The sequence below is a fragment of the Methylobacterium sp. 285MFTsu5.1 genome, assembly GCF_000383455.1.
GTDB lineage: Bacteria > Pseudomonadota > Alphaproteobacteria > Rhizobiales > Beijerinckiaceae > Methylobacterium.
Genome location: NZ_KB911271.1, coordinates 449,190 through 504,787, shown reverse-complemented (window position 1 = coordinate 504,787; position 55,598 = coordinate 449,190). Strand labels below are relative to the sequence as shown.

The 55,598-nt window shown below is 70.7% G+C and carries 54 protein-coding genes (2 of these 54 cut by a window edge); 14 read left to right on the top strand and 40 right to left on the bottom strand.

From position 1 onward, the window contains the following. Both H288_RS0106640 and H288_RS0106635 read left to right on the top strand, forming a co-directional pair. A protein-coding gene (locus H288_RS0106640; RefSeq protein WP_020091810.1) for an NADP-dependent malic enzyme crosses the window boundary here: on the top strand, positions 1-2,256 show its 3' portion. It extends 72 nt beyond the left edge of the window; the window shows 2,256 of its 2,328 coding nt (coding positions 73-2,328); the start codon falls outside the window, past its left edge; it ends in the stop codon at positions 2,254-2,256. 82 nt (positions 2,257-2,338) lie between these two features. Then, positions 2,339-3,784, top strand: a complete 1,446-nt coding sequence (locus tag H288_RS0106635; protein WP_020091809.1) for an acetamidase/formamidase family protein — start codon at positions 2,339-2,341, stop codon at positions 3,782-3,784. Between the two features lie 12 nt (positions 3,785-3,796). Here the strand turns inward: H288_RS0106635 and H288_RS0106630 are convergent, their stop codons facing one another. From H288_RS0106630 to H288_RS0106610, 5 genes are all read right to left on the bottom strand, one after another. Continuing rightward, on the bottom strand, positions 3,797-6,313 hold the full coding sequence (locus H288_RS0106630; protein ID WP_026604738.1) for a methyl-accepting chemotaxis protein: 2,517 nt from the start codon (positions 6,311-6,313) through the stop codon (positions 3,797-3,799). Between the two features lie 401 nt (positions 6,314-6,714). Further along, positions 6,715-8,268 carry an exopolyphosphatase gene (ppx, locus tag H288_RS0106625; protein ID WP_020091807.1) on the bottom strand — a complete coding sequence of 518 codons (1,554 nt, stop codon included), beginning with the start codon at positions 8,266-8,268 and terminating at the stop codon, positions 6,715-6,717. An 81-nt stretch (positions 8,269-8,349) separates the two neighbouring features. Further along, positions 8,350-10,737: an RNA degradosome polyphosphate kinase gene (locus H288_RS0106620; protein WP_020091806.1), complete on the bottom strand. Its 2,388-nt coding sequence runs from the start codon at positions 10,735-10,737 to the stop codon at positions 8,350-8,352. 98 nt (positions 10,738-10,835) lie between these two features. Next, positions 10,836-11,546, bottom strand: a complete 711-nt coding sequence (locus H288_RS0106615) for a DnaA/Hda family protein (protein ID WP_020091805.1) — start codon at positions 11,544-11,546, stop codon at positions 10,836-10,838. A 13-nt stretch (positions 11,547-11,559) separates the two neighbouring features. Next, on the bottom strand, positions 11,560-12,684 hold the full coding sequence (locus H288_RS0106610; RefSeq protein WP_026604737.1) for an AI-2E family transporter: 1,125 nt from the start codon (positions 12,682-12,684) through the stop codon (positions 11,560-11,562). A 143-nt stretch (positions 12,685-12,827) separates the two neighbouring features. Here H288_RS0106610 and purM point away from each other — a divergent pair, with 143 nt between their 5' ends. Together purM and purN are read left to right on the top strand one after the other, a co-directional pair. Continuing rightward, a complete protein-coding gene (purM, locus tag H288_RS0106605) occupies positions 12,828-13,907 on the top strand; it encodes a phosphoribosylformylglycinamidine cyclo-ligase (RefSeq protein ID WP_020091803.1) in 1,080 nt (359 codons plus the stop codon). Continuing rightward, complete coding sequence (purN, locus tag H288_RS0106600; protein WP_020091802.1) at positions 13,907-14,557, top strand: phosphoribosylglycinamide formyltransferase; 651 nt, start codon at positions 13,907-13,909, stop codon at positions 14,555-14,557. Before purM ends, purN begins: the two co-directional genes overlap by 1 nt. Positions 14,558-14,698: 141 nt before the next feature. On the opposite strand, the gene H288_RS0106595 is transcribed toward purN, so the two are convergent. Both H288_RS0106595 and ndk read right to left on the bottom strand, forming a co-directional pair. Further along, positions 14,699-15,064: a hypothetical protein gene (locus tag H288_RS0106595; RefSeq protein ID WP_020091801.1), complete on the bottom strand. Its 366-nt coding sequence runs from the start codon at positions 15,062-15,064 to the stop codon at positions 14,699-14,701. 173 nt (positions 15,065-15,237) lie between these two features. Further along, positions 15,238-15,660, bottom strand: coding sequence for a nucleoside-diphosphate kinase (gene ndk, locus H288_RS0106590; RefSeq protein ID WP_012317495.1), 423 nt, complete (start codon positions 15,658-15,660; stop codon positions 15,238-15,240). Positions 15,661-15,928: 268 nt separating this feature from the next. Here ndk and H288_RS0106585 point away from each other — a divergent pair, with 268 nt between their 5' ends. Beyond that, positions 15,929-16,393 carry a DUF2147 domain-containing protein gene (locus H288_RS0106585; protein WP_020091800.1) on the top strand — a complete coding sequence of 155 codons (465 nt, stop codon included), beginning with the start codon at positions 15,929-15,931 and terminating at the stop codon, positions 16,391-16,393. A gap of 6 nt (positions 16,394-16,399) precedes the next feature. Here H288_RS0106585 and H288_RS0106580 read toward each other — a convergent pair whose 3' ends face one another. After that, positions 16,400-17,035 carry a glutathione S-transferase N-terminal domain-containing protein gene (locus H288_RS0106580; protein WP_026604736.1) on the bottom strand — a complete coding sequence of 212 codons (636 nt, stop codon included), beginning with the start codon at positions 17,033-17,035 and terminating at the stop codon, positions 16,400-16,402. A 240-nt stretch (positions 17,036-17,275) separates the two neighbouring features. Between H288_RS0106580 and H288_RS0106575 the strand changes: the two genes are divergently transcribed. The 5 genes from H288_RS0106575 to H288_RS0106555 all read left to right on the top strand — a co-directional run bounded on the left by H288_RS0106575 (position 17,276) and on the right by H288_RS0106555 (position 21,577). Beyond that, positions 17,276-17,584, top strand: a complete 309-nt coding sequence (locus tag H288_RS0106575) for a hypothetical protein (RefSeq protein ID WP_020091797.1) — start codon at positions 17,276-17,278, stop codon at positions 17,582-17,584. A gap of 126 nt (positions 17,585-17,710) precedes the next feature. Further along, positions 17,711-19,750 carry an FUSC family protein gene (locus H288_RS0106570; RefSeq protein ID WP_020091796.1) on the top strand — a complete coding sequence of 680 codons (2,040 nt, stop codon included), beginning with the start codon at positions 17,711-17,713 and terminating at the stop codon, positions 19,748-19,750. 23 nt (positions 19,751-19,773) lie between these two features. Beyond that, positions 19,774-19,968, top strand: a complete 195-nt coding sequence (locus H288_RS0106565) for a DUF1656 domain-containing protein (RefSeq protein ID WP_020091795.1) — start codon at positions 19,774-19,776, stop codon at positions 19,966-19,968. Then, positions 19,968-21,023, top strand: a complete 1,056-nt coding sequence (locus tag H288_RS0106560; RefSeq protein WP_020091794.1) for an HlyD family secretion protein — start codon at positions 19,968-19,970, stop codon at positions 21,021-21,023. Before H288_RS0106565 ends, H288_RS0106560 begins: the two co-directional genes overlap by 1 nt. A gap of 71 nt (positions 21,024-21,094) precedes the next feature. After that, entirely contained in the window at positions 21,095-21,577 is a 483-nt protein-coding gene (locus H288_RS0106555; protein WP_020091793.1) for a DUF3280 domain-containing protein, read from the top strand. Between the two features lie 592 nt (positions 21,578-22,169). Here the strand turns inward: H288_RS0106555 and gatB are convergent. The 5 genes from gatB to H288_RS0106530 all read right to left on the bottom strand — a co-directional run bounded on the left by gatB (position 22,170) and on the right by H288_RS0106530 (position 26,277). Beyond that, on the bottom strand, positions 22,170-23,642 hold the full coding sequence (gatB, locus tag H288_RS0106550) for an Asp-tRNA(Asn)/Glu-tRNA(Gln) amidotransferase subunit GatB (protein ID WP_020091792.1): 1,473 nt from the start codon (positions 23,640-23,642) through the stop codon (positions 22,170-22,172). 184 nt (positions 23,643-23,826) lie between these two features. Then, the gene (locus tag H288_RS0106545; protein ID WP_020091791.1) at positions 23,827-24,126 is read right to left on the bottom strand and encodes a hypothetical protein; all 300 of its coding nucleotides are present in this window, start codon (positions 24,124-24,126) and stop codon (positions 23,827-23,829) included. Then, the gene (gene gatA / locus H288_RS0106540; RefSeq protein ID WP_020091790.1) at positions 24,123-25,601 is read right to left on the bottom strand and encodes an Asp-tRNA(Asn)/Glu-tRNA(Gln) amidotransferase subunit GatA; all 1,479 of its coding nucleotides are present in this window, start codon (positions 25,599-25,601) and stop codon (positions 24,123-24,125) included. The genes H288_RS0106545 and gatA overlap by 4 nt, the downstream gene beginning before the upstream one ends. 78 nt (positions 25,602-25,679) lie before the next feature. Next, a complete protein-coding gene (gatC, locus tag H288_RS0106535) occupies positions 25,680-25,967 on the bottom strand; it encodes an Asp-tRNA(Asn)/Glu-tRNA(Gln) amidotransferase subunit GatC (protein WP_020091789.1) in 288 nt (95 codons plus the stop codon). 169 nt (positions 25,968-26,136) lie between these two features. After that, positions 26,137-26,277, bottom strand: coding sequence for a hypothetical protein (locus H288_RS0106530; RefSeq protein WP_012317484.1), 141 nt, complete (start codon positions 26,275-26,277; stop codon positions 26,137-26,139). Positions 26,278-26,449: 172 nt separating this feature from the next. On the opposite strand from H288_RS0106530, the gene H288_RS0106525 reads away from it, so the two are divergent. Together H288_RS0106525 and ruvX are read left to right on the top strand one after the other, a co-directional pair. Further along, a complete protein-coding gene (locus H288_RS0106525; RefSeq protein WP_020091787.1) occupies positions 26,450-27,019 on the top strand; it encodes an SMI1/KNR4 family protein in 570 nt (189 codons plus the stop codon). After that, entirely contained in the window at positions 27,016-27,528 is a 513-nt protein-coding gene (gene ruvX / locus H288_RS0106520; protein WP_020091786.1) for a Holliday junction resolvase RuvX, read from the top strand. Before H288_RS0106525 ends, ruvX begins: the two co-directional genes overlap by 4 nt. Here the strand turns inward: ruvX and dprA are convergent. The 21 genes from dprA to H288_RS0106415 all read right to left on the bottom strand — a co-directional run bounded on the left by dprA (position 27,518) and on the right by H288_RS0106415 (position 48,547). Next, complete coding sequence (dprA, locus tag H288_RS0106515) at positions 27,518-28,717, bottom strand: DNA-processing protein DprA (RefSeq protein ID WP_020091785.1); 1,200 nt, start codon at positions 28,715-28,717, stop codon at positions 27,518-27,520. The genes ruvX and dprA overlap by 11 nt on opposite strands. Positions 28,718-28,763: 46 nt before the next feature. Beyond that, positions 28,764-29,366: a glycerol-3-phosphate 1-O-acyltransferase PlsY gene (gene plsY, locus H288_RS0106510; protein WP_026604735.1), complete on the bottom strand. Its 603-nt coding sequence runs from the start codon at positions 29,364-29,366 to the stop codon at positions 28,764-28,766. Further along, positions 29,366-30,670: a dihydroorotase gene (locus H288_RS0106505; RefSeq protein WP_020091783.1), complete on the bottom strand. Its 1,305-nt coding sequence runs from the start codon at positions 30,668-30,670 to the stop codon at positions 29,366-29,368. The genes plsY and H288_RS0106505 overlap by 1 nt, the downstream gene beginning before the upstream one ends. Then, entirely contained in the window at positions 30,667-31,470 is an 804-nt protein-coding gene (gene hisF, locus H288_RS0106500) for an imidazole glycerol phosphate synthase subunit HisF (protein ID WP_020091782.1), read from the bottom strand. Before hisF ends, H288_RS0106505 begins: the two co-directional genes overlap by 4 nt. Positions 31,471-31,502: 32 nt before the next feature. After that, positions 31,503-32,246, bottom strand: coding sequence for a 1-(5-phosphoribosyl)-5-[(5-phosphoribosylamino)methylideneamino]imidazole-4-carboxamide isomerase (gene hisA / locus H288_RS0106495; protein ID WP_020091781.1), 744 nt, complete (start codon positions 32,244-32,246; stop codon positions 31,503-31,505). Between the two features lie 37 nt (positions 32,247-32,283). Then, entirely contained in the window at positions 32,284-32,943 is a 660-nt protein-coding gene (gene hisH, locus H288_RS0106490; RefSeq protein WP_020091780.1) for an imidazole glycerol phosphate synthase subunit HisH, read from the bottom strand. A 19-nt stretch (positions 32,944-32,962) separates the two neighbouring features. Further along, positions 32,963-33,448, bottom strand: coding sequence for a DUF2628 domain-containing protein (locus tag H288_RS0106485; RefSeq protein WP_020091779.1), 486 nt, complete (start codon positions 33,446-33,448; stop codon positions 32,963-32,965). Between the two features lie 67 nt (positions 33,449-33,515). Continuing rightward, positions 33,516-34,103 (bottom strand): imidazoleglycerol-phosphate dehydratase HisB, encoded by a 588-nt coding sequence (gene hisB, locus H288_RS0106480; RefSeq protein WP_020091778.1) that lies wholly within the window; start codon positions 34,101-34,103, stop codon positions 33,516-33,518. An 84-nt stretch (positions 34,104-34,187) separates the two neighbouring features. Further along, positions 34,188-35,063: an S-methyl-5'-thioadenosine phosphorylase gene (locus H288_RS0106475; protein WP_026604733.1), complete on the bottom strand. Its 876-nt coding sequence runs from the start codon at positions 35,061-35,063 to the stop codon at positions 34,188-34,190. Between the two features lie 300 nt (positions 35,064-35,363). Further along, entirely contained in the window at positions 35,364-36,275 is a 912-nt protein-coding gene (locus tag H288_RS0106470; protein ID WP_020091776.1) for a cytochrome c1, read from the bottom strand. Positions 36,276-36,293: 18 nt separating this feature from the next. After that, the gene (locus tag H288_RS0106465) at positions 36,294-37,580 is read right to left on the bottom strand and encodes a cytochrome b N-terminal domain-containing protein (protein WP_020091775.1); all 1,287 of its coding nucleotides are present in this window, start codon (positions 37,578-37,580) and stop codon (positions 36,294-36,296) included. Between the two features lie 13 nt (positions 37,581-37,593). Next, positions 37,594-38,178 (bottom strand): ubiquinol-cytochrome c reductase iron-sulfur subunit, encoded by a 585-nt coding sequence (petA, locus tag H288_RS0106460; RefSeq protein ID WP_081636448.1) that lies wholly within the window; start codon positions 38,176-38,178, stop codon positions 37,594-37,596. 182 nt (positions 38,179-38,360) lie between these two features. After that, on the bottom strand, positions 38,361-40,226 hold the full coding sequence (locus H288_RS0106455; protein ID WP_020091773.1) for an ABC transporter ATP-binding protein: 1,866 nt from the start codon (positions 40,224-40,226) through the stop codon (positions 38,361-38,363). An 88-nt stretch (positions 40,227-40,314) separates the two neighbouring features. Further along, positions 40,315-40,902 carry an AprI/Inh family metalloprotease inhibitor gene (locus tag H288_RS0106450; protein WP_020091772.1) on the bottom strand — a complete coding sequence of 196 codons (588 nt, stop codon included), beginning with the start codon at positions 40,900-40,902 and terminating at the stop codon, positions 40,315-40,317. Between the two features lie 171 nt (positions 40,903-41,073). Further along, complete coding sequence (locus H288_RS0106445; protein WP_020091771.1) at positions 41,074-41,898, bottom strand: succinate dehydrogenase iron-sulfur subunit; 825 nt, start codon at positions 41,896-41,898, stop codon at positions 41,074-41,076. A gap of 85 nt (positions 41,899-41,983) precedes the next feature. Further along, the gene (gene sdhA / locus H288_RS0106440; protein WP_020091770.1) at positions 41,984-43,801 is read right to left on the bottom strand and encodes a succinate dehydrogenase flavoprotein subunit; all 1,818 of its coding nucleotides are present in this window, start codon (positions 43,799-43,801) and stop codon (positions 41,984-41,986) included. 31 nt (positions 43,802-43,832) lie between these two features. After that, positions 43,833-44,252: a succinate dehydrogenase, hydrophobic membrane anchor protein gene (gene sdhD / locus H288_RS0106435; protein ID WP_020091769.1), complete on the bottom strand. Its 420-nt coding sequence runs from the start codon at positions 44,250-44,252 to the stop codon at positions 43,833-43,835. A gap of 10 nt (positions 44,253-44,262) precedes the next feature. Beyond that, entirely contained in the window at positions 44,263-44,664 is a 402-nt protein-coding gene (gene sdhC, locus H288_RS0106430) for a succinate dehydrogenase, cytochrome b556 subunit (protein WP_026604731.1), read from the bottom strand. A 129-nt stretch (positions 44,665-44,793) separates the two neighbouring features. After that, entirely contained in the window at positions 44,794-46,095 is a 1,302-nt protein-coding gene (locus H288_RS0106425; protein WP_020091767.1) for an SLC13 family permease, read from the bottom strand. Positions 46,096-46,319: 224 nt separating this feature from the next. Further along, on the bottom strand, positions 46,320-46,898 hold the full coding sequence (locus tag H288_RS0106420; protein WP_020091766.1) for a hypothetical protein: 579 nt from the start codon (positions 46,896-46,898) through the stop codon (positions 46,320-46,322). Positions 46,899-47,053: 155 nt separating this feature from the next. After that, a complete protein-coding gene (locus H288_RS0106415; protein ID WP_020091765.1) occupies positions 47,054-48,547 on the bottom strand; it encodes an AMP nucleosidase in 1,494 nt (497 codons plus the stop codon). Between the two features lie 125 nt (positions 48,548-48,672). Here H288_RS0106415 and tsaA point away from each other — a divergent pair, with 125 nt between their 5' ends. Beyond that, positions 48,673-49,182 (top strand): tRNA (N6-threonylcarbamoyladenosine(37)-N6)-methyltransferase TrmO, encoded by a 510-nt coding sequence (gene tsaA, locus H288_RS0106410; protein ID WP_042674310.1) that lies wholly within the window; start codon positions 48,673-48,675, stop codon positions 49,180-49,182. After that, complete coding sequence (locus H288_RS0106405; RefSeq protein ID WP_020091763.1) at positions 49,179-49,871, top strand: GDSL-type esterase/lipase family protein; 693 nt, start codon at positions 49,179-49,181, stop codon at positions 49,869-49,871. Before tsaA ends, H288_RS0106405 begins: the two co-directional genes overlap by 4 nt. Before the next feature lie 129 nt (positions 49,872-50,000). On the opposite strand, the gene guaA is transcribed toward H288_RS0106405, so the two are convergent. The 6 genes from guaA to H288_RS0106370 all read right to left on the bottom strand — a co-directional run. Beyond that, complete coding sequence (guaA, locus tag H288_RS0106400; protein ID WP_020091762.1) at positions 50,001-51,557, bottom strand: glutamine-hydrolyzing GMP synthase; 1,557 nt, start codon at positions 51,555-51,557, stop codon at positions 50,001-50,003. 187 nt (positions 51,558-51,744) lie between these two features. Beyond that, positions 51,745-52,164, bottom strand: a complete 420-nt coding sequence (locus H288_RS0106395) for a hypothetical protein (protein WP_020091761.1) — start codon at positions 52,162-52,164, stop codon at positions 51,745-51,747. Then, on the bottom strand, positions 52,161-52,553 hold the full coding sequence (locus H288_RS0106390; protein WP_026604729.1) for a hypothetical protein: 393 nt from the start codon (positions 52,551-52,553) through the stop codon (positions 52,161-52,163). The genes H288_RS0106395 and H288_RS0106390 overlap by 4 nt, the downstream gene beginning before the upstream one ends. Before the next feature lie 239 nt (positions 52,554-52,792). After that, positions 52,793-54,160 (bottom strand): MFS transporter, encoded by a 1,368-nt coding sequence (locus H288_RS0106380; protein ID WP_020091759.1) that lies wholly within the window; start codon positions 54,158-54,160, stop codon positions 52,793-52,795. Between the two features lie 108 nt (positions 54,161-54,268). Beyond that, positions 54,269-55,024, bottom strand: coding sequence for an NADPH-dependent F420 reductase (locus H288_RS0106375; protein WP_020091758.1), 756 nt, complete (start codon positions 55,022-55,024; stop codon positions 54,269-54,271). Continuing rightward, positions 55,014-55,598: the 3' portion of an aldo/keto reductase gene (locus H288_RS0106370; protein WP_020091757.1), read on the bottom strand. The gene runs 321 nt beyond the window's last position; the window shows 585 of its 906 coding nt (coding positions 322-906); the start codon falls outside the window, past its right edge; the stop codon is at positions 55,014-55,016. Before H288_RS0106370 ends, H288_RS0106375 begins: the two co-directional genes overlap by 11 nt.

The following is a 55,598-nucleotide window of genomic DNA, read 5'->3' as shown; positions in this document are numbered from 1 at the left end:
CTGGAGATCCAGGCGACCAAGCCGCTCGGCAACCAGCGCGACCTCGCCCTGGCCTACTCGCCCGGCGTCGCCGCGGCCTGCATGGCGATCCACGACGACCCGCAGCAGGCCGCCGAACTCACGGTGCGCCAGAACCTCGTGGCGGTGCTGTCCAACGGTACGGCCGTGCTCGGCCTCGGCGATATCGGCCCGCTCGCCTCGAAGCCCGTGATGGAGGGCAAGGCCGTCCTGTTCAAGAAGTTCGCCGGCATCGACGTCTTCGACATCGAGGTCGACCAGAAGGACGTGTCGAAGCTCGTCGACGTCGTCTGCGCCCTCGAGCCGACCTTCGGCGGCATCAACCTCGAGGACATCAAGGCGCCCGAGTGCTTCGAGGTCGAGGAGCAGTGCCGGGCCCGGATGAACATCCCGGTCTTCCACGACGACCAGCACGGCACCGCGATCATCGTGGCCGCCGCCGTCCTCAACGGCCTGGAACTCGCCGGCAAGAACCTGTCCGACGTCCGGATCGTCACGTCCGGCGCCGGCGCGGCGGCTCTGGCCTGCCTCAACCTGCTCGTGTCGCTCGGAGCGACCCGCGAGAACATCACGGTCACCGACATCAAGGGCGTCGTCTACAAGGGCCGCGCCGAGCTGATGGACCGGTGGAAGGACGTCTACGCCCAGGAGACCGACAAGCGGACGCTCGCCGAGGTGATCCCGGGGGCGGACGTGTTCATCGGCCTCTCGGCCGGTGGCGTGCTCAAGCCCGAGTACCTGAAGGAGATGGCCGAGAAGCCGCTGATCATGGCGCTCGCCAACCCCTACCCGGAGATCATGCCGGATCTGGCCGAGAAGGAGCGGCCGGACGCCATGATCTGCACCGGCCGGTCGGACTTCCCGAACCAGGTCAACAACGTCCTGTGCTTCCCCTACATCTTCCGCGGGGCGCTCGATGTCGGCGCCCACAAGATCAACGAGGAGATGAAGAAGGCCGCCGTCAAGGCGATCGCGGGCCTGGCCCACGAGACCACCTCGGACGTGGTCGCACGCGCCTACGGCGGCGAGGCCCGGCCGTTCGGACCGAAATCCTTGATCCCGAGCCCGTTCGACCCGCGCCTGATCCTGCGCATCGCCCCGGCGGTGGCCAAGGCCGCGATGGATTCCGGCGTCGCCGGCCGGCCGCTCCCGGACCTCGACGCCTATGTCGAGAGCCTCGACCGGTTCGTGCACCGGTCCGGCCTGATCATGAAGCCGCTGTTCTCGAAGGCGAAGGCCGAGCCCAAGCGCGTGATCTACGCCGAGGGCGAGGACGAGCGCGTGCTCCGCGCCGTCCAGGCGATCGTCGAGGACAAGGTCGCCCTGCCGATCCTGGTCGGCCGGCCGCGGGTGGTCGAGACCCGCCTGAAGCGCTTCGGCCTGTCGATGGTGCACGGCCGCGACTTCGAGCTGATCGATCCCGAGGACGATCCCCGCTACCGCGCCTACGTCCAGACCTATCTGGAAGTCGCCGGTCGCCGCGGCATCACGCCGGACGCGGCCCGGACGCTGGTCCGCACCAACAACACGGTGATCGGCGCCATCGCGGTCCGCCGCGGCGAGGCCGACGCGCTGATCTGCGGCCTGGAGGGCCGCTTCGAGACGCGCCTGCGCATCATCCGCGACGTGATCGGGCTCGCGCCGGGCGTGGAGCAGTGCGCCGCGATGAGCCTCGTGGTGACGCATAACGGCGCCTACTTCCTGGCCGACACCCATGTCCGCCAGAACCCCACGGCCGAGGAGATCGCCGACGTGGCGCAGGCCTGCGCCAGCCACGTCAGCCGGTTCGGGATGACGCCGAAGATCGCGCTCCTCAGCCACTCCGATTTCGGCCAGTCGGATTCGCCCTCCGCGATGAAGATGCGCGACGCCCTCGCGCTCCTGCACACGCGGAATCCCGAGCTGCAGGTCGACGGCGAGATGCAGGCCGATTCCGCCCTCAACGAGATGGTGCGCGAGCGCGTCCTGCCGGGCTCGCGCCTCAAGGGCGCGGCCAACGTCCTGATCTTCCCGAATCTCGACGCCGCCAACATCGCCTTCCAGTTCGCGAAGGTGCTGGCGGACGCGCTGCCGGTCGGCCCGCTCCTGATCGGCCCGGCCAAGCCCGCCCACATCCTGACGCCGTCGGTGACGGCGCGCGGCATCGTCAACGTCACGGCCGCCGCCGTGGTCGAGGCCCAGGCGGACGAGGCCGTCGCGCGCGCCGAGGAGGGCGGCGTCGGCATGCTCTCGGAGTGAGGGGCGCCCGTCGGCGGCCGCCAGCGTGGCCGTCGATTTGCTTGCCCGCCCCGGGACCACGAAACCACCGGGAGACGACGCGATGTGCGCGGGCGACGATCCAACCTGCCACGCCTTCGAGGAGCACCGCCGCCGGTTCCGGCGGGATCTCGAGCCTGAGCGGCGCGCCTTCCTTAAGAGCGGCTTCGCGGCGACCGGCGCCGCGGCCGCGGCCCTCGCGGCCGGCGGTCCGTCGCTCGTGAGCCCGGCCCTGGCCCAGGCGAGCGGCGCCAAGATCGCCGCCACGGCGCATTACCACCTGCCGGCGAATGCCGAGACGGTCCACTGGGGCTTCTTCAGCCGCAGCCTCAAGCCCAAGGTCGAGATCGGCTCGGGCGACTTCGTCACGATCGAGACGCTCACCCACCAGGCGAGCGACGATGCCGAGCGCATGATCCAGGGCGATCCGGGCGCCGAGAGCGTCTATCTCTGGACCAAGGACAAGATGGGCGTCTCGCCCCGCGGAGCCGGCGCCATGGACGCCAAGGTCGGCCCCGGCGGTGGCCTCGGCGTGCACATCTGCACCGGCCCGGTGGCGATCCGCGGCGCCGAGCCCGGCGACGTCCTGGAGGTGCGCATCCTCGACGTCGCCCCCCGCCCCTGCGCCAATCCCAGGTACAAGGGACTGGCCTTCGGCAGCAACGCGGCGGCGTGGTGGGGCTACCACTACAACGACCTGATCACCGGCGATAAACCCCGGGAGGTCGTGACCATCTACGAGGTCGACGCCACCGGCGAGCGCGACTGGGCCCGGGCGGTCTACAGCTTCCGCTGGCCGGGCGTGACCGACCCGTTCGGCGTCTCCCACCCGACCATCGATTATCCCGGCCTGCCGGTGGACCACACGAAAACCCAGAAGACCTTCGAGGTCCTGAAGGGCATCCGCGTGCCGATCCGGCCGCATTTCGGCACCATGGGCGTGGCGCCCGCCGAGGCCGACCGGGTGAACACGATCCCGCCGAGCTACACCGGCGGCAACATCGACAACTGGCGGATCGGCAAGGGCGCGACCCTCTACTACCCGGTGGCGGTGCCGGGCGCCCTGTTCTCCGTGGGCGATCCCCACGCCAGCCAGGGCGATTCCGAACTGTGCGGCACCGCGATCGAGTGCTCGCTCACCGGCACCTTCCAGTTCATCCTGCACAAGAAGGCGGACCTGCCCGGCACGCCGCTGGAGGCGCTCGACTTCCCGATGATCGAGACCCGGGACGACTGGGTTCTGTCCGGCTTCAGCTACCCGAACTACCTGCGGGATCTCGGTCCGGACGCGCAGAGCGCGATTTTCCAGAAATCCTCGATCGACCTCGCCATGCGCGACGCCTTCCGGAAGATGCGCCAGTTCCTGATGCACGCGAAGGGCCTCACCGAGGACGAGGCGATCTCGCTGATGTCGGTCGCGGTCGATTTCGGGATCACGCAGGTCGTGGACGGCAACTGGGGCGTCCACGCCGTGGTCAAGAAGGCGATCTTCTCCGATCGCGTCGCCTGACGCCTGACCCGGTCACGCGGCCTTCGCGGCTCCGGTCATCGTCATGAGGCCGGCGATGACCCGGTAGGTCTCGGTCCAGGCTTCCCGGACCTCCGGCGTGAAGTCCGGGCCGAGCCCCTGCTCCAGGGTCCAGAGCAGTGCCGCCCCGACCGCCTCGAAATGCGCCTGCAGCGCGCCGTAGCCGACGTGCCGGTCCCCGAGATCGCGCACGGCGGCGACGAGCGCCTCCGGCTTGTCGAGGTTGGCCACCGCCAGTGCCAGCATGGCGACGAGTTTGCGCTTCTGCGCGGTCATGTCGTCCGGGAAGAGCGACCGGACCTGCGGCGCGATGTCGAACAGGCGTCCGTAGAACAGCTCTGCCGCGGTGTCGCCGAGCGCCTGCACCGTCGCGAAGCTGCGCTGCACGATCGCGACCTGGGCGGCGGAGACCGCGTAGGACACGCGAACGCTCGCCAGGAACCGTTCGACCTCGGCGGTCAGACGGTCCGACTGGTCCGACAGGGCGGAGGCCGCCGCGAGAACCTGGCTCGCGGCCAGGCCGGTGCCCTCGGCCGCCTGCGCGACGCCGGTCATGGTTGTGGTGACCTCGCCTGTGCCGGTGGCCGCCTGCCCGACGTTGCGGACGATCTCCTGGGTCGCCGCACCCTGTTCCTCGACAGCCGCCGCGATCGTGGTCGCCGCCCCGTTGATCTCGCGGATCCGCGCGGTGATCGCCGCGATGGCCTCCACCGCCTGCCCGGTGGACGCCTGCACCTGCGCGATCTGACCGGAGATCTCGTCGGTGGCCTTGGCGGTCTGCGCGGCGAGGGCCTTCACCTCGGAAGCCACCACCGCGAAGCCGCGGCCGGCTGCGCCCGCGCGGGCCGCCTCGATGGTGGCGTTGAGCGCCAGCAGGTTGGTCTGCTCGGCGATCGACGAGATCAGCCCCACGACGGCACCGATCTGGTCCACGGCGCTGCTCAGGTCCTGGACGCGCGCGGCGGTCCGGTCGGCCTCGGCCGCGGCCCTCTGCGCGAGATCCGCCGATCCGTCGGCCTGCCGCCCGATCTCCTGGACGGAGGTGCCGAGCTCCTCCGCGGCCGCCGCCACGGTGTTGACGTTGCTCGAGGCCCGCTCGGCGGCGGCCGCGACCGCCGTCGACTGCCCGGCCGTCTGGGTGGCCGTCGCGGTCATCGTCTGCGCCGTGACCTGCAGGGCGTTGGCCGAGGACGCGACCGAGCCGATCATGCCTCCGACGGCCTCCTCGAACCGTTGCGCCATCTGGCGCAGGCTGTCCCGGCGCTGGTCGTCGGCGTCCAGCCGCGCCCGCTCGGCCCCGGCCTCGAGGTCGCGCGTGCGGATCAGATTGTCCCGGAAGGCCTGCACGGCCACCATGATCGGCGCGAACTCGTTCCGGTACGCTTGCACCGGGACGGCGACGGCGGTGTCGCCCCCCGTCAGCGCGCGCATCGCGGTGGCGATGATCCGGAGGGGGCGCAGCACGCCCCCGAACAGAGCCATGAGGCCCAGCCCGACGAGCAGCAGGACGGCCAGCAGCGCCGCGGCACTGTGCAGGAGAACGCGGTCCGCCTCCGCGGCGAGGCTCTCGGCCCGCGCCACCATCTCGGCGAGGGCGGCATTGGCGAGATCGACGATCGTCATCTGCTCGACGCTGTTTCGCTTACGGAGATCTTGGAACGTGATGGGGGACGCGCGATGCTGGCTCAGGGCGTCGAAGATCGCGCGCGCCGCCTCCGCCGCCTCGCCCTCGAAATTGCTGCGCTTGGCCTTCTCGAACGCGGACCGCACGGCGTCCGAGCTCTGGGCGGCGGCCTCGCTGGTGCTCGACCACGCCGACTGGACCCGCGCCCGCTCCTCGGCCGCCGCCACGGTCTCGGGCAGCGACCACGACGTTCCCGCCGCCAGCGAGGTCTGCACGCGCAGGGCGACGTTCCCGATCGCGACACGGGTCGCCCAGGCGGACCGCTTGAGGACGAGGTAGTGCTGCAGGACGGCGTCGGAGCGCGGAATAGCCGAATCCACGGCGTCCGTGGTCGCCGTCAGCGCGTCGAGAAGTTCCTGAAAGGCCGTCAGCACGGCGGGCAGCAGCGCCGGGTCCCGCTTCGGCTTCGGTACGCGCAGGGCTTCATCGATCCGGGGGCGGAGCAGGTTCACGGCGTCCTGCGCCGCGTTGAGCCTCGCCATCGTCGCCGTCACGGAGGGCAGATCCCGGTCCCGCAGCAGGTCCTGAACGCTCGCGAAGCCCGCGACCATCGCGTCCCGGTTCGTCGCGTAGGCCTTCAGGCTCTCCGGGTCGGCGGACGCATCCCCGCCCAGGGCGAGCGCTGCCCCCCGCTCGAGGCGTGTCGGCAGGATCGTCCCGAGCAGCTGGCGACTCGCGCGGGTCAGCGTGACCGCGTCCCGGGCCTGTCGCGCCTGAAGACGCGCGTCGAACAGAGCATTCCCCGCGTAGGCCAGTAACATCATCGCCATGGCGAGTATCGTCGTGCACATGACGACTCGAATCGAGACGTAGCCAAGCCATCTCATCGCGTGAACATTCCGATGTGCGAGTGGGATCTGCGTGTTGCTCGCATCATAGGGCGAACGGCGCGCGCGTTCACGCTGCCGCTCGGCAGTGTTCGACAGTCTATCGCGCCGACATATTTTGCGGGCGGCGCGCTTTATTCCGGATTCAGAGGAGAATCGACATCAACCAATAAAAAAGTTGGCTTGGTGAATTAAGCCGACGTTACCGCGGCGATCTCGGTCGGCAGGCGCACGCTCACCGTTCCGGCGGCGTGCGGTGAGCGCCGGTGCGACGGTCATGAGGCCGCCCTCGGCCCCGGGACGCGTGAGCTCTCCCGCGCGACGGGCCCGGGCCATAGTGCGAGACCGGACCGCGGCGGCGAGCGAGGCCCTGCCCGGGTTAGGCGCCCGCGCCGCGCGGATCAGGGCGCGTCGTCCGCGAGCTCGACCCGCCCGTCCAGGCCGATGATGCGCCCGAGGCCGCGGACGCGGTTCAGCAGGCGGTCCCCGTTCAGGGCCTCCCAGTCCCGCGGCAGGCGCAGCACCACCCGGCCCTCCTCGACGGTGAGCGGCGCCCGTCCGAGGGCGCCGTCCATGCCGGCCGAGATCGGGAAGGCGATCCGGAGCAGGGCGCCCAGGAGGCGGGCGCGCTCGAACAGGCGCGGACCGGCCACGCTCCGGAGCATCGGGTTCGCCTTCTCGGGGGCCAAGCCTGTGTGCCTCAGGGACACCGCCAGGGCGAGATAGGCCCGGCCCGGATGATCCACGCCGACGAACGCGGCATTCTGGATCACCGCGATGCTCTGCTCACCGCGGTAATCCGGATGCGCCCGCCAGCCGACGTCGGACAGCAGGCAGCCGGCGTGCCGCAGCCGGCGCTCGTCGGTGGTCTCGTGGCCGTCCAGGGTCGCGACGAACCGGTCCGTCCAGGTGATCAACTCCTCGCCGTGGCGGGGCGAGCGCGCGCGCAGAACGTTGAATTCCGACGCCGAGGCCAGCAGCGGATCGATCAGACGGGTGTCGCGGTCGAGCTGCTCGAACAGCAGGCCCTCGCGCACGCCCGATGCCGAGATCGCCACCTCGCGGGGGCGCCCGACCCGGATGATCTCCTCGAGGACGACGGCGCCGTAGGCGAGGAGCGGGCGCCGCGCCTCGGAGATCGCGTCGACGTCCTGCAGCAGCGCCACGTCGGTCTGCTCGACGACCTGCAGGAAGCTGAGTTCGTCTGTGGGCTCCACCGTGTAGCCGTGCATCACGTGGACGGGGTAGCCGCGGGCCGCCTGATGGAGCCGCGCGATCGCCCGCCACGTGCCGCCGACCGCGTAGAAGGTCCGCCCGCGCAGGGTCTCGAGCTGCGGGGCGGCCTTGCGCATGTACTCGCGGACGATCTTGGCGGCCTTCTTGACCGAGCCGCCGGACAGGTCCTGCAGGGCGAGGCCGCCGAGGGGCATGGTCACCCCCTGTCCGACGACCGCCCCGCGGACGTCTACGAGTTCGAGCGAGCCGCCGCCCATGTCGCCCACGACGCCGTTCGGCGCGTGGAATCCCGAGACCACGCCGAGGGCCGACAGCTCGGCCTCGCGCCGTCCGGAGAGGAGCTGGATCTCCTGGCCACAGGCCGCCTCGGCGGCGCGGAGAAAGTCGGGACCGTTCTCGGCGTCCCGCGCCGCCGCCGTGGCGAGGACGTAGACCTGCCTGACGCGCATCGTCTGGCACAGCACCCGGAACCGCGCCAGGGCGGCGAGTGCGCGCGTCACCGCCTCCTCGTTCAGGCGGCCGGTCGTCAGGACGTTGCGGCCCAGGCCGCAGAGCACCTTCTCATTGTAGAGCGGCGTCGGCGCCCGGGTCAGTCCGTCGTACGCGACGAGGCGGACCGAGTTGGAGCCGATGTCGATAATCGCCACAGGATGGCGCGCGGTGCTGTCGATCGCCTCCGCGTCGTGCGCGAGGGTGAGGTTGGCAAGAGGGCTGCCCAAACGTCCGAGTCCTTCATCAGCCCGCCGCGCCGCCGGCGCGCCGTGCGGGAGGTTTAGCCCAGCGACGCCGCGCAGCGAAACTCAGCTGCGTTGGGCGCGGCGGCTCAGCGCCCGCGGGCTCGACTTCTTCGAGGCCTTGCCGCGCCCCGAGAGGCTGGGATTGGTCATGAAATACTTGTGTGCGTTGAAGGGCTCCTCGCCCTCGGCGGGCTGGATCCGCTCGCAGCCGCCCGAGGCCAGGAGCCGCCAGCTCTGACGATTGTCGAGAAGGTTGGCCAGCATGATCTGGTCGAGCACCTGCTGATGCACCGTCGGATTCGTGATCGGCAGCAGCGCCTCGACTCGGCGATCGAGATTCCGGCTCATCAGGTCGGCGGAGGAGATGTAGACCGTTGCCTTGGGGTGCGGCAGCCCGACGCCGTTGCCGAAGGCGTAGATTCGCCCGTGCTCCAGGAAGCGCCCGACGATCGACTTCACCCGGATCGTCTCCGACAGCCCGGGGATGCCCGGGCGCAGGCAGCAGATGCCGCGGACCACGCAGTCGATCTGAACCCCGGCCGCCGAGGCGTCGTAGAGCGCGTCGATGATCTGGCTGTCGACCAGGGAGTTGCACTTGATCCAGATGGCGGCCGGGCGCCCGGCCTTCGCGTGCGCGACCTCGGCCTCGATGTGCTCGAGGAGCTTGTTCTTGGCGGTCAGCGGCGAGACCGCCATGCGCTCCAGCTCGGCCGGCTCGGCGTAGCCGGTGATGAAATTGAAGATCCGCGACACGTCGCGCGCGATCGCGGGATCGGCCGTGAAGAACGACAGGTCCGTGTAGATGCGCGCGGTGATCGGGTGGTAGTTGCCGGTGCCGACGTGGCAGTAGGTGACGAGCTTGTCGCCCTCGCGCCGGACCACCAGCGACAGCTTGGCGTGCGTCTTCAGCTCGACGAAGCCGAACACCACCTGCGCGCCGGCCTTCTCGAGGTTGCGCGCCCAGCGGATGTTGGCCTCCTCGTCGAAGCGCGCCTTCAGCTCCACGAGGGCGGTGACGGACTTGCCGAGTTCCGCGGCCTCGGCGAGGGCCGCCACGATCGGCGAGTTGGACGAGGTCCGGTAGAGAGTCTGCTTGATCGCGACCACGTTCGGGTCACGGGCGGCCTGCGCGAGGAACTGCACCACCGAATCGAAGGATTCGTAGGGGTGGTGGACGATGAAGTCCTTCTGCCGGATCGCCGCGAACACGTCGCCGCCGCTCTCCCGGATGCGCTCCGGGAAGCGGGGATTGTAGGGCTTGAACTTCAGGTCGGGCCTGTCGATGCCGACGACCTGGGACAGCTCATTCAGGGCCAGCATGCCCTCCACGAGGAAGATCGCGTCCGCGGCGATCTCCAGTTCGTCGGCGACGAAGCTGCGCAGATCCTCCGACATGCCCGCCTCGACCTCGAGACGAATCACGACGCCGCGCCGCCGCTGCTTCAGCGCCGTCTCGAAATGCAGGACGAGGTCCTCCGCCTCCTCCTCGATCTCCAGGTCGGAATCGCGGACCACGCGGAACGCGCCGCTGCCCTTGACGAGGTAGCCCGGGAAGAGCCGCCCGGTGAACATCCCGATCACCTGCTCGATGGTGATAAGACGGGCGGAAGTCTCGCTGTCGCTCACCGGCAGGCGCACGAAGCGGTCGATGACGCCAGGCAGCCGGATCAGCGCGCGCAGCAGCCGGCCGTCCTTCGGCCGCACCAGCATCAGCGCGATGGTGGTGCCGAGATTCGGGATGAACGGGAACGGGTGGGCCGGATCGATCGCCAGCGGCGTCAGGACCGGGAAGACGTGGTTGAGGAAGTACTCCTCCAGCCACGCCGCCTGCTCGGCCGTGAGGGCCGCGGGCTCGACGATGTCGATGTCGCTCGTGTGCAGCTCTGTGCGCAATTCCCGCCAGCGGGCCTGCTGGTCGGCGGCGAGGCGCGACACCTCGGTGCCGATCCGGACGAGTTGCTCGGACGGCGACAGGCCGTCCTGCGACGGGACCGTGATCCCCGCCCGGACCTGATCGATGAGGCCGGCGACGCGGACCATGAAGAATTCGTCGAGGTTGTTGGCCGAGATCGACAGGAAGCGGAGGCGCTCCAGGAGCGGGTGGTTGGGGTTCGACGCCTCTTCCAGCACCCGCCGGTTGAACTGCAGCCAGGACAGCTCGCGATTCACGTACCGCTCCGGTGAGTGGCGCAGGGTTCGCCCGGCTTCCACCACCGGCTCGCGAGCCGCGCCGACCGGCGGCTCCGCGGGAGTCGCGGCCGCCGAGGCCGGCCACTCGTCGTTGGCGTCCGGAATGGCTTCCGCCGGAGCCGCCGCCTCCGCGACCGGATCGGCCTGCAGGCGCTTGGGCGCGACCGCCCGCCGCGTCGCCGGATTGGCCGTCGCGCGCCGACGGGGCTCGGGCGCCTCATCGGCGGCGTCGCGGTCCACGGGCTTCTGCGTCGATTCCATCCCGGATCCCTGTCTCTGCTCCTCGCGGCGGCGGAGCGTGTATCACCCTAGACCGGCGGCCTTCACGACAGTTTCGTGACGGCCACTGTATTCCTCCTTCAGGCGTTCGGGTCCGGCTCGTCCTCCAGCCCCATGCGGCGCAGGACGGCCAGCGCGAGCGGCCGGCTGATGCGGCGGCCGCGCCCGAGGGCGTCGCGGTCGAGCTCGGCGACGACGTCGCGGGCTCGGCCCAGCGACCGGTCGATCCGCAGGGCCAGCGCCTCGATGACGCCGAGATCGACCACCAGCTGCCGGTCCACGAACAGCTTGACCAGGACGGCACGCAGGAGCGCGTCGTCCGGCGCCTCGATGGCGATGCGCGGCGCGAGGCGAAGCCGCGAGCGCAGATCAGGCGTCGTGAGGCCGAGGGCGTCGATACCCGTGGCGCTGGTCAGCAGAACCGGGCAGCCTCGCTCGCGGGCGCGGTTGAGCAGGTGGAACAGCGCCGCCTCGTCGCGCCGCTCCGCCCGGTCGATGTCCTCCACGACCAGCGCCCCGTTGGAGACGAGGTGCTGGACCGCGTCGGCACCCAGCTCGGCGGCCGGGAGGGTCCAGGCGTGGGCCCGCTCGGCCCAGATCGCCGCGAGGTGGCTCTTGCCGCTGCCGGAGGGGCCGGTGAGGACCAAGACGCTGTCGGGCCAGTCCGGCCACGCCTCGATCAGCGCGTAGGCGGCCTCGTTGGCCGGTCCGACGAGGAAATCCTCGCGCCCGTAGCGGGGGTCGAGCGGCAGGTCGAAGGCCAGCTGCCGGGGTGGGGCGTTCTCGCGCATAGGCCGCTCAGGATCATCCCGCGCCCGCGGAGGTCAAGGCCGAAGCGTCCTTGCCCTCGTGCTCGATCAGGATCGGCTGCCCGGCGTGGTAGAGGCGGCTCTCCAGGTAGCGGGCCAGGGCGAAGCGGACCAGCACGCCGATCGAGGCCGCGATCGGGACGGCGAGCAGCAGCCCGACGAAGCCGAACAGCGTCCCGAAGGCGAGCAGGGCGAACATTAGCCAGACCGGGTGCAGCCCCGTGGAATCGCCGACGAGCTTCGGCGAGATGACGTTGCCCTCCAGGAACTGGCCGACGAGGAAGACGGCGACGGTCAGGCCGAGATGCAGCCAGTCTCCGGAGGGCCAGAACTGGACGAGCGCGACGCCCACGGAGAGCATGAAGCCGGTGAGCGTGCCGACGTAGGGGATGAAGGTCAGGAACCCGGCGATCAGGCCGATCAGCACGCCGAAGTTGAGGCCGACCAGCCACAGGCCGACGGCGTAGAAGCTGCCCAGGATGAGGCAGACCAGGGTCTGGCCGCGGACGTAGCCGGTGACCGCCCCGTCGATCTGACGCGCCAGCTCGCGCACCGTCGCCCGATGCCGGGGCGGCACCCAGCCGTCGATGGCGGCGACCATCCGGTCCCAGTCGACGAGGATGTAGAAGGCGACGACCGGCGTCACGACCAGCAGGGAGGCGATCGAGATCAGCGCTTGGCTGCCCGACCAGAGCGATTTCAGGAAGGCCAGGAGCCACGTGCCGGCCTGGGTGGCGAGCGTCCCCACGGAGGATTGCAGCTCGTTAAGGACGTTCGCGCCGCCGACGCGCTCGAGCAGGGTCCCGGACCGCTCGGCGATGATCGCCTGGAGCCGCGACACCATTCCGGGCAGCGCGTTGACGAGCGCCACGACCTGGTTGGCCGTGAGCGGGATCAGGATCAGCAGCGTCACGACGAGGACGACGACGAACAGCGCCAGGATCAGCAGGCTGGCCGCCAGACGCCCGAGGCCGAGCCGCTCCAGCCGGTCTGCCAGGGGGTCGAGGAGGTAGGCCAGCGTGATGCCGGCCACGAACGGCAGCATCACCTCCCGCAGGAGGTAGACGATCAATCCCAGGGCCACGACAGCGGCCAGCCCGATCACAGCCCGTGCGCGCACGATGACGCTCCCCCCAGCAGCACACCACGCCAGCGGGCAGAGTGGGTATGCGGAGCGCGCCGATCAAGGCGCCGCCGGCACGACTCGCGCGGCGCGCGGGAAGCCGCTAGAGCGGGGCCAGTATTCAGCGAGGTGGCGCGGGCATGACGGCCAAGGACGGCAACGAGCCGAAGACGGGGCTGACCTACGCGGCGGCGGGCGTCGATATCGATGCCGGCAACGCCATGGTCGAGACGATCAAGCCGCTGGTGCGCTCGACCCGGCGCCCGGGCGCCGACGCCGAGATCGGCGGGTTCGGCGGCCTGTTCGACCTGAAGGCCGCGGGCTTCCGCGACCCGATCCTGGTCGCCGCCAACGACGGCGTCGGCACCAAGGTCAAGATCGCCATCGAGACCGGACGCCACGACACGATCGGCATCGACCTCGTGGCGATGTGCGTGAACGACATCATCGTCCAGGGCGCCGAGCCGCTGTTCTTCCTCGACTACTACGCGACCGGCAAGCTGGTCCCCGGCGTCGGCGCCGACATCGTGCGCGGCATCGCCGAGGGCTGCCGGCAGGCCGGCTGCGCGCTGATCGGCGGCGAGACCGCCGAGATGCCGGGCCTCTACGACGGGTCCGACTACGACCTCGCGGGCTTCTCGGTCGGCGCCGCCGAGCGCGGCGCGCTTCTGCCGCGGCTTGGCATCCGGCCCGGAGACGTCGTGCTCGGCCTGCCCTCCTCCGGCGTCCATTCCAACGGCTTCTCGCTGGTCCGCCGGATCGTCGCGAAGACGGGTCTCGGCTGGGACGCGCCGGCCCCGTTCGCCCCGGGCCGCAGCCTCGGCGAGGCGCTGCTGGAGCCGACCCGGATCTACGTGAAGCCGCTGCTCGCGGCGCTGGGCGCCACCGACGGGATCCGGGCGCTCGCCCACATCACGGGCGGCGGCTTCCCCGACAACCTCCCCCGGGTCCTGCCGGACGAAGTCGGCATCGCCGTCGACCTCGATGCCGTGACCCCGCCGCCGGTCTTCGGCTGGCTCGCCCGCGAGGGCGGCGTCGCCGAGGCCGAGATGCTGCGGACCTTCAACTGCGGGATCGGCATGGTGGTGATCGCCGCCGCCGACGCGGTCGACGACGTCGACGAGGCCCTGACCCGGGCCGGCGAGACCCCGGTCCGCCTCGGACGGATCACGGCGCGCGGCCCCGAGCCGGTGACCTTCAGCGGCCGCCTCGCCCTGTGATGGCGTCCGCCCGCAAGACCCGCGTCGCGATCCTCATCTCGGGGCGCGGCTCGAACATGCTGGCGCTGCTGGAAGCCGCGAAGGATCCCGCCTTCCCGGCCGAGATCGTGCTGGTCCTGTCGAACCGCCCGGAGGCCGCCGGCCTCGCCCAAGCGGCCGAGGCCGGCATCCCGACGCAGGCCATCGATCACCGGGCCTTCGCCGACCGGGCCGGTTTCGACGCCGCCCTCGACGCGGCGCTGCGGGCGGCCGAGGTCGACCTCGTCTGCCTCGCGGGCTTCATGCGGATCCTGACGACCGACTTCGTTGCGTCCTGGGCCGGCCGGATGCTCAACATCCACCCGTCGCTCCTGCCCCTGTTCAAGGGCACCCACACGCACCGGCAGGCGCTGGACGCGGGCGTGCGCCTTCACGGCTGCACGGTCCACTTCGTGGTGCCGGAACTCGACGCCGGACCGATCGTCGCCCAGGTTGCGGTCCCGGTCCGCCAGGACGACGATCCCGACAGCCTCGCCGACCGCGTGATCGTGCAGGAGCGGCGGCTCTACCCCGCGGTGCTCGCCCTGGTGGCGGGCGGCCGCGCCCGTCTGGACGGCGATCGCGTCGTGATCGACGAGAGGGCGCCGGACGGCGCTCTGTTCAGCCTCTAGGCGGCGGTAGCACGGGCGTTTCCGTCCGCGCGAGCGGGGCGCCGCGATCCGGCCGCGCCACGCTCGCCATGTTCCGCCCCCGGGGCTGCTCCGCCGACGAAGACGGTGCGCGGACCCGGAGGCCTTCGAAGCTCTGGGCGCTCAGACCGGGCGCTGGAGCTTGCAGCTGTCCAGGGCCGAGAGCGCCTTAGCGCGGGCGGTGTCGTTGAAGTAGCCGGTGGTCCGGTAGGCCTCGATCTCGGAGGCGTCGAGGCTGCGCAGCGTCTGCCGCGCGTAGCAGCCGCAGGGACGCTCCAGGGAGGCCTCGCTGGCGCTGGTCATGCGGGCCTGGACCACCGTGCAGGCGTGGCGCACGCGGCCCTCGAGGTTGGTCTTGCTGGCGGTCTTGAGAGCGGGGTCCGGCTCGTACTGCTGGAACGGGGCCGAGGATCCGCCCGCGAGGGCGGCGGTCGCGCCGAGGGCGAACAGGCCGGTCGCGATCAGCAGGGGCAGGCGGCGCATCGTCATGGTCGGGGTCGTCCGGGGGCTGAGATTGGCTAAGCTCGGCCGTTGGACGCTCCCGGGCTCCGTCCCGTCAAGGACGACCCGGTCACACAGGGCGGCATTCCCGGCGCCGCCGGGTACGGGGCGCGCGAATGGCGGGTCGGTGTGCCCAACCCGCCACCGCGCGCCGCCTCGCCTCAGGCGGCGATGTCGGAATCCTTGAAGAACTGCGCGATCTCGAGCTTGGCGTTCTCGGCGCTGTCGGAGCCGTGGACGGTGTTCTCGCCGACGGACTCGGCGAACTTCTTGCGGATCGTGCCCTCGGCGGCCTGGGCCGGGTTCGTGGCACCCATCACCTCACGGTACTTGGCGACGGCGTTCTCGCCCTCGAGGACCTGAACCACCACCGGGCCGGAGGTCATGAAGGTCACGAGCTCGCCGAAGAACGGGCGCTCCTTGTGCACCTCGTAGAACTTCTCGGCCTGCTCCTTGGTCATGCGGATGCGGCGCTGGCCGACGATGCGCAGGCCGGCCTCCTCGATGACGGCGTTGACCGCGCCGGTCAGGTTCCGCCGCGTCGCGTCGGGCTTCAGGATCGAGAAGGTGCGCTCGGTGGCCATGGTGCGTCCGGTCTGTCTGTGGAAAAGATCTGCGGCGCGCCGGCGATCCGGACACGCCGCGGCAGCGAGAATTTCGCTTCGGCGCCGGGCTTATAGCGGGCGCCCCCCGGTGCCTCAAGCGGCCCGGCGCGCCCTGGCGGGGCAAGCGCGGCCGTGGCTCTGCCGCAACACCGCCGAAGAATCGCCCGATTGCGGCGGCTCAGTCGCGCACCAACCGACTTCGTACACCCCTCGGGCGCCCGCGGCGCCCCAATCCCGGAGACGAACCATGCGACTCGCTCTCAGCGCCAGCCTGCTTCTCGCCGGCCTCACCGCCGCCTCCGCCGACACGGGCAAGGACCCGTCCGGCACCTGGCTCACCGGCGACGGCCGCGCCAAGATCCGGATCGACCGCTGCGGCCCCGGCCAGAAGCTGGTCTGCGGCAAGGTCGTCTGGCTCAAGACGCCGACCTTCGACAACGGCGCCCCGCGCACCGACCTCAAGAATCCCGACCCGAAGAAGCGCGCCCGTCCGGTAATCGGTCTCCAGCTGATCGAAGGTCTGAAGCCGGACGACGCGAAGTTCACCGGCGAGCTCTACAATATCGAGGAAGGCAAGATCTACACGGTCAGCCTCGAGCGGGAGAGCGAGGCCGAGCTCAACGTGTCGGGCTGCATGCTCAAGATCCTGTGCGGGTCGCAGACCTGGACGCGCGTGCCGGACGTGAACCAGCAGGCCGCCAACAAGAACTGAGCTTCGTCAGATCGCCGCGAGGCCGCGCTGCACTGCCGGCCTCGCCAGGATGCTCTCGAGCCACCGGGCGACGTTCGGGAGGGTGTCGATGTCGACACCCTGCTTGAAGTTGAGCTTCGCCCAAGTGAACGTCGCGATGTCGGCGACGGAGTAGTCCTCGGCCAGGAAGGCGCGCCCCTCGAGGCGCCGCTCCAGCACGCCGTAGAGGCGCTTGGCCTCGGCGGTGAATCGGTCGATCGCGTAAGGCAGCTTCTCGGGCGCATAGATCTTGAAGTGGTGCGTCTGCCCGAGCATCGGCCCGAAGCCCGCCACCTGCCAGAACAGCCATTCGTCGACCGCCACGCGGGCGCGCTCGTCGGTCGGGTAGAACTGCCCGGTCTTCCGGCCGAGATACTGCAGGATCGCGCCTGATTCGAAGACCGAGATCGGCAGTCCGCCCGGACCGTCCGGATCGACGATGGCCGGGATCTTGTTGTTGGGCGAGATCGCCAGGAAGTCGGGCGCGAACTGCTCGTTCTTCGCGATGTCCACGGGAACGATGCGATAGGGGAGCCCGCACTCCTCCAGCATGATCGGGATCTTCCAGCCGTTCGGCGTACTCCATGTGTGGACGTCGATCGGCCGCCCGGACACCGCTGCCATGCTCTGCCTGCTCCTGGACCCGATCGTCGGCGGCGCGGTGGTCCTCCGCCGTTTCCGAATTGCCCCGGCAGTGAAGACGATTTCCCGGCCGCGCTCAAGGGCACCGCGCCCGTAGACGCGGTCGCACGGCGAAGCTGCGCCGGGGCTGGCGGCGGCGGCGCGGCCGGGCTTGCCGGCGCCGCAGGAGAGCGGCGAGATTGCGGCTCGGGCGCCGGAACGGCGCCCGAGGGGGAACATCCGATGATCGATCGTCTCGTCAGGATCGCGGTCCTGTCCGCGCCGCTGCTCGCCGCCTGCCCGGCTCTCGCCAAGGAGCCACCTGCCAAGGAATCACCCGCTAAGGAAGCACCCACGAAGGCGCCGCCCGCCGCCGAGGCGCCGGCCGCCAGGGCGCCGAGCGCGGGCCAGTCCGCCGCCCGCGATCGCCAGAAGACCTGCGGCACCGAGTGGCGCGCCCTGACCGACGCGCAGAAGGCGGCGCAGGGACCGAAATGGCCGCAGTACTGGAGCAAGTGCAACAAGCGCCTGAAAGGTGGCGACAAGGCCTGATCGGCTAGAACCGCGGGGCGTTCCGTTCGTTCGAACATCCGCGGCGGGTTGGCAGGAGGCACGAGGCGATGACGGACCCTTCTCCGTCCGGTCGGGCGGTGGACAGCGCGCCGCGCGGGGTCCGGCATGGCTGAGGCCCCCGCCGGCTCCGTCGCAGATCGCCGCCCCGAACCGCTCGGCGACCGCGTCCTGGCGTTCCTCGATGCCTGGGTGCCGAAGCCGGCCGCCTGGGCCTTCGCGCTGCGGATCTGGATCGCCATGATGCTGGCGCTGGCCGCCGCATTCTGGCTCCAGCTCGACAGCGCCTCGTCCGCCGCCACCTGCGTGGCGATCCTCGCCCAGCCCAAGCGGGGGCAGGCGATCTCGAAGGCGGTCTACCGCCTGCTCGGCACGCTCGTCGGCGCGGCGGTGGCGCTCGTCTTCATGGCGCTCTTCGGCCAGGACCGGGTGCTGCTGCTCCTCAGCTTCACCGTCTGGCTCGGCCTCTGCGTCTTCGTCGCCCAGTTTCTGCAGGACACGCGGGCCTACGGCGCGATGCTGTCCGGCTACACTGTGGCGATCATCGCGCTCGGCCAGATCGACGATCCGCAGGGGACCTTCGACGCCGCCGTGTCCCGCGTCGCCGCGATCGTGCTCGGCATCGTCGTGATCACCTTCATCAACGACGCCCTCGCCTCGCCGAGCACGTGGCGGGCGCTGCTGCCGCAGCTGCGCGCGGCCTGGGACCAGACGCGCGGCTACGCCCGCGAGACTCTGGCGTCGGGGGATCTCGGCGCCCCGCGCACCGCCGCGCTGATCCGCGCCATCGCGCCGATGCGGGCCGATGCCAGCGCCATCGCGGGCGAGCTGGACGACGGCCGGTACCGCGCGGCCGGCGCGCGCAGCTGCATCGCCGCGCTCTACGTGATGGCGGCGTCGATCCGCGGCCTCGGGGCCGCGGCCGCGTCCCTGCGCGATCCGAGCCCGGCCGTCGCGGAGGCGATGGCGATCTGCCGGCGGGTGGCCGACGCGCCCGATCCCGACGCCCTCGACCGAGACGACGAGCGCCTGCGCGACTTGGTCGACGCGGCTATCCGCGACGGGACCCGTCCCCTCGATGAGGTCGTTGTGCTCCAGCGCGCCCTCGACTTCGTCTGCGCCGCGACCTTCGCGCAGGACGGCATCCGCGCCGTCGCCGACGGCCACAGGCCTCTGCGCGACGCCGAACTGCCGACGCACCGCGATTTCCCGGTCGCCCTCCGCGGCGCCCTGCGGGTGGCCCTGAGTTTCGCGGTCACCGCCGCCACCTTCGCGGCGCTCGGCCTGCCCCAGGCCTCGTTCGCACTGGTCCAGGTGGCCGCCACCGCGGCCCTGTCGTCGATGACGCCGGACCCGAAGAAGTTCGCGAACGGCGTCGTCGTCGGCATGACGCTGGCCGCCGCCCTGGCGGGCATCGCCCGGTTCGCGCTCCTCAACGGTGTCCAGGGCTTCCCGATGCTGGCGCTCGTGATGGCGCCGGTGATCTTCCTGGGCTGCTTCCTCTCGCTGAACCCGAAGACCTTCGGGGTCGGCTTCATCCTGATCGTGTTCTTCCCCGTCCTGCTGGGGCCCTCGAACCCGCAGACCTACGACGCCCTGAGCTTTCTGCTGAACGCGTTCCTCGTCGTCGTGGCGGCCGTGATCCTGTCGATCATCGTCCGCCTCATCCTGCCGATCTCGCCGGCCCAGCAGCGGGTCTTCGCCCTCGGTTCGGCGCGGCGGGCGCTCGCCGACGCCCTCGTCGGCCAGGGCGGCGACGCCACCACCCGCACGAGCCTGAATGCCGACCGGCTGTTCCAGTTCGCCGCCTACAGCTCGGGGAGCGCGGCGGTGCGGCAAGCGAACCTGCACCACGCCTTCGCCCTCGCCCGCCTGGAGGCCGCCGCCGCCCGGGCCCACGCGGAACTGCGCCGCCTCTGGTCGGTCAAAGCCCTGCGCGGCGCGATCCCGCGGGCGCGGGACGCCCTCGCGGCAGGCGACGATCGCGGGCTCGAGATGGCGGCGCGCGACCTGATCCGCGCCGCCTCCAGCCAGGACCGGGCGGTGCGGCTCACGACGGCCCGTGCCGCCAGCGACCTCGTCACCGCGTCGCGGACCATCGCCCGCCACAGGCGATTCCTCCAACGCCTCGACATCGCGCTATTCTGATTGCCGCTTCTTCCGGGGTAACCATGCACGAGGACATCCATGTCGGCGGGGTGCTGGTCACGGCCTTCGTCGCTTACGCGCTCGCCGCGTTCGTGATCCTGGTCGTCCTTCGCCTCGTCTTCGCCCGCATCCGCTTCAGCCGCTACGTCGCCAACGCCCCGCTCGCCGAAGCCGGCCTCTACGTCTGTGTCCTCGCCCTCCTGATCGCGTTCATCTGATGCCCGACACGACCGCCGACGAGGACGATCCGAAGTCCGCCGCCCGCGACGGCGCGCCCGGGCGGAGCGACCCCCTGCCCGCAGTGCCGCGCCGGGGCCGGGCCGCCAAAGTGTTCCGCCTCGCGGCCACCGGCGTGATCCTGCTCGCGGCGATCCTGGCGGGAGCCTTCGTGTGGGAGTTCTACGTGGCGGCGCCCTGGACGCGCGACGGCACGGTCCGGGTCCAGGTCGCCAACATCGCCCCGCAGGTCGCGGGTCAGATCGTCGAGGTCCGGGTCCAGGACAACCAGAACGTCCGCAAGGGCGACGTCCTCTACGTCATCGACCCGGTCGATTTCGAGGTCGCCGTCACCTCGGCGGATGCCGAGGTCAAGAATCGCGAAGCCGACCTGCAGGTGAAGAACGCCGAGTCGGCCCGGCGCCAAGCGCTCTCGACCGTGTCGACCTCGATCGAGGAGAAGCAGCGATTCGCAGGCGCCGCGAAGATCGCCGAGGCGTCGCTGGAGAGCGCGCAGGCGCAGCTGCGGCAGGCCAAGGTGAATCTGGAGCGCACCCAGGTGAGGTCGACCGTCAACGGACGGGTGACCAACCTGCTGATGCGGGTCGGCGACTACGCCCGGACCGGCACCTCGAACATCAACGTGGTCGACACAGACTCCTTCTGGATCGACGGCTATTTCGAGGAGACCAAGATGTCCAACATCCGCGTCGGCGACCCCGCCGACGTGAAGCTGATGGGCTTCGATCCGCACCTGACCGGCACGGTCCACAGCATCACGCTCGGCATCTCCACGGCGAACGCCGCCGCCAGCACGCAGGGGCTGCCGGACGTCAACCCCGTCTACACCTGGGTGCGCCTCGCCCAGCGGGTGCCGGTCCGCATCCGCATCGACCACGTCCCGGCGGGCGTCCCGCTCATCGCCGGCATGACCGCGACGGTGTTCGTCAACGGCGGCCGCGGCCCGGCACCGAGCTGGTTCATGGACCTGCGCGACCGCGTCTCCGGCCTGGCAAAGCCGGCGGCCAGCCCCACCCGGGAGGCCGACCGGCGCTGAATCGCCGCGCGGACGCGACCTGGTTGGCGGGGGCGCGGTTTCCCGGAGACGCATCCGCGCCGGAGATCACGATGAACCGACTGCTCGCACTCGCCACCGTCCTGCTGGCCGCGGGACCGGCCGCGGCCGCGCCCCCGCGGGCCGCGGTATTCGATTTCCAGTTCTCGAACCTATCGCCGGTGCCGGGTGACGCCGCCGACACCGCGCGGCTGAAGCGGGTCAGCGCCGAACTGCGCGACCTCCTCCAGAAGAAGGGCCTGTTCGTCGTGGTCTCGACCGAGCCGGTGCGGGACGAGGTCACCAGAAGTGCCGACCTGCGCCGCTGCAATGGCTGCGCGGATGACTTCGCCCGCAAGCTCGGCGCGGATATCGCGATCACCGGCGAGGTGCAGAAAGTCTCGAACCTGATCCTCAACCTCAACGTCTACGTGAAGTCCCTCACCGGCGACGCGCCCGAGAAGGCCTACAGCGTCGACCTGCGCGGCGACACGGATGAGTCCTTCGACCGCGGCATCCGCTTTCTGGTCGAGAACAATATGGGCGCCGGCAAGTAGCTTGCGGGCCAATCAATATTTCGCAGCGCCACGGGATCGATCCAAGTGATTGAGCTCGCACGCGCTGCGGTGCGGCGGCGGAGGCAAGCGGATCGAAAAAGCCTTTTGCCGAGAAAATAGCTATTGACCGACTTGGAGGACGGGCGCAGTCTCCATCTGTGCTTAGCGAGAGCGGGCGCGGACCGGCATGAAATCTTGACGCGATCAGGTTTCGCAGCGGTGTCGGTCGTCGGAAGCTGGAGGAGACAGGGATGACTCCACCGCAGCGGAATGCCGCCTAGACGGTTCAGGGACAGGTTCGGCCCAAGACCCAGCGGCGCAACACGAACAGCCGGACGGACGCGGCTCCAGGGGCGCAGAAGCGGCCACACATGGCACGCCTTCGAATGCGCGAAAGGCCCCACTTCGAGCCGTTCCGCCGCGGTTTCTCTTCGAGGATCTGTTCGTGGCCCACCTGCCCGGCATCGCCGCGGCGGGATCTCGTCGTGGCTTTGGCGAGCATGGGACTGGCCGGCGACGTCGAAGCGACGGCCAGCCGATCCCGGCACTCATCCTAAGGCCGGGCGCGGACTGGCCGCTCGCCGCGGAACGCTCACTCGATCCCGAGCTTCGCCTTGAGCAGCGCGTTCACCGCCGCGGGGTTCGCCTTGCCGCCGGTGGCCTTCATGGTCTGACCGACGAACCAGCCGAGCAGGGTCGGCTTCTCCTTGGCCTGGGCGACCTTGTCGGGATTCGCCGCGATGATCTGGTCCACCGCCGCCTCGATGGCGCCCGTGTCGGTCACCTGCTTCATGCCGCGGCTCTCGACGACGGCGCGCGGGTCGCCGCCCTCGGTCCAGACGATCTCGAACAGGTCCTTGGCGATCTTGCCGGAGATGACGCCCTCGCCGATCAGGTCGATGATCGCGCCGAGCTGGTCCGCCGAGACCGGGGTCGCGTCGATGGACAGACCCTCCTTGTTGAGGCGCCCGAACAGCTCGTTGATCACCCAGTTGGCCGCGGCCTTGCCGTCCCGGCCCTTCGCCACCGCCTCGTAGTAGTCCGCAGAGGCGCGCTCGGCGACCAGCACGCCGGCATCGTAGGGCGAGAGGCCGAACGCCGTGACGAACCGCGCCTTCTTGGCGTCCGGCAGCTCCGGCAGCCCCTCGGCCAGGGCGTCGACGTAGGCCTGGTCGAATTCCAGCGGCAGCAGGTCCGGATCGGGGAAGTAGCGGTAGTCGTGCGCCTCTTCCTTCGAGCGCATCGAGCGCGTCTCGCCCTTGGTCGGGTCGAACAGGCGCGTCTCCTGGTCGATCTTGCCACCGTCCTCGAGGATGGCGATCTGGCGCCGCGCCTCGGTCTCGATCGCCTGCCCGATGAAGCGGATCGAGTTGACGTTCTTGATCTCGCAGCGCGTGCCGAGCGGCTCGCCGGGGCGGCGCACCGAGACGTTCACGTCGGCGCGGAGCGAGCCCTTCTCCATGTCGCCGTCGCAGGTGCCGAGGTAGCGCAGGATCGTGCGCAGCTTGGTCACGTAGGCCTTCGCCTCCTCGGACGAGCGCAGGTCGGGTCGGGAGACGATCTCCATCAGCGCCACGCCCGACCGGTTGAGGTCGACGAAGCTCCGGGTCGGATCCTGGTCGTGCAGCGACTTGCCCGCATCCTGCTCGAGGTGCAGGCGCTCGATGCCCACGGTGATCGAGGCGCCGTCGGCCAGATCCACCAGGACCTCGCCCTCGCCGACGATCGGGTCCTTGTACTGCGAGATCTGGTAGCCCTGCGGCAGGTCCGGATAGAAGTAGTTCTTCCGGTCAAACACGGAGCGTAGGTTGATCTTGGCCTTCAGGCCGAGGCCGGTGCGCACCGCCTGGGCGACGCACTCGGCGTTGATCACCGGCAGCATCCCGGGCATCGCGGCGTCGACCAGCGAGACGTGGTCGTTCGGCTCGGCCCCGAACTCCGTCGAGGCGCCGGAGAACAGCTTCGCTCGGCTGGACACCTGGGCGTGGATCTCCATGCCGACGATCACCTCCCAGTCGTGGAGGCCTCCCTTGATCAGCTTCTTGGGGTCGACGGGTGCGTTCATGGTCGGTCCGAAAGGCGGCTGGCGTTCGAGGCGTCGCCGTCTTCGCGAGCGCAGCGAAGCGATCCAGGGAAGCGCGAGGCTTCCAGGCGTTGCACCGCCGGATCGCTTCGCTGCGCTCACAGAGACGGCGGAGGCGCCGCATGCGTCGAGCGAGTGATTTTCTAGGAGGCCCCTGCCCGCAGGGTCAAGCGCGGCGTCCGACCGCCTGCCGGGCGCCGTAACCCACGACGGCCCAGAGCAGGGCCGCGACGGCGCGGACCGGGAAGAAGGTCGGGCCGTCGCGGGTAATCGGCGCCGGCCACGGGATGCCGGCCGCGCTGACCGCGTAGGAGAACAACACCGAGAAGCCCAGCGCCGCGATCGCCGCGATGAAGACCTTGCCGAACTGGCTGGCGGTCCAGCCGAGATAGACCGCCACCACGATCAGCGCCGGATCGAACGCGGCCCAGATCCAGACCGTCCAGGGATAGTACGGGACGGTCATGACCACCACGGCTCGGGCAGGACGGTGCGACCGGCCGCGTCCTCGATCACCTGGGCGACCGCGAACAGCGTCTCCTCGTCGAAGGGCCGGCCGATGAGCTGGAGGCCCAGCGGGAGGCCCTGGCCGTCGAGCCCCGCCGGCACCGCGATGCCCGGTAGCCCGGCCATGTTCACCGTCACGGTGAACACGTCGTTGAGGTACATCTCCACCGGGTCGGCCGAGGCCTTCTCGCCGATGCCGAAGGCGGCCGACGGCGTCGCCGGCGTCAGGATCGCGTCGACCCCGGCCGCGTAGGCGGCCTCGAAGTCGCGCTTGATCAGCGTGCGGATCTTCTGCGCGCGGACGTAGTAGGCATCGTAGTATCCGGCCGAGAGCACGTAGGTGCCGATCATGATCCGGCGCTTCACCTCGCGGCCGAAGCCGGCGGCGCGGGTGTTCTCGTACATCCCGGCGATGTCCTTGCCGGGCACGCGCAGGCCGTAGCGGACGCCGTCGTAGCGGGCGAGGTTCGAGGAGGCCTCGGCCGGGGCCACGATGTAGTAGGCCGGCAGCGCGTAGGCGGTGTGCGGCAGCGAGATCTCCCGGATCGTCGCGCCGGCGGCCTTGAGCCACGCCGCGCCCTCGTCCCAGAGCTTCTGGATCTCCGCGGGCATCCCGTCGACCCGGTACTCCTTCGGGATGCCGATGGTCAGGCCCTTCACGCCGCGCGACACGGCGGCCTCGAAATCGGGCACCGCGAGGTCGGCGCAGGTCGTGTCCCGGGCGTCGGCGCCCGCCATGGAGCCGAGCAGGATGGCGCAATCGCGCACCGTCCGGGCGATCGGGCCAGCCTGGTCGAGGGAGGAGGCGAAGGCCACCGTCCCCCAGCGCGAGCAGCGCCCGTAGGTCGGCTTGATCCCGACTGTGCCGGTGAAGGCGGCGGGCTGCCGGATGGAGCCGCCGGTATCGGTCGCGGTGGCGCCGAGGCAGAGGCGCGCGGCGACCGCCGCGGCGGAGCCGCCCGACGAGCCGCCGGGCACGATCGGCGCGTCCGATCCGGCGCGCCGCCAGGGCGAGACCACGTTGCCGTAGGCGCTGGTCTCGTTCGACGAGCCCATGGCGAACTCGTCGAGGTTCAGCTTGCCGAGCATCACGGCGCCGTCGCGCCACAGATTGGCCGACACGGCCGATTCGTAGTGCGGCTCGAAGGTCTCGAGGATCTTGGAGCCCGCCGTAGTCGTCACGCCGTGCGTGCAGAACAGGTCCTTGATGCCGAGGGGAATGCCCTCGAGCGGCCGCGCCTCGCCGGACGCGATCTTCTGGTCCGAGGCCTCGGCCATCGCCAGGGCGCGGTCCGGGGTCTCCCGGATATACGCGTTCAGGACGCGGGCCTTGGCCATGGCGTCCAGATGGGCCTGGGTCAGCTCGCGGGCCGAGATCCGCTTCGCCTTCAGGGCGTCGCGCGCTTCGGCCAGGGTAAGTTCGTTCGGATCCACGCTGTTCACGTCCCCGCGCGCGCCGCCGCGCGCCTGCCCGCCAGAAATCCGGTCCGCAAGGTTTGGGCCGTCCTCGGCCTACTCGACCACCTTCGGGACCAGGAAGTAATTGTCCTCGGTCTCGGGTGCGTTGGCGACGACGTCGGCGGCGCGGCCGCCCTCCGTGACGACGTCCTCGCGCTTCTTCATCGCCATCGGCGTCACCGAGGTCATCGGCTCGACGCCCGCGACGTCGACCGTGCCGAGCTGCTCGACGAAGGACAGGATGGCGTTCAGCTCGCCCTGCAGGGGCCCGACTTCGTCGTCGGTGACCGCGATCCGCGCCAGATGCGCGATGCGCCGAACCGTCTTCTCGTCGACCGACATGCCGTCCCGTTCGTCCCTGCCCGGGAGCGCTCTCCCGAAGTCGGTCGCGCTATAGCATCGGCGCTCGACGCGCCGCAACGCGGGTGGGCTATGCCGCGCCGCCCGCAGGGCGGCCGGCCGCGCTGGACCCGGCTGACCGCGCGCTCGGCGCGGGCGGGCGACGGGCGGATCAGGTCACGACGTGGTGGGGCGTCACCGACATCTCGATCGTGATTCCCGGTTGCCGGACCGGCTGGATCATGGCTTGGGTGAAGCCCGCGACCAGCACCTCGAAGGCGAGGAGCAGCATCCAGCGGTGCTTGCGCGGCATCGCCCGCCGGCGGCCGGACGGAGCGGAAGAGGAGAGCTGGCCGTTCGTCGACAAGGCGGACCCCTGCAGCGTGGTTTAACGGAACATTAACCTACCTAGACGCGAACGGCTCCGCGCGCACCGGGGGCGATCTGCGGAGGAACCGAAGTCTGTGGACGGTGGAGCGGTAGCGATGTGGGAGACGGTCTTCGAGGAGCTCGCGCCGGGCTTCGTGCCGGACGAGGCGGCCCTCGACCGTGCAGCGGAGGCGCTGGGCTTCGCCCTTCCGGCCTCCTACCGCGACTTTTGCCGGACCTGCGGCGTCGGCCTCGCGGGCGGGCAGTTTCGCGTCGCCGTGCCGGCACCGTCCGAGGCCTGCGATCTGGTGAGCCAGGCGGCCCTCATCGCCCACAGCGTCGGCGCCGCGGTCGCCATGCTGGAGGACGGGGCGGAGCCGCACCGCTTCGACGTCGAGGGCGGCGACGCCGGCGTCGTCGAGCGCGCCTGCTTCTTCGGCGCGGGCGAGGACGGCAGCTTCCTGTTCTGGGACGTCACCGGGACCGACGGCGAGTACGACGTCTGGCTGCTGGCGCCTGACCTGGAGACGGTGCGGTTCGGCGGCGATAGCCTCGACGACTTCTTCACCCGGGTCACGGCGCCGTCCGCGGCCCTGGTCCTGGGACCGGGCTCGGAGCCCCTCCCCGCCCGGTTCGAGGGCGTCACCGAGGCCATTCTGGCGCGCGTCGCGCGGGCGGAACCATGAATTTCGACGCGATCCGCGCCTTCGCGGCCGAGTCTCGCGGCGGCGCCCGCCTGATCGGCATCGATCTCGGCACCAAGACGATCGGCCTCGCCCTGTCGGATCTCGGCCGCCAGATCGCGACGCCGCTGGAGACGATCCGCCGGGTGAAGTTCACCCCCGACGCGCAGCGGCTCGCCGCCCTGTGCCGGCAGCACGCGGTCGGCGGCCTCGTCGTCGGGCTGCCGCTCAACATGGACGGGAGCGAAGGGCCGCGGGTGCAGTCGACCCGCGCCTTCATGCGCAACCTCGCGCCGATCCTCCCCCTGCCCCACGTCTTCTTCGACGAACGCCTCTCGACCGCCGTGGTCACCCGCGCGCTGATCGAGGCCGACGCCTCGCGGGCGCGGCGCGGCGAACTCGTGGACAAGCTCGCCGCCGCCTACATCCTCCAGGGCTGCCTCGACGTCATGCGCAACCTCGCGGACGCCGATGCGGACGACGATCCCGAAGAGGACTCCCTCAGCGGCTGACCAGCGAGACGGTGCCGCTGCCGTGGCGCTCGATCCGTCCGTCGAGCTCCAGTTCCAGCAGCACGCTCTGCACGGTCCGGGCACCGACCCCGGCGCTCCGCGCCAGCTCATCGGTGCCGACCGGGCTCGGGCCGAGCAGGGCCACGATCCGCGCCCGGTCGTCCTCGGCCTCGGGCGGCTCGTCGCGCGCGGGATTGTCGGCGGACGCGCCGTCGGCTCGCTCCGGTCCCGGGTCGAGAGCCGCGTCGAGCGCGATCTCGTCCCAGAAATCCGGCTGCTCGGCCAGGTCCGGCCGCCCGCGCGCCGGGGCCGCCTCGGCGTCCGGGCCGCGCTCGATGATCGGTCCCAGCACCTCCAGCACGTGGTCCACCTCGGAGACCAGGGTGGCGCCCTGGCGGATCAGGTCGTTGGTGCCCTCGGCGCGCGGGTCGAGCGGCGAGCCGGGAACCGCGAAGACCTCCCGGTTCTGCTCCAGGGCGTAGCGCGCCGTGATCAGCGAGCCGGAGCGGCGGGCGGCCTCCACCACCACCGTCCCGTAGGACAGCCCGGAGATGATCCGGTTGCGCCTCGGGAAGTCCCGCCCCCGGGGCTCCCAGCCCATGGGCATCTCCGCGAGGACCGCGCCGCCCTCCGCCAGGATGGCCTCGACCAGGGTCGCGTGGCTCGCCGGGTAGATCCGGTCCTGGCCGCCGGCCATGACGGCGATCGTGCCGGTCCGGAGGCTCGCCCTGTGGGCGCGCGCGTCGATCCCGCGGGCGAGGCCCGAGACCACCGTGAGGCCTGCCTCGCCGAGCCCGCGGGCGAGCCGCTCCGTGAAGGCGAGCCCCGCCGACGATGCGTTCCGCGAGCCGACGAGGGCGGCGGCCGGCCGGTTGAGGATCGGTGCGCCGCGCAAGGCCAGAAGCGGAGGCGCCGCGTCGACCTGTGTTAGGAGCCGCGGGTATTCCGCCTCGCCGGTGGCGATCAGCCGGCCGCCGAGGCAAGTCAGGGCCGCCAGCTCGGCCTCGGCCTCAGCGCGGGTTGGTGGCACGATCCGCCGCCCCTGGCGGCCGGAGAGCTCCGGCAGGGCGTCGATGGCGGCGGCCGCGCCGCCGAAACGGTTCACGAGCCTCCGGAAGGTGCGGGGGCCGACACCCTCGGTCCGGATCAGCCGCAGCCAGTCGAGCCGCTGGGCCTCGGTGAGCTGCATCCACCACCCCCACACCTGCCCGAAGGTCGGCGCGGCGCGCCGGCACTCAGCCCTTCTGGCCGATGCGCCCCTCGGTGCCGGACGCGAGTCGGCGGATGTTGGGCGCGTGCTTCCACCATAGCAGCAGGCCGAGGAGCAGGAACAGCAACGCCTGCGTCGGGGCACCCAGCGCCCAGAGGACGAGGGGTGTGGCCGCCGAGGCGGCGAGCGCCGCCAGCGACGAGTACTTGAGCGCGAAGGCGAGACCGAGCCAGATCGCCGCGAACGCTGCGAGGGCGGGCGGGCTGAAGGCGAGGAGCACCCCGATGAAGGTCGCGACGCCCTTGCCGCCCTTGAAGCCCAGCCAGACCGGGAAGAGGTGGCCGAGGAAGGCGCCGAGCCCGGCCGCGAGCGCCGGGCCCTCGCCCAACTGCCGGGCGATGAGGACGGCCGCCGTGCCCTTGAGGGCGTCGCCCAGGAGCGTCGCCGCGGCGAGGCCCTTGCGGCCGGTGCGGAGCACGTTGGTGGCGCCGATATTGCCGGAGCCGATCGCCCGCACGTCGCCGAGGCCGGCGAACTTCGTGAGGATCAGCCCGAACGGGATCGAGCCCAGGGCGTAGCCGAGGGCGAGGCCGCCGAGGGCGGCCGGGGTCGCGAGATCGGGGAACATCATGCGGCGGCCGCGAGGTCGTCGGCCGCGTGGACGATCCGGCCACCGACCAGCGTCAGCACCGCCGCGCCCTGGAGGCGCGCCTCGTCGAAGGGGGAGTTCTTGGAGCGCGACTTCAGCCGGCGCTTGTCGAGGACGTAGGGGAGATCGGGATCGATCAGCACGAGGTCGGCGGGGGCGCCGACCGCCAGCCGGCCGGCCTCGCGGCCGAGGATGCGCGCCGGATTCACGGTGAGCGCGGCGACGAGCTTGGGCAGCGCGAGGTCGCCGGTGTGGACGAGGCGCATGGCGGCGCCGAACAGCGTCTCGATGCCCAGCGCCCCGTCCGCCGCCTCGGCGAAGGGCAGGCGCTTGGTCTCCACGTCCTGCGGGTTGTGGTCGGACACGATCACGTCGATCACGCCCTCGTCGAGGGCGCGCACCACAGCCTGACGGTCGGTCTCGTGGCGCAGGGGCGGCGAGAGCCGGCAGAAGGTGCGGTAATGGCCGATGTCGTTCTCATTGAGGACGAGGTTGTTCACCGAGACGCCGCAGGTCACCGGCAGGCCGTCCTGCTTGGCGCGGCGGACGATCTCCACCGAATCGGCGCAGGAGATCATCGCCGCGTGGTAGCGGGCGCCGGTCAGCCGCACGAGGCGGATGTCGCGCTCCAGCATCACGGTCTCGGCCTCGCGGGGGATGCCCATGAGCCCGAGGCGCGAGGCGAGCTCGCCCTCGTTCATGACGCCCTCGGCGACGAGGGCGGATTCCTCCACGTGCTGCACGATCAGCGCGTCGAAATCCCGGGCGTAGGTCAGGGCGCGGCGCAGAACCTGGGCGTTCGCCACGGCCCTGAGCCCGTCGGTGAACGCGACCGCGCCGGCCTCCTTGAGCAGGCCGAACTCGGTCATCTCCCGGCCGGCCAAGCCCTTGGTGATGGCGGCGGCCGGCAGGACGTTGACGCTCGCCGTGTCGCGGGCGCGGCGGAGCACGAAGTCGACGATGGCCGGCTCGTCGATCACCGGATTGGTGTCGGGCATGCAGACGAGCGTCGTGACGCCGCCCGCGGCCGCCGCGGCGCTCGCCGAGGCCAGGGTCTCGCGGTGCTCCGCCCCCGGCTCGCCCACGAAGGCGCGCATGTCGATCAGCCCGGGGGTCAGCACGCGGCCGGCGCAGTCGACGCGCTTCGCGTCGGCCGGGGCGCCCGGCGCCGCGCCGGCGGCGATGTCGGCGATGCGGCCGTCCCGCACCAGCACCGCGCCGGAGGTCTGGCGGCCGGTCGCGGGATCGAGGAGGTCGGCGTTCGCCAGAAGGTAGCTGCTCACAGGGGCGCCCTCGCGGAAGAGGCCGGGCCGTCGAGGCGCATGGCGAGGCCGGCCGCCGCCATGTGCGCCTTCGCCTCGGCGACGCTCGCCTGCCCGAAATGGAAGATGGAGGCCGCCAGGACGGCGCTGGCGCCGCCCTCGGCCACGCCGGCCACGAGGTCGTCGAGGCCGCCGACGCCGCCCGAGGCGATCACCGGCACGGTGACGGCATCGCTGATCGCCCGCGTCAGGGCGAGATCGTAGCCGGAGCGCGTCCCGTCCTTGTCCATGGAGGTGACGAGCAGTTCGCCGGCGCCCTTTTCGGCCACCAGCCGCGCGAAGGCCACGGCGTCGATCCCGGTCGGGTCGCGGCCGCCATGGGTGAAGATCTCCCAGGCGGCCGGCGCGCCGGGGGACGAGACGCGCTTGGCGTCGATCGCCACCACGATGCACTGCGCGCCGAACTTCTCGGCGGCCCGGGCCACGAGGTCGGGATCCTTCACCGCGGCGGTGTTGATCGCGACCTTGTCGGCACCGGCGAGCAGCAGCGCGCGCACGTCCTCGACGGTGCGCACGCCGCCGCCGACGGTCAGCGGCATGAAGCAGGCCTCGGCGGTCCGGCTGACGATGTCGAGCAGGGTGCCGCGGGCCTCGCGGCTCGCGGTGATGTCGAGGAAGCACAGCTCGTCCGCGCCGGCCGCGTCGTAGACCTTGGCGGCCTCGACGGGATCGCCGGCGTCGCGCAGGCCCTCGAAGCGCACGCCCTTCACGACGCGCCCGTCCTTCACGTCGAGGCAGGGGATGATGCGGGTCTTCAGCACGGGCGGCGTCTCATGTCGCGAGCCTCTGGATATCACGCCGTCGGGCCGCGCGCCGCAGCGATCGCCGCCAGGGCCGCCTCCGGATCGATGCGGCCGTCGTAGAGCGCCCGGCCGGTGATCGCGCCGGCGATCAGGGCGCAGTCGGGCTGCAGCAGCCGGTGGACGTCGTCGATCGACGCGAGGCCGCCCGAGGCGATGACCGGGATGCGCACGGCCTGGGCGAGCGCCAGGGTCATCTCGACGTTGAGGCCCTTCAGGATCCCGTCGCGGGCGATGTCGGTATAGATGATCGCCGCGACGCCCGCGTCCTCGAACCGGCGCCCCAGCTCCTCCGCGGTCATGCTGGAGGTCTGGGCCCAGCCCTCAACGGCGACGCGGCCGTCCTTGGCGTCGATCCCGACCGCGATCTTCCCGGGATACTTGCGGGCCGCCTCCCGGACGAAGCCGGGATCGCGCACCGCCGCGGTGCCGATGATCGCGCGGGCAACGCCCTTGCTCAGCCACCCCTCCAGGGTCTTCATCTCGCGGATCCCGCCGCCGAGCTGGACCGGGATCGTCACCCGCGCGAGGATCGCGTCGACGGCCTCGGCGTTCCGCGGGGCGCCCGCGAAGGCGCCGTCGAGATCGACGACGTGGAGCCAGGAGAAGCCCTGCGCCTCGAAGATCGCGGCCTGCGCGGCCGGATCGTCGCCGAAGACCTTGGCCTGCGCCATGTCCCCCTGGATGAGGCGAACGCAACGCCCCTCTTTCAGGTCGATCGCCGGGTACAGGATCACGGGCGCTTCCGTCCTTCTTGCCTGGGCCGAACGGCGCTCACGGGCGCCAGTTCAGGAAGTTGGCGATGAGCGCGAGGCCCAGCCGCTGGCTCTTCTCGGGGTGGAACTGCGTGCCGGCGACGTTGCCGCGGGCGACGAGGGCGGTGACCGGACCGCCGTACTCGGCGCGCGCGACGACGTCGTCCGGGCGCTCCGCCTGCAGCGCGTAGCTGTGCACGAAGTAGGCGTGCAGCCCGTCCTCGCCGGTGGGAATGCCGGCGAGCAGCGGGTGGTCGCGCTCGGTCCGCAGGGTGTTCCAGCCCATGTGGGGAACCTTGAGGGCCGGATCCGACGGCCGGATCGGACCGACGTCGCCGGGGATCCAGCCGAGCCCCGGCGTTGTCGTGTACTCGAGCCCGCGGCTCGCCAGGAGCTGCATCCCCACGCAGATGCCGAGGAACGGACGGCCCGCCCCGTGGGCGACCCGCGTCATCGCCTCGACCATGCCGGGGACGGCATCGAGCCCGCGGCGGCAATCCGCGAAGGCGCCGACGCCGGGCAGCACGACGCGGTCGGCCGCGGCCACCACCTCCGGGTCCGAGGTCAGGCAGATCCGCGCGTCGCGCCCGCTCTCGCGGGCGGCGCGCTCGAAGGCCTTGGCGGCGGAGTGGAGGTTGCCCGACCCGTAATCGATGATCGCGACGGTCTCGGTGGTCATGCGCGTCTCGCCCGGGAACTCACCGGGCGCCTTCCTGGGCGGGGAACAGCCCGATCACCGGCTCGGCCCGCCGGCTGGGGCCGCTCGGGAACGGGGCCCGGGGGGCGCCCGGGATCGCCTCGATCCAGCGGTTCAGCGCCCGGGCCTCGGCCTCCTCGGGCGTCGCGGCGACCACCGCGTCGCGCGCCGGCCAGCCGCGCCGCGCCAGGGTCCAGCGGCGCAGGCTGGAGGCCTCGAGGCCGATCAGCCAGGCTGCCAGCAGGGTGACGATCAGGCCGGCACCGGCCGGGAGCCCGAGGGCAATGCCGGCAGCGGCCAGCGCCACGAGGCCGACGAGGACGAGCAGGGCGGCGAGCCAGAGGCGGTGGAACAGGAACCACAGCACCGTGAAGGCGAAGGCCGGCCATGAGAAGCCGTCACGTACCAGGAGAGCCCGGTCGAGCCCGACCGTCTCGCCGGGCCGCGCATCGGCCGGCAGGTGGAGCGTGTAGCTGCGCATCCGCATTGCGAAACTCCGACAGCGCGCGCCGCGACGGCCGTGTGGCCGATCCGGGCGCCCGACGACAACGGGTCTACAGAGAGCCCTTGGTTGAGGGAACGCGCCCCTCCTCCCGCGGATCGATCGCCACGGCCTTCCGCAAGGCGCGGGCCAGCCCCTTGTAGCAGCTCTCCGCGATGTGGTGGGCGTTGTCGCCGTAGAGGGTCTCCACGTGGAGCGTCAGGCCGGCATTCATCGCGAAGGCCTGGAACCACTCGCGCACCAGCTCGGTGTCGAACTGTCCGATCTTCTCAACGCGGAACGTCGTGCGGAACACCAGGAAGGGCCGGCCGGAGATGTCGACGCAGACCCGGGTCAGCGCCTCGTCCATCGGCAGGTGGATGTCGGCGTAGCGCGTGACCCCGCGCTTGTCGCCGAGCGCCTTGGCGAAGGCCTGCCCCAGGGCGATGCCGCAATCCTCGGCCGAGTGGTGCTGGTCGATGTGCAGGTCGCCGTCGACCTTCACATCCAGGTCGAACAGGGCGTGCCGCGCCAGCAGATCCAGCATGTGGTCGAGGAAGCCGATGCCGGTGGCGATCTTCGACCGCCCGGTCCCGTCGAGATTGACGGTGACCGCGATATCGGTCTCCGCGGTCTTCCGGCTGATGGAGGCGCTGCGCATTTCGGTCTGGACTTCGCGTCGGGGGCGGCCCGGGCCGCCCGCGCCTTCTAGAGGGACTCGTCGCCGAATGGAAAGGCCGGCCGGCTAGCCGTTGAGAACCCGCCCCGCCACGGCGTCGAGCTTGGCGAGCAGCGCCGGATCCCGGACGGCGGGCGCCGTCATGATCGCGCCGTCCAGGGCCCGGTGCGAACCCGCCGGGCACGGCTCCCGCTCGGTCGGGAAATCGCGGGCGAGACGGGCGACGAGCCGCGCCGCCTTGTCGGCGTTGGCCCGGGCGACGGCGATCACCGCGGCGACGTCGACGGCGTCGTGGCCCGGGTGCCAGCAATCGTAGTCGGTCACCATCGCGATGGTCGCGTAGGTGATCTCCGCCTCGCGGGCGAGCTTGGCCTCGGGCATGTTGGTCATGCCGATCACGTCGAAGCCCTGGGCCTTGTAGGCGCGGGATTCGGCCAGCGACGAGAATTGCGGCCCCTCCATGCAGACGTAGGTGCCGCCGCGATGGACCGCGATGTGCTCAGCCTTCGCGGCCTGGGCGATCCGCGCCTGCAGGCCGGGGCCCACCGGGTGCGCGAGGGAGACGTGGGCGACGCAGCCGTCGCCGAAGAACGACGAGGCTCGGCCGTGGGTGCGGTCGACGAACTGGTCGACGAGCACGAAGAGGCCCGGGGGCAGGTCCTCGCGGAAGGAGCCGCAGGCCGAGAGGGCGACGAGGTCAGTGACCCCGGCCCGTTTCAGGGCGTCGATATTGGCGCGGTAGTTGATGCCCGACGGCGAGAGCCGGTGCCCCCGCCCGTGGCGCGCCAGGAACACGACCTTGGTGTCGCCGATGTGCCCGATCCGCAGGGCGTCCGAGGGCTCGCCCCAGGGCGACGCCACGCGCTCCTCGCGGACGTCCTCGAGACCCGGCAGGTCGTAGACGCCGGACCCACCCATGACACCCAGTACCGCTGCGCTCATGCCGGACTCCCTCAACGCGCGACGCCTCGGCAGCGCGGCCTATCCCACCCGGCACCTCGTCCTCGGGTGCCGGAGCCATGCGGAGGCCTCGACGGAGACCTCCGGACGCCGCTCTGATCCCTGAAGCTCTCCTGCGAGGCCCGCTGACGCGGTCACCTCAGGATGAGGTGGTGCAGGGGACGGACGGTTTCGGAAGGCGGACCGTCGCGGCGGGCGAGCGGTAGCATGGAGTGCCGGCCGAAAAAAAGATGGGCCTCCGCGAGGGAGGCCCATCCGAACTGCGAGCCGATCCGGCCCGCCTCAGTAGGTCTTGTGCAGCTCCGGCTGGAGGCCGTGGACCTCGCCGCCGACATCCGCCCAGATCTTCTTCTTCACGTAGTAGAGCAGGCCCGACAGGATGATCAGGAACAGGATCACCCGGAAGCCCAAAGCCTTGCGGTCCATCATGTGCGGCTCGGCCGCCCACATCAGGAAGGCCGAGACGTCCTTGCCGTACTGGTCCAGTGTCTCGGGCACGACCGGCTGGCCCTGATCGTTCTTCGGGTAGGAGACCTGCCCGTCGGTGATCGGCGGCGGCATCGCGATGATGTGGCCCGGATAGTACTTGTTGTAGTGGCCGCCCTCCGGCAGCGCGAAGTCCTTCGGCGGATCCTGGTAGCCGTTGATCAGGGCGTGGATGTAGTCCGGCCCTTGTTCCGAGTAGCCGACCAGCGGCAACCAGTCGGTCAGGAAGTAGAGCGAGCCGCGGGAGAAGGTCCGCGCCTTGGCGATGACCGAGAAGTCCGGCGGGGCCTTGCCGCCGTTGGCCGCGGCCGCAGCCTGATCGTTCGGGAAGGGCGGCGGGAAGGTGTCGGCCGGGCGGCCCGGCCGCTCGAACATGTCGCCGGCGTCGTTCGGCCCGTCCTTCACCTGGTAGGTCGCGGCCAGCGCCTTGACCTGCCCGGCCGAGAAGTGCGGCCCGCCCTCCTGCGCGAGGTTGCGGAAGGAGACCAGCTTCATCGAGTGGCAGGCGGAGCAGACCTCCTTGTAGACCTGGAATCCGCGCTGCAGCTGCGCGGTGTCGAAGCGGCCGAACACGCCGGCGAAGCTCCAGTTCACGCGGGCCGGGATCGGCCCGCCATGTCCTTCCTGGGCGGAGACCGGCACGGCGCCGATCAGCAGGGCCGCCAGGGCGGCCGCGGCGGTCGTCGAGAGGACGCGGGTCATCATCATGGTCCTGTCGTCAGCCCGTCAGCCTTTGGTGGTCGGAGCGGCGGCGGCGCCCGCCGGCATGCCGGATCCGGTCACCTGCTTGCCCGGTCCGGTCACACTCTCGAGGATCGAGCCCGGCAACTTCTTTGGCGTCTCGAACAGGCCGCAGAGCGGCATGACGATCAGGAAGTGCGCGAAGTAGTAGGCGGTGCAGACCTGGGCGGCGAGCACGTAGCCGCCCTCCGGGGGCTGCGAGCCGAGCCAGCCGAGGAGCAGGGTCGCGCCGATGAACACCCAGAAGAACTGGCGGTAGATCGGCCGGTAGTTGCACGACCGGATCCGCGACGTGTCGAGCCACGGCGCGAAGGCCAGGATGATCACCGCCGAGAACATCAGGATGACGCCGCCGAGCTTGCTCGGGACCGCGCGCAGGATCGCGTAGAACGGCAGGAAGTACCATTCCGGCACGATGTGCGCGGGCGTCACCGCCGGGTTCGCCTGGATGTAGTTGTCGGCGTGGCCGAGATAGTTCGGCTGGTAGAACAGGAACCACGCGAACAGGATCATGAACACGCAGGTCGCGAACACGTCCTTGACCGTCGCGTAGGGCGTGAACGGCACCGCGTCCTTGCCCGACTTGATCGGGATGCCGGCCGGGTTGTTCTGCCCGGTGACGTGCAGGGCCCAGACGTGCAGCACGACCACGCCGGCAATCATCCACGGCAGCAGGTAGTGCAGCGAGAAGAAGCGGTTCACGGTCGGGTTGCCCACCGAGTAGCCGCCCCACAGCAGGGTCTGAATCGTGTCGCCGACCACCGGGATCGCCGCCAGGATGTTGGTGATGACGGTCGCGCCCCAGAAGCTCATCTGGCCCCACGGCAGCGTGTAGCCGAGGAAGGCGGTCGCCATCATCAGGAGGTAGATGACGACGCCTAGGATGTAGAGCACCTCGCGCGGCGCCTTGTAAGACCCGTAATAGAGGGCGCGGAACATGTGGACGTAGACGGCGACGAAGAACATCGAGGCGCCGTTGGCGTGCGCGTAGCGCAGCAGCCAGCCGTAGTTCACGTCGCGCATGATCTTCTCGACGGAGGTGAAGGCACCTGTCGCCGAGGGCTCATAGTGCATCGCCAGCCAGATGCCGGTGACGATCTGGATTCCCAGGAAAGCGGCGAGGATCGCCCCGAAGGTCCAGAAGTAGTTGAGGTTCCGCGGAACCGGGTAGGCGATGAAGGACGAGTGCACCAGCCCGGCGATGGGCAGGCGCGCCTCGAACCATTTGGCCACGCGGCTCTTCGGGACGTAGGTGCTGGCTGTTCCGCTCATGCTTCCGTCCTCCTCAGGCCGCTTCCTTGCCGCCTTCGCCGATCCGGATCTTGGTATCGGTCTGGAAGGCGTAGGGCGGGATCGGCAGGTTGATGGGCGCCGGTCCGTGGCGCACGCGACCCACCGCGTCGAATTGCGAGCCGTGGCACGGGCAGGCCCAGCCCTCGAAATTGCCCTGGTGGCCGATCGGCACGCAGCCGAGATGTGTGCAGTTGCCGTAGACCACCAGCCACTGGTCGTGGCCGCTCTTGACCCGCGTCGGGAAGGCGGCCGGGTCGATCATGGCCGAGAGCGGGACCGCCTTCATGTCGGTCACTTCCTTGGCGGTCAGCTTGCGCACGAAGATCAGCTTGCCGCGCCAGAAGACGTTGATGATCTGGCCGTCCTGGATCGGCGTCAGGTCGACCTCGATCGGCGCGCCGGCGGCGATCGTTTCGGCGTCGGGTGCCATGGAGGAGATCAGCGGCCAGACGACGGCCCCCGCCCCGACCGCCAACCCGGCGCCCGTCGCCAGGAACAGAAAGTCACGGCGGCTGCCCTCATGACCAGAGACCGCGGCAGCGGCGGCTGATGTGTTCGCCAAGGTTCGGAACTCCATGCGTCGGCGTCAGGGCCGCAGGTGCCCTCGTCCCGGCTCGTCCCGGGAACAAAGCATTATGGTTCTAATCTGAGCAATGAGACCGTCTGCCGCCCCCGAGTCAAGCCGCAGTGTGCGGCGCGGCGATAAGGTCGCCCCTCGATCGTAGCGGTATGTTGCCGGCAATCTCGCTCCTCCGACGCTCAGGCGACGGCGCTGTCGTACCGGGCCGTCCCGTCGTCGAGAAAGCCGCCCGACTGTCGCGTCCAGAGGCCGGCATAGACGCCGCCGGCGGCGACCAACTCGGCGTGAGTCCCCTCCTCGATGATCCGGCCGCGGTCGATCACGACCAGCCGGTCGAGGGCCGCGATCGTCGACAGGCGGTGCGCGATGGCCAGCACGGTCTTGCCGGCCATCAGCGTGTCGAGGGATTCCTGGATCGCCGCCTCGACCTGGCTGTCGAGCGCCGAGGTCGCCTCGTCGAGAATCAGGATCGGCGCGTCCTTCAGCATGACGCGGGCGATGGCGATGCGCTGGCGCTGGCCGCCGGACAGCTTGACGCCGCGCTCGCCGACCTGGGCATCGTAGCCGCGCCGGCCCTTGTGGTCGACGAGATCGGCGATGAACGTGTCCGCGTGGGCGAGCCGCGCGGCCCGCTCGATCTCCGCCTGGGTGGCGCCGGGGCGGCCGTAGGCGATGTTGTCGCGGATGGAGCGGTGCAGCAGGGAGGTGTCCTGGCTGACCATCGCGATGGCCTCGCGCAGGGATTGCTGGGTCACCGTCGCGATGTCCTGGCCGTCCACCAGGATCCGCCCGCTCTCCACGTCGTAGAGCCGCAGGAGCAGGCCCGCCAGGGTCGACTTGCCGGCGCCGCTGACGCCGACCAGCCCGACCTTCTCGCCCGGATGGATCGTCAGGGAGAAATCCTCGATGACGGTGGCGTCGCCGCGCCCGTAGTGAAAGCCGACCTCCGCGAACCGGATCTCGCCGCCGGTGACGGCGAGCGTCCGCGCGTCCGGCGCGTCGACGAGGGCGTGCGGCTGGGCCATCGTCTGCATGCTCTCCTGGACCACGCCGACATTCTCGAAGACGCCGCGCACGGTCTGCATGACCCAGCCCGACATGGCGATGAGCCTGAGGACCAGGGCGAGCCCCGCCGACGCCTCGCCGGTCGTCATGCCGCCGTCGCGCCACAGCACGAGGCAGGCCGCGCCGGTAGCGATCAGGAGCCCGCTGTTGAGCAGGCCGAGGAGGCTCGTCGTCAGGGTGACCAGCCGGAACTGGTGGAGATAGGCGGCGGTGTGGACTTCCACGGCGTCCTGCACCGCGGCCCGCTCCTCGCGGTCGCGGGCGAAGAGCTTCACCGTCAGAATGTTGGTGTAGCTGTCGACGATGCGGCCGATCAGCGTCGAGCGGGTGTCGGCGGTCTTGTGCGAGCGCGCGCGGGCCCGGGGCACGAACCACGCGGTCAGGGCCGCGTAGGCGGCGATCCAGAGCAGCACCGGGACGGCGAGCCACGGCGAGATCGCGCTGAACAGCCCGACCGCGGTGATCGCGTAGATCGCCACGTACAGGAGGGTGTCGATGAAGACGACGGCGAGTTCCCGCACCGCCGGGCCCACCTGGACGACGCGGTTGGCGAGCCGTCCCGAGAAGTCGCCCTGGAAATACGAGAGCGCGTGCCCGAGGGTGTAGAGATGCGCCCGCCAGCGGATCTGGCTGGTCGATTGCGGCACGACGAGCTGGTTGGACAGCACCTCGTGGGCCCAGATCGACAGCGGTCGCACCACGGCGATCAGCAGGACCACCAGCCCGAGCTCGACCGCGTGGTCCGACAGCACCGTCGCCCGGTCGGCCGAGCCGAGTAGGTCGATGAACCAGCGCATCACGAGGTAGAGGGAGGCCTCGACCGTGCCGGCGATCACCGCGATGACGAACAGCGCCGCCAGGGCGGCGCGGATCGGGCGCAGGTAGAACCAGGCGAAGCCGAGCACCGACCGCGGCGGCATCCGCGCCTCGTCGAAGGGCGCGAAGGGGTCGACGCGGCGTTCAAGCCAATCGAGGAACATGTTGACAGGGGCGTGACGCGGCGGGAGCCCCTCATGTAAGCGCCTCCCGCCGCGCGCCAACCGCGCGGCGTGGTCGCGCCGCCCGGCCTCAGCGGTTCAGGGCGAGGGCCGCGCCGGACTTGGTGAGGGCGCCTTCCAGGCCGCCGCCGCCCTGGCGCAGCCGCGCCGCCACCGAGCCGCCCGGCTGGTAGAGGTAGACCTCGCCGTCGCGGAAGTCCCAGGCCGAGACCCGCGCGAGATCCTTGTTGGCGCAGCCCGCGGCCGTCGCCCGGTAGAGGTCGAGGGCCGGGGTGCTCGAGAGCGTGACCTTGCAGTTCGCACCGGTCGCGTCCCGCGCATCCCAGCTTCCGACCACCGACGAGCGGCCGCCCGTGGCGACCGGCGGCGGCGGCGCCGGCGGGGCGACCGGCTCGGCGATCACGGTGGGGCCGCCGGCGGGCGGCGCGGCCGCCTGGGCACCGGGCGGGGGCGGCGCGTCGGGGCTCGCCGCGACGCCGGGCGGCGGCGCCAGCGGGGCCGCCGTCACCGTGCCCGACGGCATGGCCGGCACCGTGTCCAGGGACGCCTGGGGCGACGGCCCCCGGGTGCGCGGCCCGTCGAGGCGGCTGGAGGCGCAGGCGCCGAGGCTGGCGGCCAGACAGAGAACGGCGAACGTCGACAGGCTCGGGCGCAGCATCGGTCCACTTCGGGTCAGGATTCACGGCGCGGAGGCGCTTCGATCCTGACTCCGTGGCAATTGCGCTGTCCGCAAGGCAGCCCTCTCAGCCCGGACCAACTCTGCTGCGGAGAGCCGGCCTTTTCGGCCGGGTGTGGCCCTCAGGCCTCAACACCCGACTCGACTGCGCGATCAGAGCGTGCGCTCGACCATCATCTTCTTGATCTCGGCGATGGCCTTCGCCGGGTTCAGGCTCTTCGGGCACGTGTTGGCGCAGTTCATGATCGTGTGGCAGCGGTACAGCCGGAACGGGTCGTGCAGCCCGTCGAGGCGGTGGCCCGTGTTCTCGTCGCGCGAGTCGATCAGCCAGCGATAGGCCTGCAGCAGGGCCGCCGGGCCGAGGAACTTGTCGCCGTTCCACCAGTAGCTCGGGCACGACGTGGTGCAGCACGCGCACAGGATGCACTCGTAGAGGCCGTCGAGGCGGGAGCGGTCCTCCGGCGTCTGGCGCCACTCCTTCTCGGGCGCGGGCGTCTCGGTCTGGAGCCAGGGCTCGATGGCGGCGTGCTGGGCGTAGAAATTCGTCAGGTCCGGCACGAGATCCTTGAGGACCGGCATGTGCGGCAGCGGGTAGATCCGGATCGCACCGTCCTTGTCCTTGCGGGTCATCACCGGCAGGGCGTTGTCGGGACTCTTGCACTCGTCGATGCCCATCGTGCAGGCGAGCGCGTTCTGCCCCTCGATGTTCATCGCGCAGGAGCCGCAGATGCCCTCGCGGCAGGAGCGGCGGAAGACCAGCGTCGGGTCGACCTTGTTCTTGATCCACAGCAGCGCGTCGAGGACCATCGGGCCGCAATCCTCGCGGTCGACCTGATAGGTGTCGATCCGCGGGTTGGCCCCGTCATCCGGGTTCCAGCGGTAGATCTTGAAGGTCTGCAGGTTCCTGGCGCCGGGCGGGGCCGGCCAGGACTTGCCCTGGGTGATCTGGGAATTCTTCGGAAGGTTGAACTGAGCCATGGTTCTCGACGGCTTCCGCTGGAGCAGGACGCGGCGGCCGGAGGGGTGAGGCCCCGCCGCCGCAGTCGTTGTGCAGAGTTGCAGATCAGTACACGCGCGCCTTGGGCTCGATGTACTGGATCTCGTTGGACATCGTGTAGGTGTGGACCGGGCGGTAATCGATGACCACTTGGTGCTGGCCCTCGTCGAGCCAGGACAGCGTGTGCTTCATCCAGTCCTTGTCGTCGCGGTCCGGGAAGTCCTCGCGCGCGTGGGCGCCGCGCGATTCCGTGCGGTTGGCGGCCGATTCCATCGTCACCACCGCCTGGCCGATCAGGTTGTCGAACTCCAGAGTCTCCAGGAGGTCGGTGTTCCAGACCAGCGACCGGTCGGTGATCTTCACGTCGGCGGCGGCGTTCCAGACCTTGTGGATCAGGCCCTTGCCCTCCTCCAGCACCTCGCCGGTGCGGAACACGGCGCAGTTGTTCTGCATCGTCTTCTGCATCTCGGCACGGAGGTCGGCGGTCGGCGTCGAGCCGTTGGCATAGCGGAACCGGTCGAGGCGCTCGAGGGCCTTATCGGTCGCGCCCTTGGGCAACTCCATGGCCCGGCCGTTCGGCTCGACGATCTCGGCGCAGCGCTTGCCGGCGGCGCGGCCGAAGACCACGAGGTCAATCAGCGAGTTCGAGCCGAGGCGATTGGCGCCGTGGACGGAGACGCAGGCCGCCTCGCCGATCGCCATCAGCCCCGGGACCACCGTGTCGGGGTTGCCGTCGCGCAGCGTCAGCACCTCGCCGTGATAGTTCGTGGGGATGCCGCCCATGTTGTAGTGGACCGTCGGGATGACCGGGATCGGCTCCTTGGTCACGTCGACGCCCGCGAAGATCCGCGCGGATTCCGAGATGCCCGGCAGGCGCTCGTGCAGGATCTTCGGGTCCAGGTGGTCGAGGTGCAGGTAGATGTGGTCCTTGTTCTTGCCGACGCCGCGGCCGTCGCGGATCTCCATGGTCATGGAGCGCGAGACCACGTCGCGCGAGGCGAGGTCCTTCGCCGACGGCGCGTAGCGCTCCATGAAGCGCTCGCCCTCGGAATTGGTGAGGTAGCCGCCCTCGCCGCGGGAGCCTTCGGTGATCAGGCAGCCCGCGCCGTAGATGCCGGTCGGGTGGAACTGCACGAACTCCATGTCCTGCAGCGGCAGGCCGGCGCGCAGCACCATGGCGTTGCCGTCGCCCGTGCAGGTATGGGCGGAGGTCGCCGAGAAGTAGGCGCGGCCGTAGCCGCCGGTCGCCAGGATGGTCATCTGGGCGCGGAAGCGGTGGATCTCGCCGGTGGCCTGATCGAGGGCGATGACGCCGCGGCAGCGGCCCTCGTCGTCCATGATCAGGTCGAGGGCGAAGTACTCGATGAAGAAATCGGTCTGGTTCTTCACCGCCTGCCCGTAGAGGGTGTGCAGCATCGCGTGGCCGGTCCGGTCGGCCGCCGCGCAGGTGCGCTGGGCGGTGCCCTTGCCGTAATCGGTCGTCATGCCGCCGAACGGGCGCTGGTAGATCTTGCCCTCCTCCGTGCGGGAGAACGGTACGCCCCAGTGCTCCAGCTCGTAGACGGCGGCGGGCGCGTTGCGCACGAGGTACTCGATGGCGTCCTGGTCGCCGAGCCAGTCCGATCCCTTCACGGTGTCGTACATGTGCCAGCGCCAGTCGTCCGGGCCCATGTTGCCCAGCGAGGCCGAGATGCCGCCCTGCGCCGCCACCGTGTGCGAGCGCGTCGGGAACACCTTGGTGATGCAGGCGGTGCGCAGGCCCGCTTCCGAGCAGCCCACCGTGGCGCGCAGTCCTGCGCCGCCCGCGCCGACGATCACGACGTCGAAGGCGTGATCGTGGATGGTGTAGGCAGGCCCGCTGCCGTTTGTGCCGTTGGCGGCCATGTTCGGCTCCTCGAGATCGATGTTGACGGGGTCAGGCCGGCTGTCCGAAGCCGATGCGCAGGACCGCGTAGAGGCAGGCGACGGCCACGACGACCGCGTAGGCGTTGTTGGTGAACACCGCCGCGATCTTCGTCGCCGGCGCGTGCACGTAGTCCTCGATGATCACCTGCATGCCGAGGCGCATGTGGACCGTGACCGACAGTAGCGCCAGGATCAGGAGGATCGACACCAGAGGGGTCGCGACGAGGAGCCGCGCCTCCGGGTAGCCGCGGCCCGCCATCTTGGCGATGATCACCACGAAGCTCAGCATCAGCACGACGTTGGCGACGGCGGTCAGCCGCTGCAGCCACCAGTGCCCGGCGCCGTGATGGGAGACGCCGAGGCCGCGCACGCGGGCGCGCGGCGTGCGGATCGAGACGCGCGTGTCCTGCCGGACCTCTTCCTTAGCCATGTCGTCCTCCTCAGCGGACCAGAAGGGCGACCGCCCAGATGACGAGGGTGAGGGCCACCGAGCCGATCAGCGTCAGCCGGGCCATCGAGAGGCGTTTCTCCCGGTCGAAGCCGACACCGGTGTCCCAGATCAGGTGCCGGATGCCGCCGAGCATGTGGTGCATCAGGATCCACGTGTAGACGAACAGGATCAGGCGCCCGAAGATCGAGCCGAAGAACCCAGCCACGTAAGAGTAGCCGGCCGGTCCCGAGGCCAGAGCCACGAGCCAGATCGCGACGAGAGCAGTCCCGCCGTAGAGCGCGGTGCCGGTGATGCGGTGGAACACCGACATCGCCATCGTCCAGGTCCAGCGATAGATCTGGAGATGCGGCGACATGGGCTGAGCCACTGTCGGGCGGGCGGTGGGTGCCATCGTGTTGAAGCCTCGCAGCTGCGAACTGGACCGTCTCTAATCTGGTAGCGCTAGAGCCTGAGCGGGCAACCCGCAATCCGTCATGGTGCGGCGCAATGTGCCCTCTGGGGCGACACTTTGCCGATTCTGTCACTTCAGCTGTCCCAGGAGGCGCCACCACGCGTAGTCGAGCGGCGCCGCCACGAGGAGCGACAGGAAACCGAAGCTCAAGGTGAGCCGGGTCGCGTCCCGGAGACGGACCCGCCCGAGCTCGCTGGCGAACACGATCGGGGGCGCCTGATAGGGGAAGAACAGGGTCGAGTAGCCGATCACCTGCAGCGAGACGACCGCGAAGGGTGACAGGCCGCTCGCCTCCGACATCTCGCCCGCGAGCGCCGTGTACAGGGCCGGGGCGCCGTTGGCGGTGACGAGGAGGGTCAGCACCGTGGCGATGCCGGTGAGCACCGCGAAGTTCTGCGTCGGCGCGTTGTGCGCCAGGGGGGCGACGGTCAGCAGCAGATGGCCGAGGCGCTCGCCGAGCCCGGTCTCGTTGACGAGGGCGACGAGGCCGAGCAGCGCCGCGATGTAGAAGCAGGTCCGCAGGTTCACCTGTTGGAACGCCTCCGGCGGCAGGACCCCGATCCGCGGCAGCAGGCAGACGACCGCGGCGGCGAGGCCGACCCAGGCGGGGGCAAGGCCGTGGAGGCTGTCGGTCATCCAGAGGATCAGCGTGCAGGCGAGGATCACCGCGAGGCGCCGCTCGGGCGCGGACAGCGGGGGAAGGTCCGACAGGGCCGGAGCGGCGGAGCCGAGGTTGTCCGGGAACAGCCGGACGATGAGGCCGACGAGCAGCACGCCCTTCACCAGCGCCAGGACCGGGGCATGCAGAAGGAAGTAAGAGAGGTACGACAGGTGCAGGCCGAGCAGGTGCTCGGCCGAGCCGGCCATCACGAGGTTCGGGACGTTGGCGGGCAGGATCGCCGCAGAGAGGATCGGGGTGGCGAGGCCGACGGCTAGGACCGCACCCGTCCGCCCCGGGCGCCCGGCCGCGAGGCCGAAGGCGTCGCAGAGTGCGAGGGTGACGGGGATCATCAGGGCAATGCGGCCCAGATTCGACGGCATGACGAAGGCGATGAGGAAGCTCAGCGTCACCAGCCCAGCGATGAAGCGGCCGTAGGAGCCGGAGAGCCGCAGGGCGAGGGTGCGCGCCATCCGGGCGCCCAGGCCGGTCCGGGTCATGCCCTGCCCCACTACCATGCCGGACAGGACCAGCCAGAACGCGGAGGACGAGAAGCCCGAGAACACCGTTGCGGCCGAGCCGAGACGCAGCAGCATCGCCAGTCCGAAGAAGGCGAGTGCCGTGACGATCTCGGGCAGCAGCGCGGTCGCCCACAGGCCCATGCACAGCACGAGCAGCCCCGCCGTCGCCGCAACCAGTCCCTCGCCGCTCACCGCGATCGTCCCCGCACCACGCTACGCCGGAAGCGGCATCCTCATCGGATTGGAACGGTTCGCAATTCGGGACTTGTTGAGCGAGCCTTCGCCTGCGGCGAAGGCTGTGGATCCGGTGGGCCGATCTGGCCCAGGGGTCCTCACGACATTGCCCGACCGAAGGCCGGCCGGGCGTCGCGCGGTTTCGAGGATGCGCCGCGGGGACGAGACCCGCGCCGCCTGACTCAGTAGCCGTAGCCGTAGTAGCCGTCGCAGGCAGCCGGGTCGTAGGCGCCGTAGCCGTAAGTGTAGGCGCAATTGTCGTAGCCGTAGTCGAGACCGCCCAGGCCGTAACCGACGCCGAGGCCGAGCCCGAGGCCGGCGAGTCCGTAGCCGACGCCGCGTCCGTAGCGGTGGCCGTAATAGCCGCGGTTGACGAAGCCGCGACCGGCGATCCCGCGGTTCCCGACCCCGCCGAACCGGCCGGCCTGGTTATATCCGCCGGCCCGCAGGCCGCCAGTCCGGACGCCGCCGACGCCGGCCACGCCGAGCCCGGCCCCGCGGAAGCCGCCGCCCAGTCCGCCGACCCGCGCCCCGCCGACGCCGTTCTGGAAGGCGCCGCCGCCGAAGCCGCCGTTCCGGAACGCCCCGCCGCCGACACTGCCGCCGCGGAAGCCGCCGCCGAAACCGCCACCGTGGAAGCCGCCCCCGCCGAATCCGCCGCCGTGGAAGCCACCGCCGCCGAAGCCGCGGGCATCGGCGACGGTCGGCGCGAACGCGACGGCCGTCAGGAGGGCGGTGGAGACGAGTGCGATACGAGTCATGGGAAAGCTCAGCCTGATGTGTGGTGCTTTAACCACTCAACCCGGCTCTAAGGTGGCTGTATCCAAGCTTGAGTATGACCGATGGCGTGGCAGTCGGTCGCTGAGTTGGCGATATGTACGTCGGGCTCGAACGTCACCCTGGACTTCACGAAGTCTCACCGGAAGGGCGGTTCATCGAAACTGCGCAGCTTGCGCGAGTGGAGACCTTGCCGATCGGCCCGAAGAACGTCGAGGGCCGCCAGCCCGACCCGGAGGTGCTCCGAGACGGCCCGATCGTAGAAGGCGTTGGCGGCACCCGGCAGCTTGATCTCGCCGTGGAGCGGCTTGTCTGAGACGCAGAGCAGCGCGCCGTAGGGAACGCGCAGGCGGAAGCCCTGGGCGGCGACCGTGCCGCTCTCCATGTCCACCGCCACGGCGCGGGACTGGTTGATCCGACGCCGCTCCTGGCTGAAGCGCAGTTCCCAGTTGCGATCGTCGTAGGTCACCACCGTGCCGGTGCGCAGGCGCCGCTTGAGCGCGTCAGCCTGCTCGCCCGTCACCGCGGCGGCGGCGTCCTGAAGGGCGACCTGCACCTCGGCGAGGGCCGGCACCGGCACGTCCGGCGGCACGAGCTCGTCGAGGATCCGGTCGCGGCGGAGGTAGGCGTGCGCCAGCACGTAGTCGCCGATGGTCTGCGACTGCCGAAGGCCGCCGCAATGGCCGACCATCAGCCAGCAATCCGGGCGCAGCACCGCGAGGTGGTCGGTGATCGTCTTCGCGTTCGAGGGGCCGACGCCGATATTGACCAGCGTCGTGCCCTGCTGGGTCCCGTCGGAATCGCGCGCCACCAAGTGGTAGGCCGGCATCTGATGGCGATGCCAGGGCGAGGCGGCGATCACAGCGGCCGGGTCTGCATCCACCGCCTCGGCACGGGTCACGGACACGCCGCCCGGCAGGACCAGCCGCTCGAACCCCTCCGCGCCCGAGGCGAGCCGCTCCAAGCCGTGGCGGACGAACTGGTCGACGTAGCGGTGATAGTTGGTGAGCAGGATCCAGGGCTGGACGTCGCGCCAGTCGCAGCCGGTGTAATGGACGAGGCGCCGGAGCGAGTAATCGACCCGAACCGCGTCGAACAGCGCCAGGGGCAGCGGCTCGCCAGGGATCTGGTCGAACAGCCCGTCCGCGATCTCGTCGCCCACGAGCGACAGGAGCGGCACCGGGAAATAGGTGGCGAGGTCCGCGCCGTCGACGCTCCGCCCGCGCGCGTCCAGCCCGGCCTCCAGCACGTAGGGATAGGGAATCTCCTGCGCGCTGAGACCGACCTCGAGGGCGATGCCGTAGTCGGCGATCAGCGGCTCCAGCTGGCGGGTCAGGTACGTCCGGAAGAATCCCGGATGCGTGATTGTGGTGGCGTAGGTGCCGGCGGCCTGGAGCTTGGCGGTGGCGCGCCGGACCCGGGGCAGCGGCCCGTCCGGGCGGTAGCTGATCCGTAGTTCCGGGTAGCGGAAGGCGAGACGCTCCGTGGCGTCCGGCGGCGGCCCGCCGGCGAGGTAGCGCTCCAGCGCGGTCCGCAGGGCGCCGGCCGCGTCGTCGTAGAGCTCGACCAGCCGGTCGATGGCGGTCGCGGCATCCGCCACCGCCTGCATCGGCCGCAATTCCCGCTCGATCATGTCGCCTCCGTTCCTGCTGCCGGATCTACACCCCGCGCCATCCGGGGGCGAGATGCGGGGTTGCGAGCCGCGGACACATGGCCGACAAGCCGGCCGGCGCGGAGCGCGGCGGCGAGGACGCGGGCATGGACACGGGGCTGGACGCAGATGAGTTCGGGACCCGTCCCGGTGAAGAGAGGGCCACCCTGCCCGCGACCTTCGACGCGGGCCTCCACTTCATCGGCCGACTGCGCACGCCCTGGCAGGCGCGGTCCGACTGTCCGAAGAACGGCCTGCAGGCCGACGCAATCTGCACCGTCGAGGTCGACCCGGCCTACGCCCCCGGCCTGCGCAACGTCACGGGCTGCACGCACCTGATCCTCCTCTACTGGATGGACCGGGCGACCCGCGGCCTCGTGATCCAGCGGCCGCGCCACGCCGACGGCCCCAGGGGCACGTTCTCCCTGCGCTCGCCCGCCCGTCCCAACCCGATCGCCCTGTCGGTCGTGGAACTGCTCGGCCGCGTCGGCGACACGCTCCGCGTGCGCGGGCTCGACTGCCTCGACGGCACGCCGCTCCTCGACATCAAGCCCTACTACGCCTCGACGGACGCGCGGCCCGACGCCCGGGTCGACCGGGCCGGGGCCGAGCCGTGAAGCGCGTCGTTTCCCTCGTTCTCGGCGGGCTCGCCCTCCTGGCGATCGGCGGCTTCGCCGGGTGGCGCCTGCATCGGCCGGGGGCCGACGCGCGGGCCTACGCCGAGATGCGCCTGATCGCCGTGCAGGTCAGCCTCGACGAGGCGCCGCCGGACTACGTGTTCTGGGCCGGCGATTCCCAGGTGGAGCTGCAGCCCGGTAGCCAGCGCCCCTGCGGGCTCGATTTCCTCAACGGCGGGATCAGCGGCGCGACCGCGGGCAGCTATGCGGACTATCTCGCGCGCCTGACCTTCAAGGTGCAGCCCCGGCTCGCGGTCCTGACTATCGGGACCAACGACATCCTGGTGAAGAACAACCCGCAGCTGCACAAGCCGACGGAGCAGTTCGAGGCCGCCGCCGAGACGATCGTCAAGCGGCTGCAGACCCTCAGCTCGCGCGTCGTGGTGACCGCCCTCCCCCCGGTCGGTCGCGAGATCGGCAAGCTGGTCGATGCCGGCGCGGTCGCGGATTACTCGCGCCGGTTGCAGAACCTCTGCGGGCGGCTCGGCTGCGTCTTCACGGATCCGTTCGCCGCCCTTCGCGACGGCGATACGGGCTACGCCAAGCCCGGCGCCCTGCGCGACGGGCTGCACCTCGCGGCGTTCCGGCCGGCGCTGAAGGCGGTCGAGCCGGCGCTCTGCACCCCGTGAGGACCGGCGCCGCGTCATCGCGAGCGGAGCGAAGCAATCCAGGAGCGCGACACGGATCGAAGCGTCATGCTGCTCTGGGTCGCTTCGCTCCGCTCGCGATGACGGCGCGGGATCGGGCCGGACGCCGGCTCACTCCCACTCGATCGTGCCAGGCGGCTTCGAGGTGATGTCGTAGGTCACCCGGTTGATGCCCTTCACCTCGTTGATGATCCGGGTCGCGACCCGGCCCAGGAAGGCCATGTCGAACGGGTAGAAGTCGGCGGTCATGCCGTCGACCGAGGTGACGGCGCGCAGCGCGCAGACGTGGTCGTAGGTGCGCCCGTCGCCCATCACGCCGACGGTCTTCACCGGCAGGATCACCGCGAAGGCCTGCCAGATCGTGTCGTAGAGGCCGGCCTGCCGGATCTCGTCGAGGTAGATCGCGTCGGCCTTGCGCAGGGCCTCCAGCTTCTCGCCGGTGATCGTGCCGGGGCAGCGGATCGCAAGGCCCGGGCCCGGGAACGGGTGGCGGCCGACGAAGCCCTCGGGCAGGCCGAGCTCCTTGCCGAGCACCCGGACCTCGTCCTTGAAAAGCTCGCGCAGCGGCTCCACGAGCTTCATGTTCATGCGCTCGGGCAGGCCGCCGACATTGTGGTGGCTCTTGATGGTCACGGACGGGCCGCCGGTGAACGACACGCTCTCGATCACGTCGGGGTAGAGCGTGCCCTGCGCGAGGAACTTCGCCCCGCCGATCTTCTTTGATTCAGCCTCGAAAACGTCGATGAACAGGCGGCCGATCGTCTTGCGTTTTATTTCCGGGTCGCTGACGCCCTCCAGAGCCGCGAGGAACATCCCCGACGCCTCCACGTGGACCAGCGGGATGTTGTAGTGGTCGCGGAACAGTGCCACGACCTGCTCGGCCTCGCCGAGGCGCAGGAGCCCGTGGTCGACGAACACGCAGGTCAGCTGATCGCCGATCGCCTCGTGGATCAGCACCGCCGCCACGGCCGAATCGACGCCGCCCGACAGGCCGCAGATCACCTTCTCGGAGCCGACCTGCTCGCGGATCTTGGCGATGGCCTCTTCGCGGTAGGCGCCCATGGTCCAGTCGCCCGAGCAGCCCGCGACATCGCGCACGAAGTTGCGGATCAGCAGGGCGCCGTGGGGCGTGTGCGCCACCTCCGGGTGGAACTGGACCGCGTAGTAGTTGCGGGCCTCGTCGGCAACCGCCGCGAAGGGGGCGTTCCTGGAGATCGCCACGGTGGTGAAGCCGTCCGGCAGCTTGGTGACGCGATCACCGTGGCTCATCCAGACCGGGTATTTCTCGCCCTTGTGCCAGACGCCCTTGAACAGCGGGCAGTCGGCCAGGATCTCGACCTCGGCGCGGCCGAACTCCGCGTGGTGGCCGCCCTCGACGGCGCCGCCGAGCTGGGCCGCCATGGTTTGCTGGCCGTAGCAGATGCCGAAGACCGGGACGCCCGAATCGAACACGAGTTGGGGCGCGCGGGGCGAGGCCGCGACGGTCACCGATTCGGGGCCGCCGGAGAGGATTACGCCCTTGGGCTTCTGCTCGCGGAACGCGGCCTCGGCCTTCGTGAAGGGCACGATCTCGCAGTAGACGCCCTCCTCGCGCACCCGGCGGGCGATGAGCTGCGTCACCTGAGAGCCGAAATCGACGATCAGGATCTTGTCGTGGTCGGTGTTCATCGCGGGCGATTATCCGAAGCCCGCGGCGCGTGCAACGCACAAGTCCGGATTGTCCGGCCTTCCGACGTGCCGTCACCGACGGAATGCCGGACCCGACCGTCAGGTCCCGCGCGTCGCCGTCGCCCCGTCGGTGCCGGCGCGGCCAGCCGCGCGCGGCGGTCTCGGCTGGCCCGACGCGCGCCAGCTCTCAGTCGAAGTTGCGGACCTTGGCCGAGCCACCGAGGCTGATCGCGGGTTTCGCGGCGGCGCCGGCGAGGCTCACCTTCTTCTGGCCGGGCGGGGTCTTGGCGCGCAGCTGCGGGGCGGGCTCGGGAGTCGGTCGCGACGGCTTCAAATGCGCCTGGCCGTGGATCACCGAGCCGATCTCTCCCGCCACGCGGATCAGGTCGTCGCGCTCGCAGGAACGGGCGACCTTCAGCCCGAGCTTGTGCATGTGGCTCTTGCCGTAGAGGTAGGCGGCGAGCTGCGCGCGCTTCAGCGGCGGGATCTGCTCCAGGATCAGCGGCAGGTCGAAATCGTCGGCCCGGTACACAGAGCCCAGAACCTCGAGGGTCACCGGGCAATCGACTTCGGGCTCGGCGCCGCTGGTCGGATGCGCTTGCGTCATGGATGCCTCTCGGAGGTCGATGGATCGGGACCGGGCTCGGATGCCCCGGAGCCGGGGTCGAGTTCAACCCCTATCGGAACGGTGAGGTTCGCAATCCTGTCCTGCGCGGGCGCAGGCGTCGGTGGCGGGACAGGTTCGGGCTTCCAAGCGCCCAGGCAGCCGGTGCAGACCGATTCGATCACCGCGCGGGCATGAGCCTGCCGGCGGGCCCAGAGCATCTCCCGGGCGAGGCGCGCCGCCTCGGCGTCCGGCAGCGGGCGGATGCGGATGAAGAGTGGCTCTTGCGCGGCGACGGGTGCCGGTGTCAGGGCGAGGAGCCCGACCAGCGCCATCGCGGGATCGGCGGCACGCCACCGGCGCCGCGGCGCCGACCATGCGGGTCCCGCCATGTCACTCTCCCGCCCGGAACGAGCGCGATACCTCACCCGTCAGGGTAAACCGCCTCTTAACGGCCGCCGCGGCCGCGCGGAACTTCACCTCGGGAAGCCGGTAGAACCAGGGGGGACCGAGCGGGAGACGGCTTGATGCCTCAGATGTTCGACTGGATCTTCTTCGCGATCATGCTGCCGTTCCCGGCCTATCTGGTCTGGGACTTCATGCGGCATCGATAGGCGGGGCGAAACGGCGCTCACCCGCCGGGCGAAGCGGCCGCACGGCCGACCGGCGCGGTCCGTTCGGGCTCGATGCCCGGCTCCGCCGCCTGCTCAGCCCGCCGCCGCTCCTGCGCGCGCCCGAGCCAGACGCTGTTCACGAGCCACGCCATCGACAGCGGGATCGCGGCGCCGGCCACGCTGGCGCTGCCGAGCCCCATGCCCTGGATGCCGGTGAACGACCACGCGCCGACCTGATCGCCCAACCGGTAGACCACCGTGTCGATGAAGCTCTTCGCCTTGTAGCGGTCCTCCCGGGGGACGACGGTGAACAGCACCTCGCGCACCGGCCGGGCGATCGCGAAGTTCCCGGCCCGGCGGAGCACCTGGAACGCCACGATGACGCCGATCGTCGGCCAGAGCGCGAGCGCCGCGAAGCCGAGGATGCTGAAGGCCGGGAGGATCGCCAGCGTGAGGGCGACGCCGATTCGGTTCACGATCCGGCCCGTGAGGAACAGCTGGATGCCCAGCGTGAGGACGTTCACCGCGAGGTCGACGCTGGCGAAGAACGCCGTCTGCGCGCCGCGGTCCGGGAAGCTCCGCTTCGCGATGCCCGCCTGCTCGAAGTACAGGAACGTCGAGGTCACCGAGAACAGCAGCAGGAACAGCGAGATGTTGAGCAGGTAGGGCGATGCGAGAGTCCGGGTGACGCCGGCGAGCACGCTGCCGCCGATCGTCCGGTCCTGCCCGTCCTCGGCGCCCCCGTCGCGGCCCGGCACCTCGTGCAGCTGCGTCGACAGCGCGGCGAGCCCGCGCATGCAGAACACCGCGACCTCGAGGAGCACCACCGCGCACAGCATCAGGCCCCAGGTCGGGACGTTCTTGGCCAGGATCGCCGTGGTCGCCGAGCCCGCGATGGCGCCGAGCGTCGCGCCGGCCGCGATGAAGCCGAACAATCGCTTGCCCTGGGCGTTCGAGAACACGTCGACGATCGTCGCCCAGAAGATCGAGACCACGAACAGGTTGAAGATCGACAGCCAGACGAAGAACACCCGGCCGATCCACACGCCCCACTCGGCGGGCGCGAGGTAGAGCGTCAGCGCGAAGGCCAGGATGTTGGCCGCGAAGAACCGGTACGTGATCGGCACGAACCGCGCCCGCGGCATCCGTTTCACCAGGTAGGCGAAGGGCAGGTTGAGGGCGAGCATCCCCACGAGGGTGGCGGTGAACAGCCAGGGCAGGTTCTCGATGCCGCCGGCGACGCCCATCTGGTCCCGGATCGGGCGCAGCACGTAGTAGGCGGCCAGGATCGAGAAGATGTAGGCCCAGGACCAGGCCAGAGCGCGGCCCTCGCCGGGCTGAACGTCGATCAGGCGCGCGAGCGTGCCGCGGGCGGGTTCAGGCATGGGCCGATCTCACCGGAATGGGCTTCTTCCCCGGACGGGCCTCCCTCGGGGAAGGCTCGGTCGGACCCCTCGCCGTTGCGGGGCCCGGCGAGGGGCCGGACGACGCGCCTACTTCGCCAGTCCGAGTTTCTCGCGCATCTCCGGCGCGGTGACGTCGTGACCGAAGCCCGGGCTGCCCATGGCGAACTTGTCGGCATCCTTGAGCGGGCCGACCACCACCGGGTCGAACCCGGCGTCGCGGACGAGGCCCTCGGCGACCTTCAGCGCCTCCGGGTCGTCCCCGGCGATCGGGATCGCCATCCGCCCGCCCGCACGACCCTTGCCGCCGTCCGCGCCCTCCTTGGCGAAGATCTTGTAATTGGCCGCATTGAAGGCGCGCACGATCTTGGCGCCGGGGAAGTACTTGGCCGAGGTCGCGCCGATCCCGCTGGCCTGGACCTCGTCGTAGAGCGCGCCGTCGCGCTTCTGCGTGGCGTTGCCGGCATCGAGCACGACCTTCCCCTTGAGGGACGGGCCGATCTCCTTCGCGAGGTCCGGATAGGCCTTGTAGGGGACGGCGATGAACACGGCGTCGCCGAACTCGATCGCCTCCTCGGGCGTGCCGGCCCTGGCCTTGGGCCCGAGCTCCGAGACCATCGCGGCGAGCTGCTCCGGGTGGCGGGAGGCGAACATGACCTCGTGGCCGTCCTTGACCCAGAGCGACCCGATCGTGCCGCCGATGTTCCCGGCGCCGATCACGCCGATCCGGATCTTCTTCGCGCCGTCCTGGGCCGCGGCGGGCACGGAAGCGGGAAGAGCGGCGGCCACGGCGAGGCCGGCCGCGAGGGCGAGCGCTGCGCGGCGCGAGGTGAGATCAGACCGCATCGATGAACGTCTCCATCTGCTTGCGCTGCGCCGCGTCGGGCAGCTTGCCCCGCGCGGCCCCGAGGTTGTCTTCGACATAGGCGGCCTTCGCCATGCCGGGGATCGGGCAGGTCACGGCCGGGTTGCCGAGCACGTATTTCAGGAAGAACTGCGGCCAGCTCGCGCAGCCGAGATCCTTGGCGACCGCCGGCAACTCCTTGCCCTGGACCGCCTTGAACAGGCGATCGCGGCCGAACGGCACGTTGGTCATCACCGCCACGCCGCGATCCGCGGCCAGCGGGAGTACGCGCTCCGCGGCGGCACGGTTGTCGATGGCGTAGTTCACCTGGATGAAGTCGAGGCTCTCGCGCTTCATGACGGCCTCCAGGGCGTCGAGCTGGTTGTCGCGCCAGACCGTGACGCCGACGTACCGGACGCGCTTCTGCGCCTTCAGATCGCGCAGGACCGCCAGATTCCCGGTCACGTCGATCAGGTTGTGGACCGCCACCAGGTCGAGGGTGTCGACCTTCATGCGCTTCAGCGATCGGTCGAACTCCGCGAGCGTCGCGTCGCGGCCGGTCGTGTCGACCTTACT

Coding starts and splice junctions, on each gene's coding strand:
- dprA (WP_020091785.1), bottom strand. CDS start 28,717: ATGCAGCTCACCGAGGCCCAGCGGCTCGACTGGCTGCGGCTGATCCGG.
- H288_RS0106530 (WP_012317484.1), bottom strand. CDS start 26,277: ATGCCGCGCAAGCACCGCTGGATGCTGCTCCTCGCCTTCGAGGTGCTG.
- H288_RS0106580 (WP_026604736.1), bottom strand. CDS start 17,035: ATGGCAGCGGTGTCCGGGCGGCCGATCGACGTCCACACATGGAGTACG.
- sdhA (WP_020091770.1), bottom strand. CDS start 43,801: ATGGCCGCCAACGGCACAAACGGCAGCGGGCCTGCCTACACCATCCAC.
- ndk (WP_012317495.1), bottom strand. CDS start 15,660: ATGGCCACCGAGCGCACCTTCTCGATCCTGAAGCCCGACGCGACGCGG.
- petA (WP_081636448.1), bottom strand. CDS start 38,178: ATGGAGTTCCGAACCTTGGCGAACACATCAGCCGCCGCTGCCGCGGTC.
- H288_RS0106545 (WP_020091791.1), bottom strand. CDS start 24,126: ATGACCGTCCCGTACTATCCCTGGACGGTCTGGATCTGGGCCGCGTTC.
- H288_RS0106575 (WP_020091797.1), top strand. CDS start 17,276: ATGATCGATCGTCTCGTCAGGATCGCGGTCCTGTCCGCGCCGCTGCTC.
- H288_RS0106620 (WP_020091806.1), bottom strand. CDS start 10,737: ATGGAATCGACGCAGAAGCCCGTGGACCGCGACGCCGCCGATGAGGCG.
- H288_RS0106455 (WP_020091773.1), bottom strand. CDS start 40,226: ATGTTCCTCGATTGGCTTGAACGCCGCGTCGACCCCTTCGCGCCCTTC.
- H288_RS0106525 (WP_020091787.1), top strand. CDS start 26,450: ATGTGGGAGACGGTCTTCGAGGAGCTCGCGCCGGGCTTCGTGCCGGAC.
- H288_RS0106445 (WP_020091771.1), bottom strand. CDS start 41,898: ATGGCTCAGTTCAACCTTCCGAAGAATTCCCAGATCACCCAGGGCAAG.
- sdhC (WP_026604731.1), bottom strand. CDS start 44,664: ATGGCACCCACCGCCCGCCCGACAGTGGCTCAGCCCATGTCGCCGCAT.
- H288_RS0106375 (WP_020091758.1), bottom strand. CDS start 55,024: ATGCGGTCTGATCTCACCTCGCGCCGCGCAGCGCTCGCCCTCGCGGCC.
- H288_RS0106390 (WP_026604729.1), bottom strand. CDS start 52,553: ATGGCGGGACCCGCATGGTCGGCGCCGCGGCGCCGGTGGCGTGCCGCC.
- H288_RS0106560 (WP_020091794.1), top strand. CDS start 19,968: ATGCCCGACACGACCGCCGACGAGGACGATCCGAAGTCCGCCGCCCGC.
- H288_RS0106450 (WP_020091772.1), bottom strand. CDS start 40,902: ATGCTGCGCCCGAGCCTGTCGACGTTCGCCGTTCTCTGTCTGGCCGCC.
- purM (WP_020091803.1), top strand. CDS start 12,828: ATGACGGCCAAGGACGGCAACGAGCCGAAGACGGGGCTGACCTACGCG.
- H288_RS0106465 (WP_020091775.1), bottom strand. CDS start 37,580: ATGAGCGGAACAGCCAGCACCTACGTCCCGAAGAGCCGCGTGGCCAAA.
- tsaA (WP_042674310.1), top strand. CDS start 48,673: ATGGACACGGGGCTGGACGCAGATGAGTTCGGGACCCGTCCCGGTGAA.
- H288_RS0106470 (WP_020091776.1), bottom strand. CDS start 36,275: ATGATGATGACCCGCGTCCTCTCGACGACCGCCGCGGCCGCCCTGGCG.
- H288_RS0106395 (WP_020091761.1), bottom strand. CDS start 52,164: ATGACGCAAGCGCATCCGACCAGCGGCGCCGAGCCCGAAGTCGATTGC.
- guaA (WP_020091762.1), bottom strand. CDS start 51,557: ATGAACACCGACCACGACAAGATCCTGATCGTCGATTTCGGCTCTCAG.
- H288_RS0106595 (WP_020091801.1), bottom strand. CDS start 15,064: ATGACGATGCGCCGCCTGCCCCTGCTGATCGCGACCGGCCTGTTCGCC.
- H288_RS0106415 (WP_020091765.1), bottom strand. CDS start 48,547: ATGATCGAGCGGGAATTGCGGCCGATGCAGGCGGTGGCGGATGCCGCG.
- H288_RS0106555 (WP_020091793.1), top strand. CDS start 21,095: ATGAACCGACTGCTCGCACTCGCCACCGTCCTGCTGGCCGCGGGACCG.
- H288_RS0106630 (WP_026604738.1), bottom strand. CDS start 6,313: ATGAGATGGCTTGGCTACGTCTCGATTCGAGTCGTCATGTGCACGACG.
- hisH (WP_020091780.1), bottom strand. CDS start 32,943: ATGACCACCGAGACCGTCGCGATCATCGATTACGGGTCGGGCAACCTC.
- H288_RS0106635 (WP_020091809.1), top strand. CDS start 2,339: ATGTGCGCGGGCGACGATCCAACCTGCCACGCCTTCGAGGAGCACCGC.
- H288_RS0106380 (WP_020091759.1), bottom strand. CDS start 54,160: ATGCCTGAACCCGCCCGCGGCACGCTCGCGCGCCTGATCGACGTTCAG.
- H288_RS0106485 (WP_020091779.1), bottom strand. CDS start 33,448: ATGCGGATGCGCAGCTACACGCTCCACCTGCCGGCCGATGCGCGGCCC.
- sdhD (WP_020091769.1), bottom strand. CDS start 44,252: ATGGCTAAGGAAGAGGTCCGGCAGGACACGCGCGTCTCGATCCGCACG.
- H288_RS0106475 (WP_026604733.1), bottom strand. CDS start 35,063: ATGAGCGCAGCGGTACTGGGTGTCATGGGTGGGTCCGGCGTCTACGAC.
- plsY (WP_026604735.1), bottom strand. CDS start 29,366: ATGTTCCCCGATCTCGCGACCCCGGCCGCCCTCGGCGGCCTCGCCCTC.
- H288_RS0106615 (WP_020091805.1), bottom strand. CDS start 11,546: ATGCGCGAGAACGCCCCACCCCGGCAGCTGGCCTTCGACCTGCCGCTC.
- H288_RS0106420 (WP_020091766.1), bottom strand. CDS start 46,898: ATGACTCGTATCGCACTCGTCTCCACCGCCCTCCTGACGGCCGTCGCG.
- ruvX (WP_020091786.1), top strand. CDS start 27,016: ATGAATTTCGACGCGATCCGCGCCTTCGCGGCCGAGTCTCGCGGCGGC.
- H288_RS0106570 (WP_020091796.1), top strand. CDS start 17,711: ATGGCTGAGGCCCCCGCCGGCTCCGTCGCAGATCGCCGCCCCGAACCG.
- gatC (WP_020091789.1), bottom strand. CDS start 25,967: ATGTCGGTCGACGAGAAGACGGTTCGGCGCATCGCGCATCTGGCGCGG.
- hisB (WP_020091778.1), bottom strand. CDS start 34,103: ATGCGCAGCGCCTCCATCAGCCGGAAGACCGCGGAGACCGATATCGCG.
- purN (WP_020091802.1), top strand. CDS start 13,907: ATGGCGTCCGCCCGCAAGACCCGCGTCGCGATCCTCATCTCGGGGCGC.
- gatB (WP_020091792.1), bottom strand. CDS start 23,642: ATGAACGCACCCGTCGACCCCAAGAAGCTGATCAAGGGAGGCCTCCAC.
- H288_RS0106585 (WP_020091800.1), top strand. CDS start 15,929: ATGCGACTCGCTCTCAGCGCCAGCCTGCTTCTCGCCGGCCTCACCGCC.
- H288_RS0106565 (WP_020091795.1), top strand. CDS start 19,774: ATGCACGAGGACATCCATGTCGGCGGGGTGCTGGTCACGGCCTTCGTC.